This is a genomic window from Candidatus Flexifilum breve, assembly GCF_016713355.1.
This window is the reverse complement of record NZ_JADJPI010000037.1, coordinates 634,387-692,057: the sequence shown is the minus strand read 5'-3', so window position 1 is coordinate 692,057 and position 57,671 is coordinate 634,387. Positions and strand designations below refer to the sequence as shown.

42 protein-coding genes (2 of these 42 only partly in view) are annotated in these 57,671 nt (G+C 60.3%); 29 read left to right on the top strand and 13 right to left on the bottom strand.

Annotated features, from left to right (window positions below):
• The 8 genes from IPK17_RS34010 to IPK17_RS33975 form a co-directional block, all read right to left on the bottom strand.
• Positions 1-112, bottom strand: the beginning of a protein-coding gene (locus tag IPK17_RS34010) for a Gfo/Idh/MocA family protein (protein ID WP_343422167.1). The gene continues 929 nt to the left of window position 1, outside the view; only the first 112 of its 1,041 coding nucleotides appear in the window; the start codon lies at positions 110-112; its stop codon lies off the left edge, out of view.
• Positions 109-1,008 carry a glycoside hydrolase family 130 protein gene (locus IPK17_RS34005; protein WP_343422166.1) on the bottom strand — a complete coding sequence of 300 codons (900 nt, stop codon included), beginning with the start codon at positions 1,006-1,008 and terminating at the stop codon, positions 109-111. The genes IPK17_RS34010 and IPK17_RS34005 overlap by 4 nt, the downstream gene beginning before the upstream one ends.
• 8 nt (positions 1,009-1,016) lie before the next feature.
• On the bottom strand, positions 1,017-3,434 hold the full coding sequence (locus tag IPK17_RS34000) for a sugar-binding protein (RefSeq protein ID WP_343422165.1): 2,418 nt from the start codon (positions 3,432-3,434) through the stop codon (positions 1,017-1,019).
• A gap of 5 nt (positions 3,435-3,439) precedes the next feature.
• On the bottom strand, positions 3,440-4,348 hold the full coding sequence (locus tag IPK17_RS33995) for a carbohydrate ABC transporter permease (RefSeq protein ID WP_343422164.1): 909 nt from the start codon (positions 4,346-4,348) through the stop codon (positions 3,440-3,442).
• A gap of 3 nt (positions 4,349-4,351) precedes the next feature.
• Positions 4,352-5,470, bottom strand: coding sequence for a carbohydrate ABC transporter permease (locus IPK17_RS33990; protein ID WP_343422163.1), 1,119 nt, complete (start codon positions 5,468-5,470; stop codon positions 4,352-4,354).
• Positions 5,471-5,547: 77 nt separating this feature from the next.
• On the bottom strand, positions 5,548-6,123 hold the full coding sequence (locus IPK17_RS33985) for a type 2 periplasmic-binding domain-containing protein (protein ID WP_343422162.1): 576 nt from the start codon (positions 6,121-6,123) through the stop codon (positions 5,548-5,550).
• 13 nt (positions 6,124-6,136) lie between these two features.
• Positions 6,137-6,808 carry an ABC transporter substrate-binding protein gene (locus tag IPK17_RS33980; protein ID WP_343422161.1) on the bottom strand — a complete coding sequence of 224 codons (672 nt, stop codon included), beginning with the start codon at positions 6,806-6,808 and terminating at the stop codon, positions 6,137-6,139.
• Between the two features lie 71 nt (positions 6,809-6,879).
• Entirely contained in the window at positions 6,880-7,881 is a 1,002-nt protein-coding gene (locus tag IPK17_RS33975) for a LacI family DNA-binding transcriptional regulator (RefSeq protein ID WP_343422160.1), read from the bottom strand.
• A 113-nt stretch (positions 7,882-7,994) separates the two neighbouring features.
• On the opposite strand from IPK17_RS33975, the gene IPK17_RS33970 reads away from it, so the two are divergent.
• From IPK17_RS33970 to IPK17_RS33945, 6 genes are all read left to right on the top strand, one after another.
• The gene (locus IPK17_RS33970) at positions 7,995-9,908 is read left to right on the top strand and encodes a hypothetical protein (protein ID WP_343422159.1); all 1,914 of its coding nucleotides are present in this window, start codon (positions 7,995-7,997) and stop codon (positions 9,906-9,908) included.
• A complete protein-coding gene (locus IPK17_RS33965) occupies positions 9,908-10,966 on the top strand; it encodes a glycoside hydrolase family 130 protein (RefSeq protein ID WP_343422158.1) in 1,059 nt (352 codons plus the stop codon). The genes IPK17_RS33970 and IPK17_RS33965 overlap by 1 nt, the downstream gene beginning before the upstream one ends.
• Positions 10,967-11,065: 99 nt before the next feature.
• Positions 11,066-13,834: a UxaA family hydrolase gene (locus tag IPK17_RS33960; protein WP_343422157.1), complete on the top strand. Its 2,769-nt coding sequence runs from the start codon at positions 11,066-11,068 to the stop codon at positions 13,832-13,834.
• Between the two features lie 117 nt (positions 13,835-13,951).
• Positions 13,952-15,427: a PPC domain-containing protein gene (locus IPK17_RS33955; protein WP_343422156.1), complete on the top strand. Its 1,476-nt coding sequence runs from the start codon at positions 13,952-13,954 to the stop codon at positions 15,425-15,427.
• A gap of 25 nt (positions 15,428-15,452) precedes the next feature.
• Positions 15,453-17,558 carry a hypothetical protein gene (locus IPK17_RS33950; RefSeq protein WP_343422155.1) on the top strand — a complete coding sequence of 702 codons (2,106 nt, stop codon included), beginning with the start codon at positions 15,453-15,455 and terminating at the stop codon, positions 17,556-17,558.
• Positions 17,559-17,639: 81 nt separating this feature from the next.
• Positions 17,640-18,755 (top strand): trans-sulfuration enzyme family protein, encoded by a 1,116-nt coding sequence (locus tag IPK17_RS33945; RefSeq protein WP_343422154.1) that lies wholly within the window; start codon positions 17,640-17,642, stop codon positions 18,753-18,755.
• Positions 18,756-18,925: 170 nt separating this feature from the next.
• Here IPK17_RS33945 and IPK17_RS33940 read toward each other — a convergent pair whose 3' ends face one another.
• Genes IPK17_RS33940 through IPK17_RS33930 form a run of 3 tightly spaced genes read right to left on the bottom strand, consistent with a single transcriptional unit; the run spans position 18,926 to position 23,480 of the window.
• On the bottom strand, positions 18,926-21,238 hold the full coding sequence (locus IPK17_RS33940) for a beta-galactosidase (RefSeq protein ID WP_343422153.1): 2,313 nt from the start codon (positions 21,236-21,238) through the stop codon (positions 18,926-18,928).
• Positions 21,239-21,249: 11 nt separating this feature from the next.
• Entirely contained in the window at positions 21,250-22,479 is a 1,230-nt protein-coding gene (locus IPK17_RS33935) for a glucoamylase family protein (protein ID WP_343422152.1), read from the bottom strand.
• Positions 22,480-22,514: 35 nt separating this feature from the next.
• Positions 22,515-23,480: a LacI family DNA-binding transcriptional regulator gene (locus IPK17_RS33930; protein WP_343422151.1), complete on the bottom strand. Its 966-nt coding sequence runs from the start codon at positions 23,478-23,480 to the stop codon at positions 22,515-22,517.
• Positions 23,481-23,880: 400 nt separating this feature from the next.
• Between IPK17_RS33930 and IPK17_RS33925 the strand changes: the two genes are divergently transcribed.
• The 22 genes from IPK17_RS33925 to IPK17_RS33820 all read left to right on the top strand — a co-directional run bounded on the left by IPK17_RS33925 (position 23,881) and on the right by IPK17_RS33820 (position 55,782).
• Positions 23,881-26,259, top strand: a complete 2,379-nt coding sequence (locus IPK17_RS33925; protein WP_343422150.1) for a glycoside hydrolase family 94 protein — start codon at positions 23,881-23,883, stop codon at positions 26,257-26,259.
• A gap of 122 nt (positions 26,260-26,381) precedes the next feature.
• Positions 26,382-27,731 carry an ABC transporter substrate-binding protein gene (locus tag IPK17_RS33920; RefSeq protein ID WP_343422149.1) on the top strand — a complete coding sequence of 450 codons (1,350 nt, stop codon included), beginning with the start codon at positions 26,382-26,384 and terminating at the stop codon, positions 27,729-27,731.
• Positions 27,732-27,992: 261 nt separating this feature from the next.
• The gene (locus IPK17_RS33915; RefSeq protein ID WP_343422148.1) at positions 27,993-30,944 is read left to right on the top strand and encodes an extracellular solute-binding protein; all 2,952 of its coding nucleotides are present in this window, start codon (positions 27,993-27,995) and stop codon (positions 30,942-30,944) included.
• The gene (locus IPK17_RS33910; protein WP_343422147.1) at positions 30,934-31,902 is read left to right on the top strand and encodes a carbohydrate ABC transporter permease; all 969 of its coding nucleotides are present in this window, start codon (positions 30,934-30,936) and stop codon (positions 31,900-31,902) included. Before IPK17_RS33915 ends, IPK17_RS33910 begins: the two co-directional genes overlap by 11 nt.
• 14 nt (positions 31,903-31,916) lie before the next feature.
• Positions 31,917-32,825 (top strand): carbohydrate ABC transporter permease, encoded by a 909-nt coding sequence (locus IPK17_RS33905; protein ID WP_343422146.1) that lies wholly within the window; start codon positions 31,917-31,919, stop codon positions 32,823-32,825.
• A complete protein-coding gene (locus tag IPK17_RS33900; RefSeq protein ID WP_343422145.1) occupies positions 32,822-34,834 on the top strand; it encodes a YIP1 family protein in 2,013 nt (670 codons plus the stop codon). The genes IPK17_RS33905 and IPK17_RS33900 overlap by 4 nt, the downstream gene beginning before the upstream one ends.
• Positions 34,827-37,004, top strand: coding sequence for a DUF5696 domain-containing protein (locus IPK17_RS33895; protein ID WP_343422144.1), 2,178 nt, complete (start codon positions 34,827-34,829; stop codon positions 37,002-37,004). Before IPK17_RS33900 ends, IPK17_RS33895 begins: the two co-directional genes overlap by 8 nt.
• Positions 37,001-37,888 carry a carbohydrate ABC transporter permease gene (locus IPK17_RS33890; protein ID WP_343422143.1) on the top strand — a complete coding sequence of 296 codons (888 nt, stop codon included), beginning with the start codon at positions 37,001-37,003 and terminating at the stop codon, positions 37,886-37,888. Before IPK17_RS33895 ends, IPK17_RS33890 begins: the two co-directional genes overlap by 4 nt.
• Positions 37,885-38,829 (top strand): carbohydrate ABC transporter permease, encoded by a 945-nt coding sequence (locus IPK17_RS33885; RefSeq protein WP_343422142.1) that lies wholly within the window; start codon positions 37,885-37,887, stop codon positions 38,827-38,829. Before IPK17_RS33890 ends, IPK17_RS33885 begins: the two co-directional genes overlap by 4 nt.
• Positions 38,830-39,146: 317 nt before the next feature.
• On the top strand, positions 39,147-40,175 hold the full coding sequence (locus IPK17_RS33880) for a LacI family DNA-binding transcriptional regulator (protein WP_343422141.1): 1,029 nt from the start codon (positions 39,147-39,149) through the stop codon (positions 40,173-40,175).
• A 90-nt stretch (positions 40,176-40,265) separates the two neighbouring features.
• Entirely contained in the window at positions 40,266-41,543 is a 1,278-nt protein-coding gene (locus IPK17_RS33875; protein ID WP_343422140.1) for an ABC transporter substrate-binding protein, read from the top strand.
• A gap of 93 nt (positions 41,544-41,636) precedes the next feature.
• Positions 41,637-42,518, top strand: a complete 882-nt coding sequence (locus tag IPK17_RS33870; RefSeq protein ID WP_343422139.1) for a carbohydrate ABC transporter permease — start codon at positions 41,637-41,639, stop codon at positions 42,516-42,518.
• Positions 42,515-43,351, top strand: coding sequence for a carbohydrate ABC transporter permease (locus tag IPK17_RS33865; protein WP_343422138.1), 837 nt, complete (start codon positions 42,515-42,517; stop codon positions 43,349-43,351). The genes IPK17_RS33870 and IPK17_RS33865 overlap by 4 nt, the downstream gene beginning before the upstream one ends.
• 245 nt (positions 43,352-43,596) lie before the next feature.
• Entirely contained in the window at positions 43,597-44,637 is a 1,041-nt protein-coding gene (locus IPK17_RS33860) for a LacI family DNA-binding transcriptional regulator (RefSeq protein ID WP_343422137.1), read from the top strand.
• 100 nt (positions 44,638-44,737) lie between these two features.
• Complete coding sequence (locus IPK17_RS33855; protein ID WP_343422136.1) at positions 44,738-45,601, top strand: carbohydrate ABC transporter permease; 864 nt, start codon at positions 44,738-44,740, stop codon at positions 45,599-45,601.
• Positions 45,602-45,613: 12 nt separating this feature from the next.
• Positions 45,614-46,552: a carbohydrate ABC transporter permease gene (locus IPK17_RS33850; RefSeq protein WP_343422135.1), complete on the top strand. Its 939-nt coding sequence runs from the start codon at positions 45,614-45,616 to the stop codon at positions 46,550-46,552.
• 84 nt (positions 46,553-46,636) lie between these two features.
• Positions 46,637-47,956, top strand: a complete 1,320-nt coding sequence (locus tag IPK17_RS33845; protein ID WP_343422134.1) for an ABC transporter substrate-binding protein — start codon at positions 46,637-46,639, stop codon at positions 47,954-47,956.
• An 87-nt stretch (positions 47,957-48,043) separates the two neighbouring features.
• Positions 48,044-49,693, top strand: a complete 1,650-nt coding sequence (locus IPK17_RS33840; protein ID WP_343422133.1) for a CRTAC1 family protein — start codon at positions 48,044-48,046, stop codon at positions 49,691-49,693.
• Between the two features lie 658 nt (positions 49,694-50,351).
• Positions 50,352-50,687, top strand: coding sequence for a LysM peptidoglycan-binding domain-containing protein (locus IPK17_RS33835; protein ID WP_343422132.1), 336 nt, complete (start codon positions 50,352-50,354; stop codon positions 50,685-50,687).
• A complete protein-coding gene (locus IPK17_RS33830; RefSeq protein WP_343422131.1) occupies positions 50,662-52,839 on the top strand; it encodes a glycosyltransferase in 2,178 nt (725 codons plus the stop codon). Before IPK17_RS33835 ends, IPK17_RS33830 begins: the two co-directional genes overlap by 26 nt.
• 3 nt (positions 52,840-52,842) lie before the next feature.
• Complete coding sequence (locus IPK17_RS33825) at positions 52,843-54,423, top strand: glycosyltransferase family 39 protein (RefSeq protein WP_343422130.1); 1,581 nt, start codon at positions 52,843-52,845, stop codon at positions 54,421-54,423.
• A gap of 111 nt (positions 54,424-54,534) precedes the next feature.
• Complete coding sequence (locus IPK17_RS33820; RefSeq protein ID WP_343422129.1) at positions 54,535-55,782, top strand: glycoside hydrolase family 18 protein; 1,248 nt, start codon at positions 54,535-54,537, stop codon at positions 55,780-55,782.
• 32 nt (positions 55,783-55,814) lie between these two features.
• Here the strand turns inward: IPK17_RS33820 and IPK17_RS33815 are convergent, their stop codons facing one another.
• Positions 55,815-55,991 carry a hypothetical protein gene (locus tag IPK17_RS33815; protein WP_343422128.1) on the bottom strand — a complete coding sequence of 59 codons (177 nt, stop codon included), beginning with the start codon at positions 55,989-55,991 and terminating at the stop codon, positions 55,815-55,817.
• A 227-nt stretch (positions 55,992-56,218) separates the two neighbouring features.
• Between IPK17_RS33815 and IPK17_RS33810 the strand changes: the two genes are divergently transcribed.
• Positions 56,219-57,175: an aldo/keto reductase gene (locus IPK17_RS33810; protein WP_343422127.1), complete on the top strand. Its 957-nt coding sequence runs from the start codon at positions 56,219-56,221 to the stop codon at positions 57,173-57,175.
• On the opposite strand, the gene IPK17_RS33805 is transcribed toward IPK17_RS33810, so the two are convergent.
• Positions 57,172-57,671: the final stretch of a xylulokinase gene (locus IPK17_RS33805; protein WP_343422126.1), read on the bottom strand. Its footprint extends 979 nt past the window's final position; 500 of the gene's 1,479 nt are visible here — the last part of the coding sequence; its start codon lies beyond the right edge, outside the window; its stop codon occupies positions 57,172-57,174. The genes IPK17_RS33810 and IPK17_RS33805 overlap by 4 nt on opposite strands.

Here is a 57,671-nt window from a genome sequence, read left to right as displayed (position 1 = left end):
AATCGCAGACGGCGGCGACATACACTTCGGGCATGAGAGCGAAAGCGGCGAGGCAGAATTCGCCGTACGCGCCTGCGCCGACTAGGCCAACACCAACGGGTGGTGAGCTCATGCCCCGCCTCGCGCGAAGGCCTGCACATCCGCGAACGGCGCGGTCGCCAACCCCACCATGCGATCTGCCCCAGCATAATAGAAGCGCAGTTCAGCGCCGACGACGAGGTTCGTGCAGCTAAAGATCACATTCGGCACGTCGCCGCGAATTTCCCATGTTTCAGTCGGTTCGATGATGTGCGTGGTCGGGCGATGCAGCACCTTGGCCGGATCATGGAGATCGAGCAGCGCGACGCTCGAACGGTAGACGTGCGCCGCGCCGTAGCCATGATAGAACAGCAGCCACCCGTCCGCCGTCTTGATGGGCACGCCGTTCGCGCCGATGCTCTTGCTGTCCCAATCGTCAGGCGTTTCACCCACCGCGCGCGGCGACATGATCACCGTGTGATCCGTCCACGTGATCAGGTCATCACTGAAGGCCACCCAGATATGCGGACGACGGCGGTGCAAAATCGCGTAGCGCCCGCCGATCTTCTCCGGAAACAGCACATGATCCTTGTTTTCGGTCTTCTCCAGCGGGGCGACATCTTCCCAGGTGATCAAGTTGTCGGACACGGCGATCATCGGGTAATTGCCATTCTCGCCGTACGCCGTATAGCACATGTAGAAGCGACCGTCCAACGCTGTCACGCGCGGATCTTCCAGTCCGCGGTAGTCTTCGCGCCCGTTGTGCGGCGCGAACACCGGATTCTCCATCCGATTCCACACCAGCCCATCCGCGCTGACCGCATACCCGATGGACGAGATGAAGTCCACGCCCTGCGCGCGGTAGTGCATGTGGAACAACCCGTTATGCTGCAGCACGGAAGCGTTGAAAACGTTCAGCGACTCCCAGCGATGCAGGGGGTTCGGGTACAAAAGCGGGCTTTGCGGATGCCGCACAAGTTTAAGCTGCATGGTTTCTCCTAAGGGGTAGTGTCTTGTAAAGCCGAGGCGCCCGTGACTGTGTTGTAGGTCAGCGTGAGCTGCTGACCGTTCGGCAGCGCGTAGACGCGGCGACCGACGACGGGCTGCAAGTAGAAGGCGTCGATTTTGCTCACGCCGGGGTTGCTGCTGCCTTCGTCGCCCGCATACTCATAACGGATCGTATGGTCGCCCGCCTCAAGGCGCACGGGCTGCGGCGTGACCGCATCCAGCCAGAAGTAATCCGAGTCCGGCGACACCGACTGCTGCAGCGTGAACTCGTCCTGACGGTCAAGGCGCACATTGAGGGCAACATTCGCCGCGCCGCCCAGTGTTTCGTCCATACCGGGCGCGGTGAGCGTCAACTGCAAGAGATTTGCCGCCACATCCGGGTCACGTCCGGTCAAGTCCATGAACGAGTTACCACCGAGCCCGCGCCCGGCTTCAAAGCCGATGCGTGTCCCGGCCTGAGGATTGTCAATGTCGAGCGCCGCCCACGGGATCGCCGCTTCGTACGTGTAGCCTCCGCCATCGTCCGCAGCCTGCCAGACGAGCGTCGCACCGGGGGCAAACCGCGTCTGCTGCCAGTCCCACACCTGACCGCCCTGCGGCGTTTGTGCCAGGGTCAGCTTGGCGTCGAGCGCGCGCATGTCACCACTGGTGAAGTACAGCCAGAGCGTATCACCCTGCCACACGCCGCTGACGGTGAAGTCCTGCACATGTTCGGGATCGCGCACGTCGGCCAGCACATACAGATGCTCAGCGTCCCAGAGCAGGTGCACGACATGGCTGTCGACCTCCGCGCCTTGCCACAGACCGCCGCCGCGCAGCAACTGCCGCGCGGTATTCGCCTCCAACACGAGCGCGTTATCGCCCCAATCATCGCCGCTGCCATCAATCGTCGGCGGCGCGTCGGTGCGCGGAATCAGGAAGGCACTGCTGTTCGCGGCCTGCCGCACATGCGCAACATACAGGAGATAGTCATCCGCTTGATCCTCGTCCAATGTGAACGTCAAGCGCATCCGCTGACCTTCGCCCAGCCCAATATAGCGCCCACCGCTGATATAGCCTTCACCCGTCCACGTGCCGGAGTAATACACGGGCGTTCCGATCACGCGCTCGCCGTCTTCGGCTTGCAGGATGATGGGCAGGGTTTCATCCAGTGTGGTGGCATAGAGGAACGGTTGAGCCGCCTCCGACAGACGCGCCAGCGCGCTCATGCTCATCAAGCCTTCGATGGTCGACTCCGCGCCCGCATTCCGGTTGACGCGCCAGGCCACCGGGCCATTGATGCCATCGTAAGTGCGACCGCTGTCCGGGTAGTACATCTGTGTGTCGGCCATGTTGTTGCCGAAGTACCAGCTCCCCGCCAGCGCGGCCAACTGCGCGTACCGCTCATCATTCGTCGCACTGTAGGGCGCCGCGTAAGTCTGCACGAGCATGTTGGGGGCGTAGGCGAGCTGTTCCAGGCGATACGGCACGACACCGATATGCCGGAACGGTTCAAACGCAAGCTGGCGCAGCAGGAACGACTCCGCCGTTGCCGCCGCCGAGTCGATCCAGTCCTGACGCTCCAGCGCCATACCCGCCACGACCAGCGCGTGCGGCACATGCGCGCCCCAGTTGTGCCAGAAGCCCGGCGCATTGGCGTTGCTCGGATGCATGCCAAACGGGTATTCACTGTCCGTGCCCAAGCGGTACTCCGCGAGCGCATCGGCAACTTTCGTGATGGCATCGGCGCTGGCGTCGTTGGGACGAGCCGCGTAATAGGCGCTCATGCCGAGCAAGCCAATCGCGGCGATATCCGGTTCGCTGGCGGGAATCCACGCCGGGATCTCGAAGCCGTGCAGCGTCGTGTACTGCCCATAGTTGCTCAGCGACGCGGCAATCGCCGCCTCCGTGCGCTGATAGGCTGCCGCCAGTTCGTCCGCGTAGCCGGGATCAACCGTATCAAAGACGCGCACGCCTTCGCCAAGCGCCCACAGCGCGCGCATCGCCCACCAGCCGAGACTCTTGTAGCTCGTGCCGCCGCGCTCGTTGATCTCGCCTTCGCGGGTGAAGACGAAATTGTAGAACTCGCCATCGTCGGCCTGCATATACATGATGAAGTTGAGGCAGCGCCGCGCCCAATCCAGCAGATCGGCATTGCCGGTGCGCTCGTACTCCCACAGGTAAACGACCGCCGCGCGCGCCACATCATCCACGGCGCTGATGCCTTCGTCGGCATCGTCGACCCACTCGTAATCCGGGTATTCCGAATAGATATGGACAATCGCCATGTCACGCCCGTCAATCGTCACGGGTTCGGTGAGCTGCAGCAGATGATCGAGATTGACGAGATCGGCAGCTGACGGGTTGTCCTGTGCCGAAATCGAGCTGACCAGCACCAACAGTACCAGCCCAAGAAACAAACTGCGCATCCGCATCACCCTTTCACCCCACCGATGTTGATCCCCTCGATGAACTGCTTCTGGGCGACGAAATACAGCAGCAGAATCGGCGCGGCCATCATGGTGGCCATCGACATCATGAACTGCCACTGCGGGGCTTCCTTGCTCAGCGATTGGTCAAAGAAACGCATAGCCAACGCCAACGGGAACTTTTCTGGCGTGCTCAAATAGAGCAGCGGCCCTTGAAAGTTGTTCCAGTTGGCCTGAAAAGCGAGCACGCCAATTGCCAGCAGAATCGGCTTAACGAGCGGCAGCATGATATACACGAAGACTTGAATGACGTTCGCGCCATCCATGATGGCCGCTTCTTCAATTTCGCGCGGAATCGTCATGAAGAACTGCCGCATGAGGAAGACATACAGCGGCCCCCACGCGAACAGCGACGGCCACGTCAGCGGGTCATAGGTGTCGAGCAAGCCTAACTGCCGCCAGATCAGGAAACCGGGGACACGCGTCACAATGCCGGGGATCATGATCGTCGCCAGCATGACCGCGAACAAGGCGTCGCGCCCCCGCCAGCGGAAGCGCGAAAAACCGTAGGCGACGAGCGACGCGCTGGTGATTTCGCCGACCATCGCGAGCACGGTGATGAACAGCGTGTTCCCCATGATGCGCCAGAAGGTCATCTGCGGGTTGATCGAGAGCAATCGATTCCAGACTTCGAGATAGTTCCCCGGCACCGCCGGATTCGGGATGAAGTTCAGCCCGCGCACAAACAGTTGATCCTGCGTTTTCAGCGACGTCGACACCATCCACAGGAAAGGAATGAGGATGAACGCCACGCCCGCGATCAACAGCAGATACACCACCACCCGCCGCGGATCAAAACCACGCCGCGCAGGCGGATCAACGAGCAAGGGATCGCGCTGCATCACAACCGTCATGGCTTATGCTCCTTCTCTCGCACCTTGATAGAAGACCCAGGCCTGCGACGACCGGAAAACCAGCGCGGTGAGCGCGATGATCAGCATGAGCATGATCCAGGCCATTGCCGACGCCATGCCCATGTTGCGCAAATTGAACGCCTCTTGGTAGATCTGCCAGTTGAGGAACGTCCCCGCTTCAATAGGTGTGGGGATGAAGGCCGCGACTTCGAAGGCTTGCAGCGCACCAATCAGCGAGGTGACGAGGTTGTAGAACAGCGCCGGACTCAGCATCGGGATGGTCACGTTGCGGAACTTCGGCCAGTGGCCACCGCCGTCAATATCGACCGCTTCATACAGTTCTTTGGGAATGCCCTTCAACCCGGCCAGCAGAATGACCGAATTCGCGCCGAACACCCCCCACAAGCTGATGATGATGAACAGCACCGGCGACAGGCTGGGATTGGTTAGCCACTGTGGAGTCTCTAAGTTGAGCAGATTGAGAAACGGCGACAGCGCGGAATTCACCAGCCCGCTGGACGAGAACATCCAGCGCCAGAGCAGCGCCGTCGCGACGGCGGGCAGCACGGCGGGTAGGTAATACAGCACGCGCCAGATGCCCATCCCGCGCACATTCTGATTGAGCAGCAAAGCGACGGCGAGCGCGCCCGCCAACCCGAGCGGCACAGTCACGATGGCATAGACCACCGTCAGCCGCATCGACCGCCAGAAGCTTTCTTCGCGCGCGCCCAGCACAAAGCCGCCATCGGCAATCTGCACGCGGACGATCTCATCATAGCGTGGGGGTAACGCGCTGGAACTGCGCTGATCCGCCGATTCCAGCGGGGCAAACGCCAGATCGAACAGCTCCGCATAGTTCTCCGTACCCACCCACTCCGGCGGACGAAAGAGATTGTATTCGGTGAAACTGAGGTACAGCGACGCGCCAATCGTAAACACATTGAAGATCAGGAAACCGACCACCCACGGCATGACCAGCGTCCGCCCGGCGGCGGCTTCGGAACGCGCGCCGAGCCGCAGCTGCACCTGATAGACGATGAACATGGCTGCTGCCAACCCGCCGGCCACCAGCACATAACGGATCAGCGTGGGAATGTAAGTATTGAGCACGCTCAGATCCATCTTGGCATCTCCATAAATGAGTTCAAAAGAAGCTCCGCACCCGTGGCGTGGGCCACGAGTGCGGGCAAAAGTGAGAATTAGTTGCCGAGGGTTTCTTCAAGGTCGGGGCGGACTTCAGCGGCGAGTTCGGCGACGCTCAGATCCGTTTCACCGTTTTGCAGCGGCCCCCAGAATTCGCTCCAGAACAGCGAGTCAAATTCGGCGTAGTTGCCGAAGATCGGCAGAGCGCGCATGTCACCCGCAGCGGCCACAATCGCGGCGGCGTTCGGTTCCTTGCGCGGTTCGGAAGAGACGAGGTGTTCGACGGTCGCCTGCGAAATGCGCGGCGAGACGATCTTCCAGCCCTGAATGGCTTCCGTCAGCGCGACGAGCGCGGCGCAAGCCTGTTCGGGGTTCGCAGTATTGGCATTAATCACTGTGCTGGCGTTCCATGCAAACGTCGTGGTGCTGCCGGTTTCCGGGTTCGCCGGGACGTGAATAACGCCCACATCCAACCCATCCACGCGATCCAGGTCATCCGCCGCGCCGCCCATGAACATGGCGATCTTGCCGGCCTTGAACATTTCGCCGAAGCCCTGTTCGGCGATCACTTCATTGCTCGGCGACATTTCCGGGTTGTAGAGCGTGCTGAGCCAGAACTCAAAGCCGCGCACGAATTCCGGGCTGTCAATCGGAACGCTGGTGAAGTCGGACGGAAATCAGTTCGCCGCCCGCCTGCCATACGAAGATGAACGGCGGCGGCCACCCGTTGTTGGTGAAGCCCCACTGATCGACCGCGCCGTCACCGTCCGTGTCCTGCGTCAGCGCCATGGCAGTTTCGGTGAAGTCATCCCACGTCCAGCCATCTTCGGGGTACGCCACGCCCGCCGCATCGAACAGGCCGCGGTTGAAGTAGACGACCACCGGCTGCGCGATCCACGGCAAGCCGTAGGTCTGGCCTTCGAACTGATTCACGGCGAGGATTCCGGGGTAGTAGTCGCTCAGGTCGCCCGCCGTCTGGGGAGCAGCATTCGCGACGGCATCGCACTGGTCAATCGGCATGAACACGCCGTCCGAGGCCAGCGCCATGTGATTCTGATCCATCCAGTACAGGTCCGCGCCCGTGCCGCCTGCAATCTGCGTCTGCACCTGCGTGTAGTAGTCGCTGGGGATCGGCTCATGCACAATCTGGTAATCGGTCTGGCTGGCGTTGATCTCGTCGATCAAGCCCTGCAGTTCGGCGCTCTCATCGACGCCCGCCCAGGTCGAAATGCGAATGGTGACCGGATCTTGAGCGGCCACGCTGCTAATGGTCAGCATGAATGCAAGTAGGAGTACAACCAAGCTAAAGCGCTTCATCGGTTAGTCCTTTCGTGTAAATCTCAGACAATTTTTCTGAACATCGAAGGCCGCCGTGTATGCTATACTCTTCACCTCCTTGGTGCGGTGGAATTGCGCTCCACCATATGTACCGGGACAATGATTTCCGAAGCCAGCAGATCAGGGTCTTGAAGCAGCATCAGGACACGGTGCGCCGCTTCTTTGCCCATCTGCTGGCGAGGGATACGTAGGGTCGTGAGCGGAGGGTCATTGAGTTCCGCCCACGCGATGTCGTCAAAGCCGACGACGCTCAGATCATCCGGCACGCACAGACCACGCCGGTGCGCCTCACGAATTGCGCCAATCGCCATCGAGTCATTGACCGCGGCAATCGCTGTGATTTCGGGATGCGCCCCGCTCAAACGGCGGTAGGCTTCCCGTCCGCTCTCAATCGTCGTCTCGTTCATGTGGACGACTTCGACCTCCGACAGCGCCCGATGATAGCCCCACACGCGTCGCGCCGTGCTCGCCCACTCCGTCGGCCCCGCGATCACCCCGATCTTGGTATGGCCGAGGTTGAGCAGATGCTGCGCCGCCAGATACGCGCCTGTCTCGTCATCGCTGTTGACACAGTTGACAGGTGTAAAGTCCAGACGATTGTCCACCAGCACGAGCGGCAATTTCGTGTGCAGCATGGCGTTGATGAACCCCGCCGGAATATCGGGTCCGGCGAGGATCATCGCGTCGATGCGGCGTTCACGCACGAAGCGAAAATCGACCGGGTGCGCCAGAGTGTCGGGCGTGAGCGTCTCGAAAGCGACGTGATAGTCTGACCGCGCGATCACCTGCTGCACGCTGTGCAGAATCTCGGTGTAGAACGGGTCGGCAGCGGCGGGGAGTCCGGCTTTTTGCAGGAAGAAGAAGCCAATGTTGAACGTCTGCGAGGTCGCCAGACCGCGCGCCGTCAGCGTGGGCGTGTAGTGGAGTTCGCGCGCTTTGGCGAGGACACGCTCGCGCAGTTCGGCACTCACCCCCGGACGATCATTGAGGGCGCGTGACACGGATGCGCCGGAAACACCTAAGGCTTTCGCGATTTCATCGACGACTGACATCTGTAATGTCCACAAAAAGACTAGTTTACGTAATCGCTTGCGTTGTTCTTACGTTTTGACTATAGTAGAGTTCGTAGGGGTTGTCAAGAAGATCAGAAATGAGCCCTTCTCTTATGATACAAATTGCACAATTCTTTATTTCCAACGAGCAGTTAACGAGTGGTGCGCCCGCTCACGGGGAGGGTGACGGTTGGCACTGGGCGGTGCAGTTCACACCCGCGCACGGCGGCACATGGATCGACGCGACCCTCACGGCGTCCCGCGAGCTCACGCTCAATCCCGCGCAGATCGTGTGGCTGGGCGCGCTCGACAACCTGAATGATCGGCAAGCGCACACCTGGCGGCAAACGATTCTGCGCGCGCCGACGACCAACCAGGGGGGATTAGGCGGCAACGATCTCCCCGCTGGCTATCTTTACGACCACGCGACTCACACCGAAACCATCGTCTATTTCCCGCCGGACAGCCTGCAGTGGTCGCCGCACCGCTTCTATGAGCTGACCCTGCGCGAAGTGATCGAATATCGCCCGACGCCGCGTTATGGTCTCGGCCTGGTCCCCAACACTCCCAACCCCAACTTCACCTTCCCGCCGGGTAAGCATCATTTCCGCTTCTGGTACAAGCAGTCGCCGCTGGAGTCGACGCCGGATCCGTGGGTGGCGCAGCGCCGCCTGATCGATGCCGTCGCACCGCTGCTCGACCCGCAGCCCACGCTCATCCCCGACGCACCGACATGGGACGAGCTGGCACATAGCACGCTGAGCGACCTCCATAATGAAGCGTGCTGGATTGAAGCGAGTGGCAAGCAGGGACTCCGCGCCTATGTGAAAGGCAGTTCAGCCATTGGGCGTGACGAGCAAAAGGGCTTCGAACTGATGACACAGCTCGACGTGCTGCTGCCCCTGCTTCATTGGCGCGAACGGACCGGCGCGGCGGGCGCGGACAGCCTCATCGAGCGCTTGCTGGACGCGGTACGCGCCTACCAGATCATCGATCCGCATCACTACCTGCCGAATCACTACCCGTACCAGCCGACCGATACGTTCATGGATACGTGGTACTTTTATGAGAACGCGCTGGTCAAGCTGCCGTGGGTGGCGCATCTGACGGGCGACTCTGATCTCCGGCAGACCTTTCTCACAGCCCTGGATGGTGCGCGCGAATTCGGCGCAAAAACGCGGCATCTGCTGCCGCTGTTCGCGGATGCCAAGGGCTGGCAAGCGCGTGGGAGTCTGTTGAATGCGGGCGTGAGCGGGATGTTCGCGGCGGGCTGCTGGCTGGCCTACCAGATGACCGACAATGTCAACTATATGGTCGATGCCCGACAGGCGCTCACGACGATCATGCAGCTGCCGCCGCACCAGTTGACGCATGAGCCGCAGCAGTTGTCGTTCGCCGCCGCCGCGGCTGGGCCGTACGAGGGCTGGGAAGATCGCGTGGCCGATTTCGTCAACCTGGCGCTGCGTATGGGCTACTGGGGCAAAGATCCCACCGTTCCATTCTACGATCCGCGCGGTATGTTTCAGGCGTGCGCCTCACTCTGCTACCCGGCCTACAAAGAGAATGTCGAAACGATCTGGGCGTGGTCAGAACTGCTCAATCAGGATGACCTGCGTCCCAAACTGCCCGTCAGTTTGATGGCAGCGTTCGCCAATCTGCAGCGCTGCCATAACTACGCCTTCTTCGACCCGTTCCTGCCGGAGTCCATGCGGCGCGGTCCCTGCCCGTATATCCCCTATGAGGATTTGGCGACCGCGGAATTCACGCATACCGCCAAGCTCGGCAAGGAGCTGTACGGTGCGGGTGAAGTCTTTTGGAGCGCGCTCTTGTTCAGCCGCCCCGGCTTTCTGACCGATCTACCGCCGGATGTGCTCACATTCGCACTCGACGTCCCTTGTCTATCGCTCGAACGTGCGCCGCGCCGCTGGCTCGTCTACAATCCGCGCCCGACTGCCCTCGAAATCCGCAGTCAACAGGGCGATCTCTTGCTCGAACCGCATGCTTATCATATTGTAGGAGAGGACTGATGTTCACCCGTCATCCACTCAATCCGCTCATCACGCCCGCGCATCTGCGCCCTTCCCGACCCGATTACGAAGTTATCGGCGCTTTCAACGCCGGAGCAGCACTCGTGCACGGCGAGACGATCCTGCTTGTGCGCGTCGCCGAACGCCCCATCAAATCTGATCCGCGGTGGATCGTGTGCCCCTATCTCGATGCAAGCGGGGAAATCACACTTCTGCGCGTCCATCCCGATGATTCGGATTATGACACGCGCGATCCGCGCTTTGTGCGCCATTTGCCCAGTGGGAATGTATTTCTCACGAGCATGAGCCACATCCGCTGCGCGCGTAGCCGTGACGGCGTGCATTTCACGATCGGCGATCAACCGTTTTTGCAGGCGGAAACCCCCTATGAAGCGTTCGGCGTAGAGGACGCGCGCATCACGCCGCTCGGCGACGAGTACTACATCAACTACTCCGCGGTGAGCAGCCACGGGATCGCTACGGGTCTGGCGCTGACACGCGACTTCCAGACGGCGCGGCGGCACGGAATCATCTTCCCGCCATCGAATCGCGATGTCGCCATCTTCCCGCGTCAAGTCAACGGGCTGTATGCCTGCTATCACCGTCCCATGCCCGGCGATTTCGGCGCGTACAGCATCTGGTATGCGACCTCGCCCGATCTCGTGCGCTGGGGCGATCATCAGGTGGTGGTACAGGGAAGCCGAATGGGCTGGGATTCGGGTCGCGTCGGCGGCGGGGCACCGCCTGTATGGACGGAACACGGCTGGCTGTCGATCTATCATGCGGCAGATCGGACGCAGCGCTACTGCCTCGGTGCACTGCTGACCGCCCACGACGATCCCACGCGCGTCCTGGCGCGGAGTTCAACGCCGATCTTTGCGCCGGAGCTCCCCTACGAAACCGACGGTTTTTTTCCGAACGTCGTGTTTACGTGTGGCGCCACCGTCATCGGCGACACACTGCGGTTGTACTACGGCGCTTCAGATGAGACGATCGCGCTGGCGGAAGCCTCCCTGTCTGAGCTTCTGGAGACGCTGCGGCGCGAACCAGCGCCCTAAGGAATCGGTGTGACCTAGGGCGCGCAACATAACGTCGCGCAGTCGACCCATCTGCGGTTAAAATGGGAGGCAAACCTATCTCACGCCGGGAATAAACTCATGAGTGTCGATCTGGAAACGGTGAGCCGTCGCGCGGCTCCGCTGGATAATGTCGTGATCGCTACGCGGACGCTGCCCGCCGGACTCACCGTGCGCGCCGGAGCGCTGGAAATGACGCTGCCGCATACGGTACTCGAAGGGCATCGCTTTGCCACGCAGCCGCTCCAACCCGGCGACCTCTTGACCTCCTGGGGACAAGCCTTCGGCACCGTAATTCGCCCCATCGCGCCCGGCGCTGTGCTGTGCAACGAAAACGTGCTGCGCGAACTAGGGCGGCGCACCTTGGACTTTCCGCTGCCGCCGGAGCCGAATTTCAGTGATCAGATCGCGCCGTTCCGGCTGGATGAGAGCCAGTTTCGCCCCGCCCCCGCCCTGCCCCGCGCCGACCAGTGTCCGGCGTTTCAGGGCTATCGCCGGGCGGGAAACCGCGGTGTCGGCACACGCAACATGATCGTGCTGCTCGGCACATCAGCGCTGACGGGCGGCTTCGTCCGCGTGCTGGAAACGCACCTGAAGAATCTGGCCGCGCAGTATCCCAACATCGATGGCATCGTCGCGGTCGCGCACACCGAAGGCAGCACCGATGACTTCAATAATGGCGACCTGCTGCTGCGCACGCTGGCGGGGATGATCGTGCATCCGAACGTGGGCGCGGTCTTGGTCGTAGATCGCGGCACCGAGCGCGTGAATAACGCCGCGCTGCGTGAGTATCTGGAACGTGAACAATACCCCCTCAGCGATGTGCTGCACCAGTTCATGTCGCTGTCGCGGTCATTTGAGGCGGACATCCAGACGGCGGTCGAGGTGGTCAGAGGTTGGCTCACCACGGTGAGCGGGATGCAGCGGTCACAGGTACCCGTTTCCGAACTCAGGATTGGCTTGCAGTGCGGCGGATCGGATGCCTTCTCCGGAATCAGCGGGAATCCACTGGCGGCATGGGTCACCAAAGAGATCGTGCGCTATGGCGGCGCGGCCAATCTCGCCGAAACCGACGAGTTGATCGGCGCGGAAGCCTATCTCATCAGCCACATGCGCGATCTGGAAACGGCGCGCAAGTTCCTCCACTTTGCCGAACGTTTCCGCACGTGGATGGGCTGGCATGGTCAATCCGCTGACGGCAACCCCTCGGGCGGCAACATCTACCGCGGCCTCTACAACATCTATCTCAAGTCCTTGGGTGCGGCGGCGAAAATGCACCCGGATCTGCGCGTGGATGCGGTCATCGACTACGCCGAACGTATGCGCGACCCCGGTTTCTATTTCATGGACAGCCCGGGCAACGACCTCGAAAGCGTCGCCGGGCAGATCGGCGCGGGCTGCAACCTGATCTTCTTCGTCACGGGCAATGGTTCGATCACCAATTTCCCGTTTGTGCCGACCATCAAAATCGTCACGACGACCGAGCGTTACCAACTTCTCGCGAATGAGATGGATGTCAACGCCGGCGCGTACCTTGACGGCACGCCGCTGGAGGAAGTCGGCGCGGCGGCGCTGCAGCTCGCCATCGATGTGGCGTCCGGCCAGTTGAGCGCAGGCGAAAAAGCCGGACACACGCAGGTGCAGATCTGGCGGGACTGGCGGCGCACGGGACCAGCACCTAAACCAATCAGCCTCCCGACCGAGTACAGTGGTCAACCGCTGCCGATTCCCCCCAGCGCTGAGCTGCCCGCGCTGCGTCTTCCGGTCATCAGCATGCCCGTCGAGCAAGTCGGCTTGATCCTTCCGACCAGCCTGTGCTCCGGCCAGATCGCGCGGATGTGCGCGGAATGGCTGAACGAGCATGATGTGGGCCGCAGCATTGGCCTAACGCGCTTCGTCGCGCTGGCGCATACCGAAGGCTGCGGTTCAACTACCGAGGCGGAATTGGCGAATACCTTCCTCGGCTATCTCACGCATCCACTGGTCAAGCACGCGCTGCTGCTCGAACACGGCTGTGAGAAAACCCACAACGGTTACGTGCAGCAGTTGATGGCCAAGCGCGGGCTTGACCCGGCGCGCTTTGGCTGGGCGAGTGTGCCGTTGGATGGCGGCATTCAGAAGGTCATGGCGAAGATGATCGACTGGTTTAACCAGCCGCCAGCGCACGCCAATGCTCGTCCTCATCCAGCCGGAGTCATGCGCGTCGGTTGGATGAATCAACAGAGAGTGAGTGAAGAGCTCGCCGTCGAGTTGGCGGTGCTCACGCGCAGCATCACCGCCGCGGGTGGGCTGTTCGTCCTCCCGGCGAACGATCCTGTGGTGGGGCATCCCGCCTATCAGGAGGCGTTAGGCATCGAGCTGCACACGACCTTAGGCTATGCTCAGACGCCGCAGTCCCCCGGCCTGCACATCATGGACATGCCCACCCGCCAATGGGGGGAAATGCTCACGGGCCTTGGGGCGGCGGGCGTCGAAGTGATCGTCGGACACATCGTTGAGCAGCCGATGTTCGGGCATCCACTGATCCCTGTGCTGCAAATTACGACGGACGAAGCCACCTTCATCCGCTACGTGACCGAGCTCGACGCAGCTTATCGACCGGGCAAGCTTCTAGCCCAATCTCTGCTCGACGACTTGGGACGGACCCTCATAGGGCAGAAAAACTGCACTTCCAGCAGACGGGCAACACCGATTTCCAGATCGCGCGCGGGTTGCTCGGCGTGTCGGTATAAGCCGGAGATCAGTGCCGCTTGCAGTTTCATCGGATGGGCGGACGCCTCGCAGCGCGTCCGCCAATCCCTAAGTCGGCCTAGAGCCTGCCTCATCAATCCAAAATCGGGTGTAAAATAGAGTTAATCGTGAAGTTTCGCACAAGGCGTGTGATCCCATCGTCGCGTGCATCCTCCCACATCAGCGCCTCCCCGCGTGTAGCACCATCGGCGTTGCCCCAACTCCAAAGGAGAGGCTATGCAACCCGACAGACACCCGCACTTCTCGACATTCGCCGCGGTTCTGCTCCTCACGGTCCTGCTCCTCGGGCCCGCACCCAACGCGCAAGCGCAAATCGGCGGCGCAATCGGTTATGGCAGCAGTGTGCTCGGGAATATCACCGCCGCGGAACAGTCCACCACCTATAGCTTCAGCGGCAGTGTGAGCGATTTCGTCGACGTGACGATCCACAACTGGACGGGCACATTCGACCCGCTGCTCGAACTCGTCGCGCCAAACGGGCAAGCGCTCGCTACCAGCAGCGCCTATCCCTTTTCGGATGATCCACTCGCCGCGCAGATCACAATGTTTCTGCCGCAATCCGGCATCTACTCGCTCCACATCAGCGGCGCTCAGGGGACGACAGGCGAGTTCATCCTCCGGTTGCAGGGGCGAACCGCCGCAACGATGACGCCGCTCGTCTACGGTCAGCCCGTGGCGGTCAGCGTTCCGATCAACCCCACGCCGCAGTCCTACACCTTTACCGCCCAGACTTGCCCGACGGTGCTCACTATCGCCAATTTGAGCGCGGGTGAGCCGTTCACGTTTCCGTTTCACATCCGCGTCCGCGACGAGATCGGCACAGAGATTGCGCAGTTTGACGGCGGTGACGCGCTGGAAGATCGCCTCAAGGTAGCGGCCAACAGCGGTCGGTTCGAAGTGATCGTGACCTCAGCCGATCCGCTGGTGACGGGAACGGTGCAGCTGCTCGTGACCTGTGAAGATCAAGCGCCGGGTTGTCTGGCCGCGCTGTCAGGAAGTGGCTACGTCAGCCGCCCGTGTCCGCCCTGCCTGCAAATCGGTGCATGTGCCGATTTCGCGCTCACATTCACGCTGACCGAACACACCGCAGCGTTCTCGTGGCCGCCGCTCGCCGACGCCGATTGGTACATCTTCAGCATCGTCGACGCCTTCGGTGATCTGCTGCCGGATTCGGCGCTGCTGCTGGAGGGAACCACCAACCACGCCTATACCTTTGCCCCCGCAGACGTGGCCCGTGGTCCCTTTACCGCCTATGTGAGTGCGGGCGCGGAAGGTGGCGGCTCTGATCCCCTGTGCCTCGCGGCGGTTGTGGTCAGCTTTGGCGACCATCCCACTGCGGAATGTACAGGCATGGTCGTCGGCGTTGACCCGGTACCGGGCGCGCGTGTGGCCGTCGCCCATTGGGAGGCGGTCACGGGCGCGGCGGCGTATTTAATCCATGTCTACGCCTCTGCTGATGATGGCGGATTAATCGGTATTCGGGTGTTGACCGCTCCCGGTGACACAACCAGCTATCACCTCGCCGATGTGTTCCCGGCGGAATACGACCACTACCAGATCGAAGTTGCGGCGTATGCCGAGGCCACAGGCGGCGGCGCCTTTGGCGACATGCCGCAGGGCTATCTGTGCGCGGGCACTGCCGATCTCACCTTCACTCCACTCGGCCCGGTCGAGTGGGGTCCGGCGACCTAGCCTGAATCAGAGGAGGAAGTTCATCATGAAACAGACCCGCTGGTTCCCGCTGATCATCCTGCTCTGCCTGTTGAGCCTTGCGGACAGCAGCGTCCGCGCCCAGACGGGCGGTACGCTCGGTTATGGGGCGCGCGTTTACGGGATGATCACCGCGGACACGCCGACCGTAACCTACAGCCTTTCCGGTCAGCAGGGCGACTATGTCGTCATCACCGCTGAATCGTGGACAGGCACGCTCGACGTTCAACTGGATCTGATCGCACCGAATGGCGTCGTGCTCGCTCACAGCCAACAAAACCCGCTGACAGACGCACCGCTGGACGCCCAGAGCGCCGTGTTTCTGCCCGAAACCGGGGTTTATGTGCTCCGCCTCAGCGGTGAAAACAACACCGTCGGCGACTATCTGCTCGTGGTGTTGGGGCGCTCCCCGGTGCAGGCGACGCCGCTGCTGAGCGGACAGGCGCTTGACGTCACCCTCCCTCAAGCATCGTTACCCCTCTATTTCAGCTTTGAGTCCGACAACTGCCCGACGACCTTGATGGTCACCAACCTGAACGCCGAACCCACCGCAGCGCCTTTCATCGTCAAAGTGCGCGATCAACGCGGCCAAACGGTGATGCGGCTGCGGATCGGCGACCAGCTTGAAGATTGGGTCACGGTTGCGGCGGACAGTGGTCAGTACGAAGTCGAGGTGGCCACACTCGACCCCGTGGCCACCGGATCACTTCGACTGCTCGTAACTTGTGCGGGCGCTAATCCGAGCTGCGCAGCGGGAGACACCGCCGCCGATAGCGCCGTGTGCGCCCCGTGCCCCGCAGTCGAGCAGCTTGTCCCCGGCGACGAGTGCCCGGATCTACACCTCACCGCCCAACAAAGTCCGACAGCCGCGAATTGGGTGACGGTCGGCTGGGACGCCTTCGCTGGCGCTGATGGTTACGCGGTCTACGTTACCGGACTACCGGAAGGCGGCGGCGAAGTCTATTTGACGCACAGCGAGTGGATCGCCGGGAACCCGACGGAATTCTCGTGGGTACTGCCCGACATTGGTTACACCGGGTTCAATTTCACGCTGCAGGTGCTGGTCGACGGGATTGTCCTGTGTACGCAGTCCGTCCATGTTGACCTGACCATCGAGATGACCGGCTGTCCGGATCTCGGCTTGACCGCCGCCATGACCGATCCCGCGGTGCGTGCCTTGTCGGTCGGCTGGGACGCAGGGTTAGGCGCGGATCAATTCGCGCTCGATCTCTACTCGGTTGCGGGCGGGAGCGAATCCTACAGCGGCGGTCTCAGCTTGCCGGGCGACCGTACCAGCTATGCGTTTGACCATTTCCCGCCCACACTGGACGCGGTTCGCTTCGTCTTGTGGATGACGCGGGGCGACCTCCTGTGTTCCGATGAGCTGACGGTCACGTTCTCGCCCAACGGCGATCAACCCGGCGGCGCAGCGTGCGCCATCCGAGCGGACCGTGAGGGCGTGGCCGCGCGTGTCGGTCCCGGCACTGCGCGCAGCATTTTCACCTTCCTCAACCCCGGCATCGACTACACGGTGATCGGGCAGGCCGCCGATGAGGGCGGAAATCTCTGGTGGCAGGTCGACAAAACGCAGTTTGCCGGTCACGAAGCGGTGATCAGCCTGTGGGTCGCACAGGCGGAAGTCACCGCGCTCGGCGACTGTGCTGACATCCCGCAAGGCGAGATCCCGGACGTGATTCCGTTCCCTGACGACGAACGTGAACCGGGCGGCAGTTGGCTGCCCTGCGGCTCGTGTGACACCTGCGGGCATCCGGCGGCCGAGTGTGTCACTTCACCCGCTGGACTCTGCCTGTGGGATCCGGCGACCTGCGTTGGCGGCAGCGATCCTGGCGACGAGACCAGCGCCTGCTACACCGTGACCGTGACGATCGACATGGGCACATGCTTCGGCGGTGGATCAGCGCTGCTCGACACCGTGCCCAACTGTCAGGGGACGCAGTACCTCCCGGGCACGCTGCTGCAAGCCCACGCGGTCGCCGTTGATGCGAAGTGTACGGTGCAGTCTTGGACGGGGTGCGGGGTCTCTGGCTCCGGCAGCAGCATCTCGTTTGTGCCACCGGGAAGCTGCACACTGACCGCCCATATGGGTTATTGAGCTTAACGGGGCGGAGTGCGCTTGCACTTCCGCCCCAAACAGGTGAAACTCCACTGTCAAATCCACTGTGGAGATCAACCGATGAGACTCGAAACTCTGACTGTGCATACCGGGCGTCCGGTCGAACCTGGCACGGGCGCGGTGACACCTTCGATTACGCTGGCGACGACGTTTGAACGCGCGGCGGACGGCAGCTTCGCCCATGACGTGTACACGCGCCTCAGCAACCCGAATCGCACGGCGCTGGAAACCGCGCTCACCACGCTGGAAGGTGGCACAGCGGCCATCGCCTTCGCCTCCGGTCAAGCGGCGGCAGCGGCCATGCTGCACAGCCTGAGCACCGGCGATCATGTGCTGCTCTCCGACGACCTCTATCACGGCGTGCGCCATTACGTCAAAGAGGTGCTGGCGCGGTGGGGTTTGCAGTACGATTTCGTCGACATGCAGGATGTGGGCAACATCGCCCACGCATTGAAGCCAAATACGAAGCTGGTATGGCTGGAAACACCGTCGAACCCACGCCTGAAGATCGTCGATATTGCCGCTGCCGCCGACATCGCGCATCGCGTCGGTGCCTTGGTGCTAGTCGATAACACGTGGGCAACGCCCGTGTTTCAGCACCCGTTCCAGCTCGGCGCGGATGTGATCCTGCATTCGACAACTAAGTATCTCGGCGGTCACAGTGATGTACTCGGCGGCGCGCTAATTCTGCGCGAGGCCGGTGAACTGGAAGCGCGCATCCGCACGCTGCAGCAGCTCGGCGGCGGCGTCCCCTCGCCGTTTGACTGCTGGCTGATTCTGCGCAGCTTGCCCACTCTACCTCTGCGCGTGCGCGAACAAGCGCGCAGCGCCGAAAAGATCGCGTTTTACCTGAGCGAACATCCGCGCGTGGAAGTCGTGCATTATCCGGGCCTGCCGAGTCATCCCGGTCACGCCATGGCGCAAAAGCAAATGGCGTGTTTCGGTGGCATGCTGTCGTTTCAGATCCACGGTGGACAGGCGGAAGCCTTCGCCATGATCGCGCAGCTCAAGATTTTCACACGTGCGACCAGTTTGGGCGGTGTCGAGAGCTTGATCGAGCACCGCGCGTCGATTGAAGGCGCGGACAGCCCCACCCCGCCGAATCTACTGCGCGTCTCCATCGGTCTGGAGCATGTTGACGATCTGATCGACGATCTCGCGCAGGCCTTAGGTTAACCTGCTTTGTAGGGGAATAGATTCAATTTAGAATCGGCAGTTTGCCTAACCTCACCCCGTTTCGCTGCGCTCAACTGTCCCTCTCCGTGGGAAGAGGGACGGCTTGCGCAGCAAGCAGGGTGAGGTCGAGTATTCTCATTCGCTATGAAAGCCACTTATGCCTGTGCCGGTTACACTCGCACCAACTCGATCACGCCCCCCTGCCCGAGCAGCGTCACCCGCTGATCCTCGGTGATGAGCACAATCGCGGGATTAGTACACTCATACCCATTCAGGCTCACTTCGGCGCGGAACTCGGGCAGCGCGGTCTTGATGATCAGACGCTCCCCATCTTCGCTCACTTCGGTCACTTCGGACGTCAGGTAGTGGATCGTCACGCCCGGCTTGACTTCCCAGTCGAGCGGCAGAATCGCGCCGCGCCGCGCGGGGAGCGAAACCGCCTGCCCGCCGAGCAGCGGTTGTCGCGCCATCGTGACCGTGAGTTCGACCGGATCATCCTGATAGTTGTTGATATAGAGGAAGCTGCCGTTCGGCCCTTCGGACAAGCGCACGTCTGCCCAGTCGCTCAATTTGAACAGGGATGCACAGCCCACGCGAGTCGCCAGTTGATCGAACACGCGCAAGTCTTCAGGCGTGTTAGTCGCCAGTGCCGCGCCCAACACCCATACCTGCCCGGCACCGATCGTCTGCACAAAACCTGCCGTGCGTCCATCCGCGGTCGTGGCGAAGACGTCGGCGAAAGTGCCTGTGTAAATCTGGAGGAAAGAGACGGGCACATCCGCCTCATCGAAAATCTGAATGTTGACGGGCGTGAAGGGTGGATCGGTCTGCACGGACGTGACGCCGAGCGCGTCGCGCAGAATCGTGCAGGGTTCATGCGCGAACGTTTCGACCGGGAGGCGTCCGACAAGGATCAGCTTCCCGCCCTGCCGCGCATACTCAACCAGTTTCTGCTGCGCCGCCGCGTCACACTGCTGCTCGACCATCGCCCACAGCGTCGGGGTGCGCGCCGCGTCGAGCTCCGCCCGGGTCAGTTCGACCGCGTCGAACGGGCGGTGCGTGAGCGCCAGCCCACGCGCCAGAAAGTCGAACAGAATGACGTCACGCTGATGCGTCAGAATGTCCGTGGCGGCGCGGGTGCTTGGATTGTTCACTTCCGTCATGTAATCGTCAAGGCGGAAGCCGATGGTCGTAACCGTTTTGGGCTGCGCCCGCACAAGATCCGCACCATAGGCGGTCAATACGCGCGAAAGCTGTCCGTAGCGAGCGTAATGCCGCCGCAGCGTGCCATCTTTCCGCACGGGATGCCCCCAGTTATGCCGCTTCGTCGGGCTGAGCACCGGGTCATTTTCGCCGTCGAAGAACAGATAGTGATTGATGGCACGCATCCCGACCGAGATACACAGCCGGGTATGCAGGTCGTAGAGCGACAACTGCGCTCCGCCAAAATCCTGATTACCACCCGCTTGGAACTCAATCGAGAACAACGCCTGCTGCGGGTTGTGCAGCGCTTTGGTCATCTCATTGACCATGACGAGCTGATGAAAGTTGCCTTCGCCGATGAAGATCGGATACACATCGGTCGCGCTGACCATACCGTCGAGCGCCATCACGTCGATCAACTGCGAGATGCCGATGGGGAACGTTTTGCCGCCGTTGCCAAAGCCGTGAATGTTGACCACGGGCGGCACATCCATACCATACGCGCGCGCCCGTTCCCACAGCCAGACCATGTAGTCGCGCAGGTAGACGCGGTAGAAACGGCGGTAGTCTTCCATGACAGAGGCAGCGTGCGCGGCCTGCGGCTGTGTCATCTGCTCAAGGAGGAAGGCAGACAGATCAGCGGTTGGGTAACGCTCGGCTAGGTGATCGCCATAGGTGGTGCCCAGATAATCGGCAAACCGCGCCAGGGTATCCGGGTTGATGTCCACCAGATTGCGCACCCACTGGATCATGCCCATCTCGTTGTCCAGTTGGGTCATGATGATGTTGCCCCCGCGCGTGATCTGGCGCGGCGTCAGCACGGTGAATACCGACTGATACCAGTCGTCAACGCACTTGAGGAAATCCGCGTGCAGGTAGCTGACAATATTCTGCGGTTTGCCATCCTGCCCGATATAGGCGACCTGCGGGTACTGACTGAACACCCACGGCGGCACGCCTTCGTTGATCGTCTCCGCCATGATGTAGGGGCCGGGACGCGCAATGATATAGAAGCCCATCTCCGTCGCCAGATCGAGAAACCCGGCCAGATTGCGCAAGGGGTGCGTATGCCCATCGACATCCGACATGTTGGGCTGCGGCTGATGCCAGAGCCACGGGATATACGCCGCGACCGTGTTGAAGCCCGCCCGGCGCAGTAGGTCGAGACGCTGCTCCCACTGGTCTACCGGGTTCCGGAAATAGTGAAACTCGCCCGCTTGAATCAGCGCGGGTTGGCCGTTCAGCCAGTACTGCCCGTCTTTGACTTCGAAGGTCTTCATGGGTGTTTCCCTTACTGCCGCTTGTAAAAGCCAAGAATCTTGAGCGCGTTTTGCAGGTATGGGCTTTCGGTGTACGTCCGCCAGATCAGCCCGCTCAGGTAATTTTCGACCATGAGCATGGAGCAGCCTTTGTCGATCCCGTAGAGCGCGCTGCTGTACCACGGCGGATCGACGGCGAGGTTGTACGAGTCGTAAAAGCCATACGGCCCCCATGTCTGCGGATGTTCGCGGTAGAGATAGTCGATCATCGCCAGCGCGAGATCGGGCACGAACGGCAGCGACGAGATCGCGCCATAAATCGACACCGTGCCGTTCGGCTTGGGCGTGTCCAGTGCGGGCGGCGCGCCGGAGACATCGTAGCCCCACGGGCTGTCACCCGCGCTGATGCCCCAACTGTTCTCGTGATAGGTCTTGAATTCGGCGGCGTGTTCAAGGCAGAACGCGCGATCCGCGAGCGTCGCCAAGCGCGTGTTGTTGAACCAGTCGATGCCGTCAGGATCGAGATAACGAGCGGTATCGAGCCACGCCTCGCTGAACTGATAGGCGAACAAATTGCCACCGGGGTTAATGATGACGTCCTGCCCCTCGAATTTGCCGGTGTCGCGCCGGAAGCCATGATACAGCCGCCGCGCCAAGTCGGGATCGATGTGTCCCGCCGCCTGCAAATACATCATCTTTTGTTCAGCGGCCATATCCCATTGAGCGATGAACCCGGGATCGCCATGCACGTAGTCGCCGCCGCGATCCGGGTTGTAAGCCATGCGGAACAGCGTCACGCCGTCACGCTCAAACACGAGGAAGTTCCAATCGACGCGCTCCAGAAGCGCCTGCGCCAATTCCTGAATTTCGGCATCCTGAAAGTACGCCGCCGCCGTAATCACCCCATTGAGGCACAACGCCGTGTCAATCGTAGAGTATTCGCATTTACCCCAGCGCGCCGCGTCTGTCATGTTGAGGAAGTGCGCGAAGAAGCCGCGATGGTGCGGCACATGGTGCAGCAGTGTGCGCAGCGTCCCCCGCGTGATGTCGAGCGCTTGCTGGCGGGGGATAAAACCGCGTTCGGCGGCAATCACCCACCCGGACAGCGTGAACCCGGTCGCGGCAATCGACGCGATGCGCAGATCTTTGGTCGCATCAACCGTCAGCCCGTACCCACGGCTGGTCGCGTCGAGGTTGCTGTACTGCAAAAAGAAATCTACCGAGCCTTGCAGTTCGCGCAGAAGCAGGGCTTGTGCATCCATAGATTAGTTTCTCCACATGAAATCCGCGCCTCAGCTTACAACGTTGACGATTGGCGCGCCAGAAAGCGCGTCGGAATCGGATGCGGTTGGAAGGGCGTATCGTTTTCCAGAAAGTCGATGAGCTGCCGGACAGCGGTCGCGCCCCACTCAAAGCGCGACGCGCCAATCGTCGACAGGGATGGCTGCATATACCGGGCGAGCGGGATATCGTCAAAACCGACCACGGCGATATCGGCGGGCGCGCTCAGATCATGTTCGCGCATGGCGCGCAAAAAGCCGAACGCCATCTGGTCGTTCGCGCAGAACACCGCTTGCGGCAGCTCGCGCGTTTGCATGATCGCCTGGGCAGCCTCGTAGCCGGAAATCTCGGTGAAATTCCCCTGATATACGGGCACATCTAAATTGTGCTGCGCGGCTTCGTCCAAAAATGTCTCCATGCGTTCGGCATTGTCGAACGAATCGAGCGCGCCGGCGACGAACGCCAGTTTGCGCATGCCCTGACAGTACAAATGCGCAAACGCTTCGCGCACCCCCTGCGGATTGTCGAGCAGCAGCGGCAGGATGAACTCGTTTTGCAGCAGGCGATCCAGCACCACGATGGGGAAGCGCCGCGACGCCAGCTTGAGGATCGACTCGGTCGGGATTTTGCGATCAAACACAATGGCGCCATCGACCTGACGGTGCAGGAGCATGCGGCGGGTCGAGCGGCTTTCCGGGCACACGAGCAGCTCATAATCGGTATCGAGGATGACGCTGTGAATGCCTTCGAGGATGTCTTCGTAAAATGAGCCGCTGAAGCGGGCGATGAACACACCAATGGTGTGGGTTTTGCGCTGCTTGAGGTTGCGCGCGAACGCGTTCGGGTGGTAATTGAGCTCTTCGGCGGCGGCGAGCACGCGCTTACGGGTCGCATCGCCGATGGTCCCCGTTTCATTCAGCGCATACGACGCCGTGGTCACGCTGACTCCGGCGCGTTTGGCCACGTCGCGAATTGTCGTCATCGTGGACGACCTCCGGATAGCAGCCCGTGTGTGGTGATTGTCGACATGCGGCGAGTCCTCATCCTCGTAAACTTTCCCCGATCTACGCAGGACGAGCAGCCCATGTTCATTTCGACTGCGGCGGGCTGGGGCGGCGATTTCCGCCGCAGCCCAAGACGTCCTCGTTGTCTGTGAGCGTTCACGGGTGAATTTCGAAGTTTGAGGCGGCGGGCTAGGATCAAGGCATTCTGAAAAAGTATCTTGGTAAGCCACCCAATTTTGGAAATACACCCCTACGAATTTGTTGACAGCTAAAAATAAGTATGGTAAATTGCCAGTAAAGTGAAACGTTTCACTTCGCTGATTGATAGCTTAACGCAAAGTCAGCGAATTGTAAAGTTACCAATTTCAGCGAACTAAAATGAATCGAAAATTCGAAAATCAGTACGGATACTTTACAGAAGACGGTCGGGAATACGTCGTCAAGACGCCGTTCACGCCGCGCCCATGGGGCAACATCATCAGCAATGGTGATTACAGCCTGATGATCTCGCAGACGGGTTCGGGGTATAGTTGGCGGGGCAACGCCGGCCAGAACCGCATCACCCGCTCGTTCCAGGATCTCGTCAAAGACAACTGGGGCAAGTACTTCTATATCCGCGACCTCCAGCGCAATACTTACTGGTCGGCGGCCTTCAAACCGGTCATGCATCCCTATCAGCAGTATCAGGTGGTGCACGGCATCGGCTACACGCGCATCATGCAGCAGGTCGAAGACATCGCCAGCACGCTCACGATCTTCGTCGCGCCCGATGCACCGCTCGAAGTCATTCAACTCACCCTGACGAACAACAGCTCTGAAACGCGCGAACTCGATGTCACCTCGTACGCGGAGTGGCTGCTCGGTTTCTCTCCAGACGAACACCGCGAATTCCACAAGCTGTTCATTGACACCTCGTGTGCCGGACAAGCGGTCTTCGCGACCAAATGTCTGTGGGGCTTCCCCGACGACAAAGGCCGCTGGAACAACGTCGATTGGCCGTATACGGCGTTCATGGCGGTGAGCGAGCCGCTCAAGTCGTTTGACTGCGACAAAGAGTCGTTCATCGGGATGTACAACAATGATGATCGTCCGCGCGCTATGACCGAGCCGACGCTGGCCGGCCGTACCGGGCGCTTCACCGATGCCATCGCCGCGCTGCAAGTCGCGGTGACGCTGCCGCCGGGTGCATCGAAGACCATCGTGTTTACACTCGGTGCGGCGGAAAACGGCACCGAAGACGCCCACGAGTTGATCGCGCGTTACACCTCGATCACCGGGGCGGAGCAGGCATTCGCCGCGCTGCAGCCGTTCTGGGCGCGCTTCCTCGACCGCGAACAGGTCGAAACGCCGGATGATGCGTTCAACTTCATGACCAACGTGTGGGCGAAGTATCAGGCGATCTCCGGGCGGCTGTGGGGCAAATCGGCCTTCTATCAGGTGTCCGCCGGGTGGGGCTTCCGCGACCAACTACAAGACAGTCAAGTCTATCTCGTCGGCGACCCCGACTTTGCGCGCAAGCAGCTTTTGCTGCACGCGGCGAACCAGTTCATCGAAGGCGACGTGCTGCACTGGTGGTTCACCATCCGCGGCGGTGGCCCCCGAACCAACTGTTCGGACGATCTGCTGTGGCTGCCCTTCATCCTGCACTCATACCTGCAAGAAACCGTCGACTACGACATCCTCGACGAGCAGATTCCCTACCTCAACGGCCCGGCGGAAGCGCTGTATGAGCACTGCAAGCGGGCAATTGAGCGTTCGTTCTCACGTTTCTCGCCACGCGGCGTGCCGCTCATGGGCGATCACGACTGGAACGACGGACTAAGCGCGGTCGGGACGCTGCTCAAGGGTGAGAGCTTCTGGGTCGCGGAGTTCCTGCACATGGTGCTCGGCGGCTTCATTCCGCTGGCCCAGCGCCGCGGCGACGACCGCTTTGCCGACCGCTGCGCGCTGGTGCGCGACAGCCTGAAAGTCGCGCTCAATCAGCATGGGTGGGACGGCCAATGGTATCTGATGGCGACCACCGACGATGGTCTGCTGCTCGGTTCGCAGACGAACGACGAAGGCAAAATCTTCCTCATGCCCAACATCTGGGCGGTGATGAGCGGCACTGCCGACGGTAAGCGCGCCGAAACAGCGCTGGCCTCGGTCACACAGTACCTGCTCAAAGATTATGGCACGCTGCTCAATTACCCGGCATTCACCCGTCCCCGCCCCGACATCGGCTACGTGACGCGCTACGCGCCCGGTCTGCGCGAAAATGGTGGCGTGTATACCCACGCGGCGACCTGGTCAGTGTGGGCGTATGCCCGCGCGGGTCAACCGGAACTGGCGTATGAGGCGTATCGCCGCATTTGCCCGCCGAATCGCAGCGCTGATATCGACACCTACAAGGCTGAACCGTACGTCACCCCCGGCAACATCGACGGCCCGCTCTCGGAATACTACGGGCGCGGCGGGTGGACGTGGTACACGGGGTCGGCCCAGTGGCTGCATCGCGTAGCCACCCATTGGATTCTTGGAATTCGCCCGCAGGAAGATGGCTTGCTCGTCGAGCCGTCCATTCCGGCGCACTGGCCCGGCTTCAAGATCACGCGCACCTTCCGGGGTGCGGTGTACGCGATTGAAGTCGAAAATCCCCAGCGCGTTCACGGCGGAATTCGCTTGGTGACGGTTGACGGACAACCGCATTCGAGCCATATTCTCCCTGTGTTTGGAGATGGGAAAACCCACCCGGTGAAGATCGTTTTGGGGACGTAACCCCGGAAAGGACAGTGCCAGCGCCGCACGACACGTTCGTTTTTCGACACAGGGTGTGTGCTGCCGACCGCACCACGCCCACCGTTTCAGCATCGATAATTAGATCACAAAGAGATGAAGAGATGAAATCCTTAACCAAAGTACTCGCCCTCGCCCTGCTTCTCGGTCTGCTCATCAGCCTGACGATTGCTCCGGTCAGCGCCCAATCGGTCACCATCCGCTACGCTAACTGGAACCTCGGCACGGAAGAAGAGAACAACGTCCAGCGCCAGCTCGTCGCCGCGTATGTGGCCGCGCACCCGGAAGTCACGATCGAATTCGTCGATATGTCCGGTGATGGCCGCTGGGACGAAAAACTGACCAACTTCGCCGCGCGCGGTGAGCTGCCCGATGTGTGGATGGCCGACAACACCCCCTACTACATCCAGAACGGCTGGACGGCTGACCTGACCGCAATGGTCGCGGATGATGCCGACTGGGCGAATGTTCCGTCCGTCCTGCAGAACGCCGTGACCCACGGTGGCAAGGTGCTCGGTCTGCCGGTGGCGCAGTTCGTCATGGGCTATTTCGTCAATCAGGATCTGTACGAAGCCGCTAACCTCGACGCTCCGGCCTACGGCGTGTCGGTGGAAGACTTCGCCGCTGCCGTGACCGACCTGACTGACGTCGAACAGGGCGTCCTCGGCACGAACGACATTGAACCGTTCATGGGCTGGTACCCGAGCACGCAGGACAGCAGCCTCGGTTGGTTCAGCTTCGACGGCACGCACATGAATTACAACTCCGAAGCCTTCAAGTCAGCGGTGCAGATGGCGATCGACATGGTCCCGAACGCGTGGCAGGGTCTGTCGGATGAACAGAAGGCCAATTTCACGGCCGTCGGCCCGTGGGAACTCTTCCTGAATCAGGAAGCTGGTCTGGTGTGGGACGGCGGTTGGGCAGTCCCGGCGTACACGCAGAACGCCACCTTCAATTGGGACTTCGTCGGCGTTCCGGGCGGCAATCAGGCGCTCGTGGCGGACATCATCGTCGTATCGGCGACCAGCGCCAACCCCGAAGCTGCGTATGACTTCGCCAAGTGGATGAGCTTCTCCGCGGCGGGCTACACGGCCGAAGCGGAAATCGCGCAGGCGGCAGGCACCGTCCCGACCCGTATGCCGGTGACCGTCTCCCCGGAAACGATTGACCTGTACATGTCGTTCGTGGGCGACAAGCCCGGTCTGCGCGCGGCGCTCGAAAACCTCGATGGTTCGCTCGTCGAATCGCTGACCAAGATCGTCCCCGGCTACATCAATGCGCGTTGGGAAGGCAAGCCCGGCATTGACATTGGTGAAAACCTCGACGTGAACCTCGGTTTCGTCTTCGGCAACGTGGCCTCCGGCCAGTTCCAGTATGCTGACCTCGCCCCGCAGCTCGAAGAGTTCGCCAATGGCATTCTCGACGAAGCCGCCGCCGCGATGACCGGCAGCTAAGTAATCACCAACTTGTCGGGAGCGCTGGTTCACTGGCGTTCCCGACGAGCAGCAAGCGTAAATGAGGGGTGCGGTTAACTGTGCCCCTCGTCAAACTAGTCACGACTGTGCCAATCTGTTCTTACTGACCCTGACTATAAAATCCGGCGATCAGACCAGCCCACCTCGTTCACCCCCTGAGCGCCCTTTTTTGCTACCCAACACAGCACGTCGTGCTTTCGCCCGCAAGAGTGGTCTCACACGACGACCGGAGATTTGGCGATGCGCTCGAAACCCAACCGCTTTTACCGGCTAATCGGGCCGATCCTGACAGTGATCAGCCTGCTGGCGGCGTGTGAGCCCGTGTCCAACGCGCAGGCCGCCGCCGTCGTGACCTGCGCGACTCCGGCAACGGCGGTCAGCGCCGCCAACGTAGCGCTGGTGGCGGACGTTCCCCGTCTGTACAGCGGTCTTAGCCACCCGCTTGCCATCGAAATTCCCGCGGAGACCTTTGATTTGCCGCTGGCTGCGGACGAGATCGCGCAGTTGTACGCCAAACCGAGCGCGCTCGTAACCGAAGGCGCAGTGGTGACGTTCAGCACGACCGTCCCCGCCGAGGGTGACTACACTATCGCCTTCGACATGGCTGCGACCGCCGAGTCGCGTCGTCCTGAAGGCGAACTGCGCGTCGATGGCACGTTCCCGATCAGCGATCTGGAACGCGTTTCCTTCCCGATCTACTACCGCAGCGACGGCAGCGTCTTCCCTAAAGATCGCTACGGCAACGATGCGCTCATCGAACAAATCCGGCAGGCGCGCTGGTCGACCGCCGACGTGCGCGATGTCGAGTTCAGCGAACCCTACCCGCTGCAAATCCGGTTGAGCGCGGGCGAGCATCGCTTCGAACTGACGCTGACCGAGGGCATCGCCTATTTCGGCAGTGTCTACCTCGTGCCCTTTACGCCCTACCCCGACTACGCGCAGTATCTCGCGGCGCAGTCCGCCGCGGACAGCAGCGGCATCCAGATCGCGCTCGAAGCCGAACTGCCGAGCTACAAAAATGACACCTCCGTACGCCCCGCGACGGATCGCAGTCTCACGGTCACGCCCTATGACACCTACTGCCAGTTGATGAACACGATGGGCGGCGAAAGCTGGGATCAGAGCGGCAGCGCGGTCTACTATGAATTCAACGTGCCGGAAGCCGGTTACTACAGCCTCACCTTCCGCGCCATGCAGAACACGCGCAGCAATTTCACGGTGTTCCGCCGCATCACGGTCAACGGCGCGGTGCCCTTTGCCGAATTGAACGCGGTCGCCTTCCCGTCCAGCGCTGACTGGATGGATGTGCACCTCGGCGGGGACACGCCCTACAAGCTTTACCTCAACGCGGGCGTGAATGTACTGAGTGTGGAGGCGACCAACGCGCCCTACCTGCGCGCCATCAATACCATCCAGCAAGCCCTGCTCGACATCAATGACCTCGCGCTGGAAATTCGCCATCTGACGGGCAATCAGCGCGACCCGTTCAAGGAATGGGCGATCACGCAGTACATCCCGGATGTCGAAGAACGCCTGAATGCCATCGCGCAGAATCTGATCGACGACAAGCAGACGCTGCTAACCATCGACCCGAGCGGCGCATCGCCGGAAGTGCTCACCTACCAGGTGGCGATTGACAACATCCTGTTCCTGACGGGCGACCCCGACAAAATCCCGATCTACATGAGCCGCTTCTCGGAAGGTTCCGGTTCAGCGGCGCAGCAGCTCGGTTCGCTGCTGCCCCTGCTGCAAAATCAGCCGCTGGCGCTGGACCGCATCTATGTGCATTCGCCGGATGTCCTTCCACAGACGCCCGCCGTGCCCATCACGACGGCCATCGGCGAAGAGATCAAGCGTTTCATCTACTCGTTCCAGCCCGACCCGTACCAGTCGCTCGGCGCGAGTGCTGACGAACTGGAAGTATGGGTCAACCGTCCGCGCCAGTACGTGAATCTCCTGCAAATCATGGCGGATTCGACCTTCACGCCAGAGACGGGCATTCGCGTGCGCTTCTCGATCATGCCCGACGAGTCGAAGCTGATCCTCGCGAATGCGGCGGACATTCAGCCGGATGTCGCGCTCGGCGTGAGCACAGATCGCCCCTACGAACTCGCCATCCGCAACGCGCTCTATGACCTGCGCTCGTTCCCGGATTTCGACTCGTTCATTGATGTGTTCGCGCCCGGTTCACTGCTCGGCTACATCATCAACGACTCGGTATACGCGCTGCCGGAAACGCAAGACGCGTGGGTGACCTTCTACCGCCGGGACATCCTCAACGAGCTGGGCATCCCCGTGCCGGAAACGTGGACGGAAGTCCTCGAAATCCTGCCCGAACTCCAGCGCTACGGCATGAACTTCAACACGCCGCTGTCGAGCGGCGCGGGTCAGCGCAATTACATCTTCACCGCGCCCTATCTGTTCAACTTTGGCGCGCCGCTCTACGGTGACGGCGGCTTCTCGACGGGTATCCAGAGCGACGAGGCGGTCGCGGGCATCCGCTTCATGGCCGACAGCTTCACGATCTACGGCATGCCGCTCACCACCGCCAGCTTCTATCAGGATTTCCGCTATGGCACGCTGCCCATCGGCGTGGCGAACATCATCGAAATGTACGTCAAGCTGCTGACCGCCGCGCCGGAGATTGGCGGCCAATGGGACATCAGCCTATATCCCGGCACCGTGCTGCCCGATGGCACGGTCAACCACTACGCGACCGGGTCGGCGCAAACCAGCCTCATGTTCCGCGATACCGATCACGCCGAAGAAGGCTGGGAATTCCTCAAATGGTGGCTATCCACCGAAACGCAGAGCGAATTCGGCGAGCAGTTGGTGCTCAACTATGGGCGCGAATACATGTGGTTCTCCGCCAATCTTGAAGCGCTCGATGCGATGGACATCCCCGACGAACACCGGGACGTGATCGCAGCACAGTGGGAGTGGCTGCAGGAACCCGTCCGCCTGCCGGGGAGCTACATGCAGGAACGCGAAATCAGCAATATTTGGAATCGCATCGTCTTTGACGGCGTCAACCCGCGCGTGGCCATTGATCGCTCCGTCATCATCATCAACCGGGAAATCACCCGCAAGATGGAAGAGTTCGGCTACCTGAGCGAAGATGGCGAACGCCTGCGGGAGTTCACTGTCCCGACGATTGAGACTGTGCAGGGGTGGATAGACAATGCAAATTAGGCAAACGTATCCAACGCAAGACGGGCTGGCGGGCGCGTACACCGAGCCCCGCCGGGGTATCGTCGGCGCAATCCGCAACTGGCTGAACAAAGAAGGCAGTGCCTACGCCTTCCTGTCGATCTACGCGCTGCTGTTCATCATCTTCATCGTCATCCCTGTGCTGGCGGCGATTGGGCTGTCGTTCACCTTCTTCGACGCCATTCAGCCGCCGCGCTTCATCGGCCTGACCAATTACATAGCCCTGATCACGCAGGACGACACGTTCATGAAGTATGTGCTGGCGAACACCATTCAGTTCGCGGTGATCGTCGGGCCGGGCGGCTACGCGCTCGCCTTCCTGCTGGCGTGGATGCTGGCACAGCTCCCCCGCCTGCCACGGACCATCTTTGCGCTCATCCTGTACTCGCCATCGATGACGGCGGGCGTCGCGATGACGGTGGTGTGGAAAGCGCTGTTCAGCGGTGACCAGACCGGGTACCTGAACAGCTTCCTGATGGGCCTTGGCACGATCCGCGAGCCGATTCAGTGGCTGCAGTCACCACAGTACCTCATGCCGATCATGATCATCGTGACGCTGTGGAGCAGTATGGGCATCGGCTTTCTGGCCATGCTGGCCGGCATCCTCGAAATCAGCCCGGAACTCTATGAAGCAGCCGCCATGGACGGCATGAGCAGCCGCTGGCAGGAAATCTTCTACATCACCATCCCGTCGATGAAACCGCAAATGCTCTTCGGGGCGGTGATGGCGCTGGTCGGTACCTTCCAGGCCGGTGCAATTGGGGTGACGCTCTCCGGCAGCAACCCAACACCGCAGTACGCTGGACAGTTGATCGTCAACCACATCGAAGACTATGGCTTTTTGCGCTATGAGATGGGCTACGCCGCCGCGGTGTCGGTGGTGCTGCTGTTGATGGTGTTGTTCTTCTCACGCGTCGCGACCCGCCTGTTCGGGAATTAATGATGAGCATCCGTATGAACATGAACTGGTATCAGCGTTACACTGGGGTGCGTAATCGGGGCATCAACCCGCAGGGCTTCCACGTCAGCCAGATCAAGTTTTACATCTTGCTGGTGCCGCTGGCCGCCGTGATGCTGCTCCCGATCATCTTCATCTTTTCCAGCGCCTTCAAACCGCCGGACGAACTGTTCGCCTACCCGCCGCGCTTTCTCGTCGTCAACCCGACCTTCAAAAATTTCACCGACTTGTTTTCAAAACTGTCGACTTCGGGCATTCCGGTCAGCCGTTACCTGTTCAACAGCATCCTCATCACGCTGGTGACGGTGGGCGCGTCGATCATCGTGTCCAGCGCGGCAGCTTATTCACTGTCGAAAAAACGTTTTAAGCTCAAACAGGCTTTGTTTGCGATCAACAACGTGGCGCTGATGTTCGTGCCCGTCGCCGTGACGATCCCGCGCTTTCTGGTGATCGAACGCCTCAACCTGCTCGATTCGTTCTGGGTGCACATTCTCCCGGTGCTGGCCATGCCGGTGGGGCTGTTCCTGCTCAAGCAGTTCATTGACGGCGTGCCCGATGAAGTGTTGGAAGCGGCGCAGATCGACGGCGCGACCGACCTCGAAATCTACTGGCGCATCGTACTGCCGATGATCCGTCCCGCGCTGGCGACCATCGCCATCCTCACCTTTCAGGCCGCGTGGAACAACGCCGACATTTCGACGCTCTACATCAACACCGAGAGTCTGCGCACGCTGGCGTTCTACCTGAGCACGCTGACCAAGACGACTGCGACCGGGGCGACCGCGGTCGCCGGGCAAGGTATCGCCGCCGCCGCCGCGCTGATCATGTTCCTGCCCAATCTGATCATTTTCATCTTCCTGCAAGGCCAGGTGATGAGCACCATGTCACATTCGGGGCTGAAATGAAAAAGCTGCTGACGCTGCTCCTCCTCTTGATCGTGCTGGCAGGTACGACCCTGCCCGCACAGGCGGTGTCGCCGTACACCACGTGGACGCTCGGCCCGGGTAGTTCGCTGTGGCCGACGCAAGACGCCTATACCCCGCTCGATCAGATCGACCTGCCCGTCGACGCGCCGGAAGACATGTTCTACGCCGCGGATGGGTCGCTCTATATCGCAGATACGGGCAACAGCCGCATCATCAAACTCGACGCGGCCTTTCAGGTGGTCGCCGAGTATGGCGTGGATATTCTCGACGCGCCGACTGGCCTGTACGTCGACGAAGAGGGCACGCTCTACATCGCCGACGCGGGCAAGAACACGGTCATCATCCTCGATGCTGATGGCAATCTCGTCAACGAGTTTGGCCGCCCCAGTGAACCGCTGTTCGGCGCGAATCGCGAATTCCTGCCGCGCAAAATCTCGGTCGACACGCGCAGAAACCTGTACATCGTGAGCGAAAGTTCGGTCGATGGGCTGGTCATGATGAACACGAGCGGCAACTTCATCGGCTACTTCGGCGCGAATTCTGCCGAAATGTCGCTGAAGATGATTTTGCAGCGCATGTTCCTGACCGAAGACCAGCTTGATCAGTTCATTCGCAACGAAGCAGCCTCTCCTTCCAACCTTGACATTGACAATCAATCGCTGGTTTACACCATCACCGCCGGGGCGGATCGCGACAAGGCAATTCGCAAGTTCACGGTCTCCGGGCGCAACCTGTTCGACCGCTGGATGTTCGGGTCGCGCACCTTCCGTGATATCACCGTGAGCGATGACGGGCTCATGGTCACGGTGGATCAAGAGGGTACGATCTTCGAATATGACCAGAACGGCGCTCTGCTGTTCGGTTTTGGCGGGCTGGATCGCGGTGATCAACGCCTCGGTCTGCTGAGTAATCCGACGGCGATTGAGCGCGTTGGCGAAAACCTGTACGTGCTGGACAAAGAGAAGAACGCCGTCGTCACGTATCAGGTCACCGCCTTTGCGCGCCAACTGCACAACGGCGTGCGACTATATATGGAAGGCTTCTATACCGAAGCCCGCCCCTTCTTCAACGATGTACTCAACTTCAATGGGCTGGTCATCCTGTCCTATGAAGCGCTGGCGAGCGCGGCCTACAAGGATTCTGATTACGCCAACGCCCTTCAGTTTTATCGACTGGCGGAAAACCGGGCGGGGTATTCAGAAACGTTCTGGGAGCTGCGCAACGCCGTGCTGCAGCGCCATCTCGGTAACGCCATCGGCGTCATGTTCTTCGGGTGGATCGCTTTCAGCGTGTTCGGACGGTTGGAACGCCGCTACCGCTGGCTCGACCCGCTCCGCGCGTTGGGTGAACGCGCGCAAAGAATTCACCTGATCGACGACTTCGTGTTCATGTTCCGCTTCATCAAGCAGCCCATGGACAGCTTCTATTACATCAAAAAGAATCTGCGCGGGAGTCTGCTGTTTGCGGGACTGATCTACCTGTGGATTGTGATCATCCGCGTCCTCGCGCTCTATCTGACGGGCTTCGTCTTCAGTCCCTACGCAACGTGGTGGCAGATCGACGTCGAAATGGAGATCGTGTTCACGGTGGTGCCGCTCGCGCTCTGGAATATCGCCAACTACCTGATCGCGACCATCAGCGATGGTGAAGGCAGCCTGCGCCATGTGATCATCGGCAGCGCCTACAGCCTGTTCCCCTACGTGCTGCTCGGCCTGCCCATCACGCTCATCTCTAACGTGCTCACGCTCAACGAGGAGTTCATCTACAGCTTCTCGATGCAGTTGGTGTGGTTGTGGTCCGGCATCATGATCGTCATCATGGTCAAAGAGGTGCACAACTTCTCCTTTGGGGAAACCGTGCGCAACATTCTGGCGACGCTGTTCACGATGGCGATGTTCCTGCTCACGACCTACATCCTGTACGTGCTGTTCACACAGTTGTACGAATTTGTCGCGGCAGTTATCCGGGAGGTCGGTCTGCGTGGCTAACCTGAACCGCCTGTACCCCCATCTGACCAAACTCGCCCTCGGCACAGTGCTCTGGCTGCTGGGCGTACTGCTGGCCGTCGGCCCGGCGCACGCGCAGACTCCGCCGCAGGATATACCCGCAAGCTACGCGCTGGTCGCCGACAACGAGACGTTTGAAATGTACCTCGATTCGGCAACGCTGGCCTTCAAACTGCGCGATAAGCGCAGCGGCTACCTGTGGCATTCCGGCGTCGACGAAAAGCTGGAAGAAGATCGCCTCAACCGTTCATGGTTGGCGTTCGCGCAGAGCGGCATCAGCATCGAATATCTGGATAACCGCGCGATCAACGAGCGCACATCAATCGCCAACGCCGAGCACACGCTCGACATCACGGCCATCGATCAGGGCGTATCGGCACAGGTGACGTTCACCGAATTCGGCATCAGCTTCACGGTGATCCTTCAGCTCGAAACCGAGGGTGTGCGCGTGGAAATTCCCGCCGCCTCGATCAGCGAGACCAGCCCCAACTATCGTCTTGGGCAAATCTATGTGTATCCCTTCCTGGGCGCAGCGCGCGGCAGCAGCATCGACGGGTATATGCTCGTCCCCGATGGCACCGGCAGCCTCATCCACTTTGCCGACACCACCCGGGCGCAGAACATGTTCTACGGGCGCTACTACGGTGAAGATCTCGGCATGACCGCCGTGATGCCCTACGATCCACTGGTGACGAACCCAGCGCCGATTGGCTACCCGGTCTTCGGCATAGTGCACGGTGCAGGCGAGAACGCCTTCATTTCAATTGTGGATCAAGGCGCGGCCTACGGAGAACTGCAAGTGCATCCGGCGGGCATCATCACCAATTTCAACTTCCTGTACACGTCGTTCATCTACGCTGAACCCTACTTCCAAGCGACGAATCGTTCGGGCGCCGGGGTGACCATCGTGCAGCGCAATCGCAACAACTTCGACGCCGTCGTGCATTTCCGCTTCCTGACCGGGACGGATGCCGATTACGTGGGCATGGCGCACAGCTACCAACAGTATCTGGTCGATAATGGACGTTTGCATCCGTTCAGCGAGAGCAACCCGAATATTGGCCTGCGGCTGGAAGTCCTCGGCGGCGACAAAGAGCAGGTGCTCTTCTGGAATCGCTTCGTCCCGATGACGACTATCAGCCAGATCGGTGACATCCTCAACGGGCTGCAACTCCCAAATCCGGAAGTGATTTATTACGGCTGGCAGCCTTACGGCGCCGCCACGATGCCACCAACCACCCTCACGCTGGAAGGCAGCCTCGGCAGCGTCGGCGACTTGGCCAACCTCACTGATCAGATCGCGGCGAATGGCGGTCATCTGTCGCTGTATCTCGACCCACAGATGGCCTATTTCCGGGAAAGCGGCTACACCGCGCGCACCGACCTCGCGATGGCAATCACGAATATCGATACAGAAGGCTTCAATCGCACCTACGGCTCGTATTTCACACTCGATGTGCTGAGTCAGCGCTTGAACAGCCTCTCCAGCGATATGGCGGCGCGCGTTAACAGCGGCCTAGCAATTGATGGCATGAGTTGGATGCTCTACGGCGATTTCCGCAGCAGCGCCCCGCTCAACCGGGAACAGGCGATCGACGCCTACCAGAGTCTGCTGAGCGAGACGCCGCAGCGGCTCGGGATGTACCGCCCGAACGACTATTTCTTCGGGCTGGCACAGGCCTACTATGACATGCCGATTGGTGACAACGGTTATATCTACACCTCGGAATCGGTGCCCTTCCTGCCGATTGTGCTGGCGGGCTACATGCCGTATTACGGGGCTGCCCTGAACTTCTCCTCCGACCAACAGGGTGACCTGCTGCGCCACGTCGAATTCGGCATCTATCCGTCGTATTTCATCACCCATGAGCCGACGGCCAACATCCTCAACACGCGCTCAAACTGGATCTATACGTCGTCGTACGAGCAGTGGGGTGACGAAATTCGCACGACCTACCAGTGGCTGAATGCGCTGCTCGCCCCGGTGCGCGGTCAGGCGATCAGCGCGCATACCCAGCTTGCCGACGGGGTGTTCGCAACCACCTACGCCAATGGTCAGCAGATCATCGTCAACTACACGGATCAGTTGTATGTGAACGGCGCGACCGTCGTCCCGGCGCAAGACGCCCTACTTGTGGAGAGCAGCCTATGACCAGTCGCACTCCGGTTCGCCGCGAAGTCAGTCTCCGCACCCGCGAGGCTCTGCACGGCTACGGTTTCGTCCTCATCTGGGTGATCGGTTTTCTGCTGTTCACGCTGCTGCCGCTCGCCGAAACGCTGCGCTACAGCTTCAATCAGGTCACAGTGGCGGCCACCAGCATCGACCTGCGCTTTGTCGACTGGGCGAACTATACGCGCGGACTGTTCACTGACCCGAACTTCGTCGAACTGCTGATCGCCTACACCGTCGAAACGCTCGTGTCGATCCCCATCGTGCTGATCTTCGCCATGATCATCGCGATGTTCCTGAACCTCAAGTTCCGGCTCAAAGGGCTGTTCCGCGTCATCTTCTTCCTGCCCATCGTCATCACCAGCGGCCCCGTGATCCGCGAACTAACAGCGCAAGGCGCGGCCACCGCACCGGGGATCGCCAACCTGCCTGCCGTGCAGACGTTCCTCGAAGACCTGCCGCGCGCGCTGCGGACCCCAGTCGAATACCTGCTGACCTCGTTCGTGCTCATTCTGTGGTTCTCCGGCGTGCAGATTCTGATCTACCTGTCGAGCCTGCAAAAAGTCGACCGCAGCATTTATGAGGCCGCGTCGATTGACGGCGCATCGGGCTGGGAAATGTTCTGGAAGATCACGCTGCCCTCACTGTCGACGGCGACGCTGGTCAATGCCATCTATACCATCGTCACGCTCTCGCACTTCTCCGAAAACAAGGTCATCCGCTACATCTATGACCAGATGTACGACGTGCAGGGCGGCATCGGCTACGCCAGCGCGATGGCTTTCATCTATTTCGTCGTCATGGTCATCCTGCTCGTGATTATGTATCTCGTCTTGGGTCAATGGGCGCGCCGGGGGTCCCGATGATGCAGCAAGTCCTCCACCACCCCGCCGTCGAACGCGCGCGGGGCATCCTGTTCGGCGGTCGCGATCATCGCGGCATCACCATGAGTATGGCGCTGTACGCCGTGCTCATCGCTATCGGCTTCGTGTATTTACAGCCACTGCTGTTCATGTTCATCACCAGCATCAAAAACCCGAGCGACCTGCTCAACCCGATGGTGCAGTGGGTGCCGACGGAGTTGTTCCTCGGCAACTATGACAAAGGGCTGCGCGTGTTGTCGTATCCGGACACACTGCTCACCTCCACGCTCATCAGCGTGATTCCCTCGGCGCTGCAGACGGTCGTCGCGTCGATTGTGGGCTATGGTCTGGCGCGGTATCGCTTCTGGGGCAAGCCGATTGTGTTCCTGCTGCTGCTGGCGACGTTCATCATCCCGCCGCAGAACACCGTCATCCCACAAATGCTGACGTACCGCAATCTCGGACTGCTCGGCAATCCGCTCGCGCTGATTCTGCCCGCGATCCTCGGTCAGGGCTTCCGCAGTCCGATCTTCATCCTCATCTTCTACCAGAGCTTCCTCTCGCTGCCCAAGGTGCTGGAAGAATCCGCGCGACTGGACGGGGCGACCGATTTCTACATCTTCCGGAAAATCGCCGTGCCGACCGCGCTTCCGGCGTACATCGTCTCGTTCATCTTCTCGATTGTGTGGTACTGGAACGAGACGTTCCTCACCGGCATTTTCCTCGAAGGCGGCGTGACGACCCTGCCCATGCAGTTGTCGCGCTTCGTGCAGGCTTACGAAAACCTGTATCCACCGGGGACGGTCAACATCTTTGATCGCTTGAACGAAGCGGTCAAAATGAGTGGTACATTCCTCAACATTCTCCCGCTCCTCGTGATGTATTTTATATTGCAGCGCTGGTTCGTGGAGTCGGTTGAGATGACCGGCGTTACCGGCGAATAAACGCTCTCCCGTAAACCCCTTTTTGAACAAAACCGCCCGGTCGAACGTTGACCGGGCGGTTTTGTTTCCAGGTAGGACCCGTGGGAATCTTCTCGACAGCAGCGTTTTGTCCACGCCGTGTGAGCAAAAACTTGACAACTTCTCCGCCTCTGCATAAGATTACACGTGTCAGGTGATTCGTGCAATTAAACTATTTTCTGGTCATTAGTGGTTATTCCGATGATCTTTATTGGATGGTCTGCGGCTTTGAGTACATCGTCGGCGCCCGTCGTCGTGTATGATTCTGTCGGGTATTACGTCCCGAAGGAGTAAGCACGATGAAACGCCCGACGCAACATGACGTCGCTCGCATGGCTGGGGTCTCCCGCGCGACCGTGTCCTACGTTTTGAACGATCAGGACGGCGGACGCATTCCTATCTCAGCGGAAACCCGGCAGCGCGTCCTCGATGCCATCGCCGATCTCGGCTATGAGGTCGATGCCCGCGCTCAGGCGCTGCGCAGCGGCGAGACCAAAACCATCGGCGTGCTGCTGCCGCTGTACGAGAATCCGTTTTTCTGGCAGATGCTCGTCGGCATTTCCGCCGAGGCCGAAGCGCATGGTTACAGCCTGCTGCTGGCGCACAACCCCCTGACACCGGAACAGGAAAACCAGAGTATTCGCGAACTCGCCGAACAACGGGTTGATGGACTCATCATGTTGATCGGCTTTAAGCAGTTGTCCGAACAGGTCACCGCGCAGCTCAAACGTTCCGCGCGCCCGATTGTCGAAATCTCAGGGAGTCTTTCGGAGTTCGACTATGTGCATCAGGGTTATGGAGCGGGCACGCTGGCGCTGATGGCGCATCTGCTCGAACTTGGGCACCAGCGCATCGGCTTCGTCTACGGCGTGGACGTGCCCGAACAAGGCTATGACCGTCTGGAAGCCTATCGCCAGTCCTTAGCCAACGCCGGGCTCCCGTACGACGACTCGCTGGTGATCTGCTGCGGCCAGCGTCTGGAAGATGGTTACCGCGCCGCCCTGGAACTGCTCAAACGCGCGGATCGCCCGACCGCCCTGCTCACCATCAACGACCTGCAGGGGATCGCCGCGCTGCGGGCCGCCGCCGATCTCGGCCTGCGCGTGCCGGATGATGTCTCCATCGCCAGTTTTGACAACATCCCGTTTGCTTCATACTCGGTCCCCCGGTTGACTACGGTCACGGGCAGCCCGGAGCAAAACGGTCGCGATGCCGTGCGCCTGTTGCTCCGGCGTCTTGCCGAACCGAATTGGGCACCGGAAGTGATCGAGAGCGGTTGGCAGTTGATCGTGCGGGAGTCAACCGGGCCTGCGCCGATCAGCCGGTGACCGCAGAGAGCGCACTACTTAACTTTTGTGAACAGACGCGCCTCCGGACGCGTTTGGGAAAAACTTACATCGTTCTAGGGAGTATTTCGCATGAAAACGAAAGTGCTTTTTCTTCTTCTCGTATTGGTGCTGAGCATTTCAGCAGTTTCCGCACAGGATGCTGTCAACCTGACGTATTTGGTCGACGACAGCCAGAACAGTCAGGACATGGCCAAGGCGCTCACCGACGCTTACACCGCGCTGAACCCGAACGTCACGTTCACGATTGAAAGCCGTCCCGGCGGCACCGAAGGCGATAACATCGTCAAGACCCGCCTCGCCACCAGCGACATGACCGACATCTTCTTCTACAACTCCGGTTCGCTGCTGCAGGCGCTCAACCCGACGCAGACGCTGGTCGATCTGTCGGATCAGGCGTTCATCGCCAACATTCAGGAGTCGTTCCTGCCGACCGTGTCGCAGGGCGATGGCATCTACGGCGTGCCCACGGGCACGGCGATGGGCGGCGGCATCCTCTACAACAAGGCCGTCTACGAAGAACTTGGCCTGAGCGTCCCGACCACGTGGGAAGAGTTCGCGGCGAACAACGCGGCGCTCCTCGAAGCGGGTATTCCGCCGGTCCTCGCGACTTTCGGCGATACGTGGACGTCGCAGTTGTTCGTCCTCGCCGACTACTACAATGTCGAACAGCAGGCTCCGGGCTTCGCCGATGCTTACACCGCCAATGAAGCGAAGTACGCGACCACCCCGGCGGCGCTCGCGGGCTTCCAGTACCTGCAGCAGGGTTACGAACAGGGTTGGTGGCAGCAGGATTACGCGACCACGCGTTTCGAACAGGGTCTGTCGCTGCTGGCCAATGGCGAAGTCGCGCACTTCCCCATGCTGACCTTCGCGCTCTCCACCATCGCCACCAACTTCCCGGATCAGGCGAACGACATCGGCTTCTTCGCGCAGCCCGGCCCCAGTGCGGATGCGAACGGCGCGACGATCTGGATGCCTGCGGGCACGTACATCCCCGTGACCACCACGGGCGCGAAGCTCGAAGCCGCCCTCGGCTTCCTCGGCTTCATCGCTTCGGTGGAAGGTGTGGATGCCATCACCGCCATGGTGCCGCCGAACGGCCCTTACCTCATTAAAGATTCGACGCTGCCCGACACGGTGCTGCCCGCCGTGCAGGATCTCGCAGCCTACATCGACTCGGGCAACTCCTACCCGGCACTGGAGTTCCTCTCGCCGATCAAGGGGCCGAACCTCGAACAACTGTGCGTGGCCGTCGGCACGGGTCAGATGAGCGCGGAAGAAGCCGCCGCCAACTATGACCTCGACGTCGAGCGTCAGGCGCAGCAGCTCGGCCTGCCCGGCTGGTAAACGGCAGTCCGTAAGGAAATCAACTTGTGTGAGGGACTGGCCGCTGCGGCGGTCAGTCCCTCTGCGCTATGCACCCGCTGACTGAGAGGTCGTATGCAAATCGAGACTCGTCCCAAGACCGTTCTGCGGACGTATCCGCGCTGGTTCTACCTGCCTGCCGCCATCGTGTTCGGGATCTTCTTCGTCATCCCGACGCTGCTGGCCTTTTATTTCAGCCTCACCCGCTGGACACTGTTCGATGCCACATTCATCGGCTTGGATAATTACGAACGTTTCTTTAACGACCCGCAGCTGACCGCCGGGCTGCGCAATACGATTATTTATGCCATCATGACCAGCGGTCTCAAAGTGCTTATCTCCCTGCCCCTCGCCATGCTGCTCACCTCGCGGCTCAAGCTGAAGGGTCTGCTGCGCAGCATCATCTTCTTCCCGGTGCTCGTCAGCACGATTGCGGTGGGCATCACCTTCGGCGCGTTGATGCAGCCCTCCATCGGCCTCATCAATACGGTGATCGGCGCAATCGGTCTGGCTAAGCCGGACTGGCTCGGCAATCCGGGGCTCGCGCTGTTCTCGGTCGCGCTGGTCGACGTGTGGAAGGGTCTCGGCATCGCCACGGTGATCTTCATCGCGGGCATCCTCTCGATTCCCAATGACTACTTCGAAGCGGCGCGTTTGGAGGGCGGTTTCTGGGTTAAGTTCCGCTATGTGATTCTGCCGCTCTCGCGCAATGCCGCTTTCACCGTGATTCTGCTGTCGTTCATCGGCGGGCTGCGCTCGTTTGACTTAATCTGGACGATGACCAAAGGCGGCCCCGGTTTCGCCTCCGATGTGCTCACCTCCGTGATCTACAAGCAGTATCAGGCGGGCTTTTACGGGCTTTCGACCGCGGGCAATGTCGTGCTGTTCGTCCTCGTGACCGTGATCGTCTACCCGTTGATGCGCTTCTTCAATCGCCGCGAGCTGGAGGAACTATGAAGCTGCGAAATTTCATTGGCTCGGTATGGCTGGATGCGATTGCCCTGCTCGTCATCGGCGTCATCTTCATTGTACCGTTCATCTTCATTCTTCTGACCGCGGCGAAAACCGGGCCGGATGCGGCGATGTTCCGCTTCACGCTGCCGGAAAACTTCCAACTGTTCGAAAACATCCGCGAAGTGCTGGAATTCGGCGATGGGCGCATGTTCCTCGCCATGCGCAACAGTTTGATCATCACCGTCGTGTCTATCACGCTGATCGTGCTGTTCTCGGCGCTGGTCGCCTTTGTGATGCAGCGGCGGCGTGACCGGGTAGCCGCGCTCGCCAGTTCGATCATCCTCGCCGGGTTGATCATCCCCCCGGCGGTTGTCCCGACGATCTTCCTGCTGCAAAGCATCGGCCTGTACCGCACCCTGTTCGGGCTGATCTTCGTGCAGGTCGCCTTCACCATGCCGTTCGCCATCATCACGCTGCGCGCATTCATGGCGACGATTCCGCGCGAACTGGACGAGGCCGCCATCATCGACGGCGCGTCGCCCATGCAGGTGTTTTTGCGCGTGATTCTGCCGCTGCTGCGCCCCGCGATCATCACAGTGGTCGTCGTATCGTCGGTCGGCATCTACAACGACTTCACCTCGCCGCTGTACTTCCTGCCCGGCGCGCAAAACGTCACCGTACAGCTCACCATGTACAGCTATATCAGCCAGTTCAACTCGGAATGGCATCTATTGTTCGCCAACGTGCTGGTGATCACTGTGCCGCCGCTGCTCATGTTCATGTTCTTCCAACGGCAGATTGTCTCCGGCATGACCTCCGGCGCGATTAAGGGGTAATGCAACCCGTTTTCGCTGACTGTTTCAGGCGGAGTTGGGTAACGGTTGGAGCAGATCACGTGATCTGCTCCAGTGTGCTTACAAGCACATACACGCCCGAGCGGTTACAAAATTGGACTGATTGATCCCGTGAATTAGGCACTTCCAACGAATTGCTTGACAGGTGATCTAAAATGGGCTATTTTACTAATGCGCGTTAGTAATGCCCTTTAGTAAACATTTTACGATTGTTTCTGAGCTGATTTATGAAGTCGCGTCGAATTACGAGCAAACAAGTCGCTGAACTTGCGGGCGTCTCCCAGACGACCGTGTCGTTCGTGCTGAACAATGTCGTCGACGCCAATATCAGTGATGAAACTAAAGAGCGCGTGCTGAACGCGGTGCGTGAATTAAACTATACGCCGCATGCGGGCGCGCGCACCTTGGCGCGTGGTCGCAGCGACACGATCGCCCTGGTCTTGCAGCAACCGCACCGTCAGGTTTTCATTGATGAATATCTGCCCCGTGTGCTCACCGGCATCACCGAAGTGACGCAGCGCGCGGGTTTTCGCATCCTCGTCGAGCAGGCGGCGACTGACAATGCGTCAAACGTGTTTCGTCGTTTATTGCAAAGCCGCGAAGCCGCGGGCGCGATCATCAACTTTGGCAGCCCACCCCGTCAAGACATCGACTATATCATCGACTGTACCGAAAATGGTATGCCGGTCGTCGCGCTCGATCACATCGATCCTGCGGTGTACTCGGTCACGGTCGATAAGGTGAACGGCGTTCACATCATTGTCCAGCACTTAATCGATCTGGGCTACCGGCGCATCGCCTGCATCACGTACGACGATCAACAGACCCATGTCCACTTTCGGCTCGACCAGTTCCGCGCCACCATGGCGCAGAACGGCCTCGCCGTCGATCCGAACCTCATCCGCTGGGGGAAATTTGACCCGGAAACGGGCTACGCGGCGATGCAATCGATCCTCGACAGCGGATCACCGCCGGATGCGGTCTACGCGATGAATGACGTGATGGCCTTCGGCGCCATCCGCGCCATCCGCGAGCGTGGGCTGCGCGTCCCGGAAGATATTGCGATTGTGGGGTTTGATAATGTGCGTTTGGCCGGTTTCTGCCATCCACCGCTGACGACGATGAACGAACCGGATGAAGAGCATGGGCGCAAAGCAGCCGAAATGCTGATCGCGCTGCTCAACGGCGAACCAGTTGAAAATCGGCACGTCACGCTGCACACTCAGTTGGTCGTGCGCGAATCCTGTGGAGCGCCGCGCAAGAAATAGTTTATTTTTCGGAGGATTGTTCGTGGCTGCAATAAGAGTTGCTTCTTCTGCGTCACCCCCCAAACCGAGCTTTATGTCGCGGCTTGGGAACAATCAGGCTTTGCTCGGATATCTCTTCATCCTGCCCAGCCTGATCGGGTTCATCGCGTTCTTCGCCGTTCCCGCGGTTCGCAGCGTGTTCATCAGCTTTCAGGAATGGAACCTGCTGACCGATGCGAAATACGTCGGCTTGGAAAACTACCAAGAGCTGTTTGCGGATGACCGCTTCTGGCGGTCGCTGCAAATCACCGTAACCTATGTGCTGTGGAATATTCCGCTGCAAACGGTGCTGGCGCTCGGCATTGCCCTCTTGATGGAACGCATCTCCAACTCGCCGCTGCTGCGCGGCATTTTGATCCTCCCGTGGCTGATGCCCAACGTCATCGTCGCCATGCTCTTCGTGTGGCTGCTCGACCCCACGCTCGGCCTCATCAACATCTTCCTGCAAAACATCGGGATCGGTCAGCAGGGTTTCTTCGGCAGCCCGGATCAAGCCATTGCGTCCGTCGCCGGGGTCAACATCTGGCGGCATATGGGCTACACAGCCATCCTGATCTACGCCGGGTTGAAGACCATTCCCAAATCGCTCTATGAAGCGGCGCGCGTCGACGGTGCGAACGGGCTGGTGCAGTTCCTGCGCATCACCCTGCCGCTGCTGCGTCCCGTGCTGGTGTTCGTGCTGGTGACCTCGGTGATCGGCTCCTTCCAGATTTTCGATACCATCGCCGTGGCGACAGAAGGTGGTCCGGCAGGCGCGACACGCACCATCATCGTGTACATCTACGAGCAGGTCTTTGAACGACGCATCAACATGGGTATGGCGACCGCCGCCTCCGTGGTGTTGTTCCTCATCCTCGTGACGGTGACCATCGTGCAAATTCGCTCCTTCCGTGGCAACCAGTCCGATCTTGCGGATTACAGCTAAAGGGAGCGGATCATGAGCGCAATTTCTCAAACCAGCGTCAAAACGACCAACTCCGCCGTTGAGCCCAAGCGTCTCAACTGGAACAACCTCATCATCTGGGTTTTGCTCGGCCTTCTGATTTTCGTCACCGTCTTCCCGTTCTACTGGGTTCTGCGCACGGCGCTCAACGACCCAACGGCGATCTTCGGACACGCCAGCGAGCTGCTGCCCTACAACCCGACGCTGTTCAATTTCCAGCGCGTGCTCGGCATGATCGACCCGTCAACCATCGTGGGCGAAGGGGCCAGCAATATTTCCGCGGGTTCGATCAATTTCTGGGTCTTCCTGCGCAACTCGTTTGCGTACGCCACCGTCGTGATGATCGGGCAGTCACTGTTCAGCGCGATGGCCGCCTACGCCTTCGCACGCTTCAAGTTCCCATTCCGCGACCAGATCTTCTTCGTTTACCTGACCGGCCTGATGATCCCGGGGATCGTGCTGTTCATCCCGAACTACGTACTCATCCGCCAGTTGGGCTGGATCGGGACGTTTCAGGGGATGGTTGCGCCCTCGCTGCTGATGACGCCATTCGCGGTGTTCTTTATGCGTCAGTTCTTCATCAGCCTCAACCGAGACCTGGAAGAAGCGGCGCTCCTCGACGGCGCGACCTACTTCGGCGTGTTCTGGCGCATCTCACTGCCGCTGATGCGCGGCCCGCTGCTCACGCTGGCACTGCTCACCTTCATCGGCACGTGGAACGAATATCTGTGGCCGTTCCTCGTCGCTCGTGACGAGAACCTGCGCGTGCTGACGGTGGCGCTCAACATCTTCAAGTCGCAGACGCCGCAAGGCGCGCCCGACTGGACGGGTCTGATGGCCGGGACGGTCGTCAGCATCGTGCCGACCATTCTGCTGTTCATCTTCTTCGGTCGCCGGGTCGTCGATTCTATCCAGTTCTCCGGCTTCAAATGATCGTGGTGTTCCGCAGGCGGTGACGTTGGTTGCCGCCTGTTTACACAGGGTAAGTCAGTTTCTATATATTTGGGAGTTTACATAATGAAGCACCGTTCTTCCCTGTTCGTCCTTCTCGTCGTCGCCCTGCTGCTGAGCGTCTCCGCCGTGAGCGCGCAGGACGGGGTCTCGATCCGCTACGTCCTGTGGGACACGAACCAGCTTCCGGCGTACCAACAGTGCGCGGATGCCTTCATGGCCGCCAACCCGGGCATCACTGTGAACGTTGAACAGCTCGGCTGGGATGACTACTGGACGGCCATCACCACCGGTTTCATCAGCGGTGACGCGCCCGACGTGTTCACTGACCACCTCGCCAAGTATCCGGAATTCGTCGCGCTGGAACAGCTCGTCGACCTGCAGCCGCTGGTCGAACGTGACGGCGTCGCGACCGACATCTACTACCCCGGTCTCGCCGAACTGTGGGCGAAGGATGGCGCGCGCTATGGTCTGCCCAAGGACTGGGACACCATCGCCGTCGTCTACAACCAGAGCCTGTTTGAAGCGGCGGGCGTCGACCCGGCGATCATGGACGAGTGGACGTGGAACCTTGACGATGGTGGCACGTTCCTGCAGACCATCGCCGCGCTGACCCTCGATGCCAATGGCAACAATGGCCTCAGCCCCGACTTCGACAAGACCAACGTCGTGCAGTACGGCTTCGTGCCGGATGGCATGGGCGGCGCGTACGGCCAGACCCAGTGGAGCGCTCTCGCCGTCAGCACCGGCTGGCAGTTCAACAACGGCCCGTGGGGCGACGAATACTACTACGATGACGAACGCTTCATCAACACCGTCCAGTGGTGGGCCGACCTCGCCGTCGAACACGGCTTTGCGCCTTCGTTTGAAGAAGTCAGCTCGCTCGGTTCGGCGACCCTGTTCCAGGCTGGCAACATCGCCATGACCATGAACGGTTCGTGGATGATCGGCACGTTCCTCGCCAGCGAATTCCCGGTCGGCTTCGGTCGTCTGCCGATTGGCCCGGAAGGCCGTAAGAGCATGTTCAACGGTCTCGCGGACTCGATCTGGGTTGGCACGCCGCACCTCGAAGAATCGTGGTCGTGGGTCAAGTTCCTGGCGTCGGCTGACTGCCAGAACATCATCGGCGCGTCGGGCGTCGTCTTCCCGGCGATCCCGGATGCTGCCGCGGCTTCGCAGCAGATGCGTGCGGATGCGGGCGTGGACGTGAGCGCGTTCGTCGAACAGGCGAATGAAGAAGGCGGCACGTTCCTGTTCCCGATCGCCGACTATGCGGGCGAAATCAGCACGATTATGAACGAAGCGATGGACGCGATTGGTCTGGGCACGGCGCAGGCTGCCGATGTTCTGCCCGGCGCGAATGCGGAAATCAACGACCTGTTCTAAGGTTCGTCTGATTACGTGTAATTGCTAGACTGCCGCCGCCTCCGTTATCAGCGAGGCGGCGGTTTTAGTTCCCGAGGATGACTGACCATGCTGTTCACTTATGTTCACCTGCCCGCCACTTCCCGACGGATCGCGGTGTTTCTGGTCATCTTCGGCCTGCTCGCGCTCCTCCCAGTGATGCCAATCTCCGCGCAGACGTGCAGCGGCGCATTCATCGAACATCTCCTGCCCCACACGACGCAGTCGCGTGGCAGCACTGTCCGCTTCTACGAGAGCAACGGTTCCGGGCTGGCGATCAACGACCTGAACGGCGACGGTTTGCTTGACCTCGTACTGGGCAATCTCGACGGGTCGAACCGCATTCTCTGGAATGAAGGCGATCTCACCTTTCGCGCGCAGGAATTTCCCCGACCGACCGGGCGCACGCGCGCCGTACAAACCATCGACGTGGACGCCGATGGCTGGCTCGACATCATCTTCACCAGTCAGGTAGGCGCGCCGCAGTGGTGGCGCAGCAACGGCGACGAGACCTTCACGCTGACGCCGCTCGGCAACGTGCTGCGTCCCGCCTATACGGTCGCGTGGGTCGATGCGGATCGGGACGGCGATCTTGATCTCGTCACAGCCTCGTATGACGCCGAACTGCTCCAATTGCTGCGCGACAGCTTCCTCAATAGCGGCGGCGCGGGCGTGATCTACTACGAAAACACCGGTGACGGCTACGAATCCACCCGACTGGCAGAACAGGCGCAGGCACTCGCGCTGGCGGTCAGCGATGTGAACGGCGACGGATTGCTCGATCTGGTCGTCGGCAATGACTTCAGTCTGCCGGATCAAAGCTGGTCGTTCGTCGATGGCGCCTGGCGGCCCGCTGAACTGTTCGCCACCACCACTTTCAGCACCATGAGCTTTGACCTTGGCGACATCAACAATGACGGCGTGTTTGAATTTTTTGCCGCGGATATGCATCCTGTCGACGAGACCCCCGACTCTGAGGCGGCATGGCGCTACGTCACGTCCGACCTCAACGCGCGGCAGGTGCTGCCCGGCGACACGCAGGCCAGCCGCAACATGTTCTACGGACCAGAACAAACCGCCGACCAAGGGCTGATCGATCAAGCCGCCGACTATGGCATCGCCGCGACAGGCTGGACATGGTCGAGCAAATTCGGCGACCTCGATCAGGATGGTTACCTTGACCTCTATCTTGTCAACGGCATGGCCTCGGTCGAATTGTTCGGGCATCTGCCCGACGACGAGCTGATCGAACCGAATTACGCCTTTCGCAATGATGCGGGCGCGCGCTTCGTCCCCGCACCGGAATGGGGACTCGGCAGCCTAAGCGGTGGACGCGGTATGAGCATGGGCGACCTCGACAACGACGGTGACCTCGATATCGTCGTCAACAACCTCAACGCGCCCGCGCAAGTCTTCGAGAATCAACTGTGCAGCGGCGCGAGCCTCCAAGTAGAACTGCGTGCACCCGGCACACCGAATCTGTTTGGCCTCGGCGCGCGCCTCGTGCTGAATACCTCGTCCGGCACCTACACCCGCGAACTGCAAGCCGTCAGCGGTTATCTCTCCGGCGACCCCGTGCGCGCCCATTTTGGCTTCCCAATCGGCACGCAGCTTGAGCAGTTGAACATCATGTGGTCAGATGGCGTGGTTACTATCGTGACCGACTTCGGCAGCGATCCTTTCCTGATCATCAGCCGCAAGGCCGCAAAACCTGCTTAGCTGCCCCGGACTAGGCCAAATGTCCTATCAGGCCATGGAATGCGCCGGACGGCATTTGTTAGGAGAGTTTAACGGCCACCAAGCATTGTGCTGATGATTAATAGTAAACGCTTATCGCGCCGCAAATCAGCCTTTTGAATCCCGTTGAGCGAAGCGGCCGCGTCCGAACCAATTAAGTCATGGTGACACATATGTTGGCGCCTTAATTATTCGCATCGCATTATAGCAACCAATGTTGCTTCCGGCATGGAATTGTCTACGTTTGTAAAGATGTATGCACGCAAATTTCACAGAAAATATGCAGAATTCACGAAACATTTTCGATACAATAGCAAAGTGTCTTCAATTAATCACTTAACTTGAACACAACGCATTCTTAGCGAGCGCAGGTGAAAGCACCAGAGCCCATCCGGCGCTCAGAGGTCATCCGATCGGTGGTTGGCCACACTCCTGGCAGACAGTGCTCAACTTTCCGGAGAAGAGCCAGCATCACACTCAACATCGCCGCGTTGCCAATTTCTAAATAATTGCACGCTTAATCCATCTGAATGTGGTAGTTGAGGTCAACCGTTCGCTTGACGTAGGTACGTCATTGCTAGGCACCGGATTATAGGTCATGGCTGGTGGCTGGCAGATTCAGTCAGAGGAGTAGTGAGAGATGACGAAGTTTCGAGTAGGTCTTCTCGTAGTAGTGCTCATATTTATGTCGAGCGCCGTCGCCATCGCCGCGCAAACCGCCGTCAGAGACGGTGTGCCCTATACCATCCAAGCGGAAGATACGCTCTGGGATATCTCTCGGGCGCATGGGCTGACGCTGGACGACCTGCTGGACGCGAACCCCGGGCTGGATCCTTACGCACTGCCGATTGGCGAAGTGATCATCATTCCGTCGCTGCGCAACCTGTCCGGCGTCACCGCGCTCAAGCCGGCCACGCCCGAACCGACGCCGGAACCTTCGACCGGGACGATTGAGTACGCCCCTGCAAGAAGGTGAAACGCTGTGGGGGCTGACGTACCGCTTCAATGTGTCGTTCGAGGAACTCCTAGCCGCCAATCCGAATGTCGATGTCTACGCTATGCAAATCGGGGCGATTGTGCGCATTCCGGGGCAACCGCTGGCCGCTGAGCCTGCTGCCGAAGTCGACGCGGCTGAACTGCCCGAAACGCTGCAAATGCTGGACATCCCCAGCCTGCGTGACGGCCTGAACGCGCTCGACATTCCCGTGATTGACGAAGGGCTCGACCCGACGCCCGCGCCGTTCATCGAGCCGCGCATCAACGAATTCGCCGGCATCGGCGCCCCGGAACCTGACAACCTGCCCGAAGACAGCCTGCTGGCTGAAGGCAGTCTGCTCGGCGGCGACGAACCCGTCGTCGTCGAAGAAGTCGTACCGGCGGCGATCAACGGTTTCATCTTCCCCATCACCATCACCGCTGATGATGCCGAGACTATCGCCTTCGCGCAGCTCTCGATCAACGACACGACGGTCGCCACCTATGACGAACCGCCCTTCACCTATGAGATCGACGTGACGCAGCTTGGCATTGGCCTATACACGTTGACGTTTGTCACCGAAAACGCGGGCGGCGTGCTGAGCTCATCCAGCTTCGACTTTGAAGTCGCGCCCTTACCCCTGCCCGTCGACGCGAAACCGAGCGCCAATGATGCGGATACGCGCTTGGGCATCTTCGTGAATGGCGTGCAGCAGGATCTCAACCTGAGCTACAGTGTGGCGAACGGCCTGCACGTCGTCGAACCGGTGCTCGAAGTAGTGCGCGAAGAGACGCTCAGCGACATTCTGGCGCGTCCTGCCAATCTGATCCCGGCGGATGTGCGTGCGGCGATCACCATGCCGCGTCCGGAACTGTTCAGCCTCGTCATCCTCGTCATGACGCTCACGCTGCTGCCGCAGGGTCTGTTCACGCTGTTCTACATGATGTACACGTGGAACAATCCGGAAATCGCTGAACAGTATCGCTCGCCGAAGGAATACTTCACGCCGCAGTTCTCGTTCACGGCCATTCTGCCTGCCCGCCGCGAAGAGAACGTGATCTATGACACCATTCGCGCGGTCGACGCCATCGATTACCCGGATCACCTCAAAGAAATCCTGATCATGATTCGCGATGACGACGACGATGACACCATCGCCGCTGCCCACCGCGCCGCCCGTGACATCGGCAAAGATCACATCCACGTCATCACCTTCACCGATGGTCCGAAGAACAAGCCGAACGGTCTGAATCGCGGTCTGCGCGCCTCGACCAAAGATGTGGTGTGCGTGTTCGACGCCGAAGATCAGCCGCATCCGGAAATCTACAACGTGATCAACACGGTTATGCTGCGCGACCAGGCCGATGTGGTGCAGTCCGGCGTGCAGTTGATGAACTTCAAGTCGACATGGTTCTCGGCGCTCAACTGCCTCGAATACTTCTTCTGGTTCAAGAGCGGTCTGCACGCTTTCACACGCATGTTCGGCGTGACGCCGCTCGGCGGCAACACCGTCTTCTTCAAGCGCCAGTGGCTGGAAAAGGTGCGCGGTTGGGATGAAGCATGCCTCACCGAAGACGCTGACATCGGTCTGCGGTTGACCCAGGCGGGCGCGAAGATCCAGATCGTGTACGATGAAACGCACGCCACGCAGGAAGAAACGCCGGACTCGGTCGACCAGTTCATCAAGCAGCGTACGCGCTGGAATCAAGGCTTCTATCAGGTCTTCTTCAAGGGTGACTGGGCGCGCATGCCCAGCATGAAGCAGAAGATCACGGCGCTCTACATTCTGCTCAATTCGCTGTTCCAGGCGCTCATCGTGCTGTATCTGCCGCTCGGCCTGTACATCATGCTGACGCAGTCGCTGCCCGTGCCCATCGCGCTGATCTCGTGGATCCCGATTTTCATGCTGATCACCCAGTTGATCGTCAACCTGATTGGTCTCGGCGAATTCACCCGGGCTTACGGCGAACGCATGCCCTTCCTGTTCCGCTTCAAGACGGCGCTGGTCTACTATCCGTACCAACTGCTGCTGTCGCTGTCCGCCGCGCGCGCCATCTGGCGTCTGGTGACCAATCGTTCGTCGTGGGAGAAAACTGCCCACTCCAACCTGCATCGTCAGTCGAGTGCGCCCGTCGCGCAGGGAACGGTGTAACTCATGGAAACCAGAGCGATTATTGACCGCAAGAGCATCTTTCTCGTCATCATTCTGGTCGTGCTGGCCGTCGCGGCCAATGTCCAGACCCTGTTCCAGTTCCCCTTCATTCAAGACGTGGAGGGGACAAATCTCTCGAATGCGTGGGCGGTGAGCACCACCGGTGAACTCTCACCCTATACCTACACCTACGAAGAACCGCCGGCCGGCTCGTTCCTGCTGGCGGCGTGGGCGCGGCTCACGGGCGGCTTCGACGCCTTCGGCTTCAGCACACACAGCGGACGCGCCTTGATGCTCATCTGCCATGCCGTGTCGCTGGCCTTTGTGTATGGCATCACGCGCAAGCTGACCAAGAGCGACACCGCGGCCATCGTCGCCGCGCTGATCTTCATGTTCTCGCCGCTCACCATTGGCTACCAGCGCCGCGTGCTGCTCGAAAACCTGATGCTGCCGTCGCTGCTCGGTGCGATCTATCTGCTGGTCGGCGACCGCCGTACGCTTACGCATTACCTCCTGAGCGCCATCCTGTTCGGCTTAGCCGTGCTGACCAAGTTCGCGGTGCTCGGTTTCCTGCCCGCGCTGCTGCTCTTCATCCGCATGCGCTCGGATCGCTATCACCGTGGCTTTGCCGTCAACCTGTGGTTCGCGCTGGCTGCCTTCCTCATCCTGCTCTTCCCGCTCTACGCCAACATGAAGCAGGAACTCTTCCCCGAAGGCTGGCTGTTCGGTGGCAACTTCCCGCATGTGAGCCTGCTCGAAAGCCTCGCGGATCGCGGCCCGTCGAATGGCGCGTTCCTCAACTTCGGCGCAGGCTGGAACACCAGTTTCCAGCAGTGGACGGACATCACCAACATCACCGCCGACCCGATTCTGCTCTACGGCGGCCTGCTCGCCAGCGTGTTCGTGCTCGTGATGGCATGGGACAAGCGCAACCGTGATCTGCGCGCGACGACCTACATGCTGTTCGGCTATCTGCTGTATGTCGTCGTCGCCGGAACGGTCTTCACCGTCGACGTGATTCCGCTGCTGCCTATCCTCGCAATCAACGTCGGCATTGTGGCGGGCGCGGTCTCCAAGCTGATCAACGGCCATTCCGAAAACATCCTGCGCTATGGCGTCGCGGTCGCGGTGACCGGTCTGCTGCTCTACCCCTTCATCACGTTCTACAGCAACCGCGCGCAGATTTACAACACCAATCAGGTGAGCGATCAGGAACAGGCCGTGCAGTGGCTGCTGAACAACACGCCGGAAGACGCGGTGATCGCAACGGATAACTATGCTTTTGTCGACCTGCGCGCTGGCCGTCCGAACACGGAACACTTCTTCCGCGTTGACACCGACCCGGAAATTCGCTACAACCTGCTCAACGACAATCTGTGCAACATCGATTATGTGCTCTCCACCCCACAGGTGTACTCGGATATTCAGACGTACGGTCTGGAACTGATGCAGCGCACCTACGACAATTCTGAGGTGCTCATCACCTACACGAATAACGGGTGGCCGATTGAGATTCGGCAGGTGCAGAAGACCAACTGCACGCCCGAAGAAGTCGTGCTGAATACCGCGGCAGATACGCCTTAATCGACCTGCGCTGCCACACGCCAAAGGGGTGTGAAGAGCACCCCTTTTGTATTGGAATACCGCCCGCCTGGATTCCGGCGGTGGACTGAACGACACTGTGAAGGAGTCGATATGAAACGACGTTTACTGGTGCTGACCGTCGCCCTGCTCTGCCTGAGCGTTCACCACATTTTCGCGCAGGATGAGACCCCGGCACAGTTGATCAACACGCGACTGCTCGCCTACTACAGCTACTACAACATCTACCCGGATCAAGGCGAATTTCTGGTCACGGACATCCCGGTCGAACTGCTGACACACCTGCACTACGCGGACATCGGCATCTCTGAGACGGGTCAGTGCGCCTCGGTCGACGCCTACGCGGACACGCAGTACCTGTACCCCGGCGACCGTTTCTCCGAACGGCTGCGCGGCAATTTCAAGCAGCTCCCGATCCTGCGGCTGCGCAACCCAAACCTGCAAATCGTCATGACCGTCGGCGGTTGGGATAACTCGGCGCGCTTTTCAGATGTGGCGCTCACGGAAGAGGCGCGCGCCCGCTTCATTCGTTCGTGCGTCACGTTCATGCAGCAGTACGACTTTGACGGCATCGAGATCGATTGGCGCTTCCCGGTCGAAGGCGGCAAGGACGGCAACGTCACCCGCCCCGAAGACACGGCCAACCTCAATCTACTGATCGAAGAGCTGCGCGCCGCGCTCGACGAGGCGAGCCTCACCGATGAGCGCACCCGCCCTTATCTGCTGTCCATGACCATGCCTGCGCTCGAACCGCAGATCAGCCTCTATGATGTCGCCAGCCTGCACCCGCTGCTCGACTATATCAACCTGATGACGTTCGCCTATGAAGGCGCGTGGAGCGAGATCGCCGCGCATATCGCGCCGCTCTACGGCAGCGAACGCGACCCGCGCGAAGCCAACCGCAGCACGCACAACGTCGACGGGACGGTGCGCGCGTATCTGGATCGCGGTGTACCCGCCGACAAGCTCGTGATCGGCGTGCCGTTCTCCGGGCAGGCGTGGCAAAACGTGCGCGCGGGCGATCTCTTCGGGCTGTATCAGGATGCAGACGGCGTGCCGCTCGGCACGCGGGACGGTGGAGCGCTGTTTTACCGCGATCTTGGCCCGTTCCTGAGCAGTTCGGACTATATCCGCTACTTCGATGATTTGTCGTTGGTCTCGTGGATGTACAACCCGGCGCGGCATATCGCGATCAGCTATGAAAGCGCAGAATCGGCGCGCCGGAAGGCAGCGTACGTGCAGGGATTGGGTTTGGGTGGTTTGACAGCGTGGGAGGTCAGCCTCGACTCCGAGGACTTCACGCTGATGAACGCGCTGTATCTGGGCTTAACGCAGCCGTAAGCCCAAGCGCAGCAGCGTCTCTAGAAACAGCTTTAGACTTCGACGGTGTGGTAAGCAGGCTTCGCCGCCGGGTGTAAAGCTGTTTTTATTTGCTTCGCCACGGCGAGTCCGATATAGCCCAGCAGCAGCATCGACGGCAGCGCGGCCACAATGGCGATCAGCAAGAACGCGGGTATCAGGCCGACAATGAACGCGGAAAGAAACTCCATGATGAGCTGCCCCTTATAGTACTCAAGTCATATCAAACTGTGGTTATAGTCTTACTATAGCACTAAAACGAAGAAAAAGAATTAATTCTTCGGAATTGAACAACTGTTTCGCAAGCTAATGACATCTGTAATGATTTCTGAACTTCGTAAACCGCTCCCAGTTGACGAAACTCACACTGCGTGGACAATTCGCGCAGGCTTGACCACACAAAAAGAGACCCGAACTCATGAGAAGAATTGCCTTTCCCAACACGGATTTGCAGGTTGCCCCTATCGTCATGGGCTCGACTGATGCCGGGACGACTCTCCCGGAAGCCGAAGTCTTCGCCCTGTTTGACGCTTATTTCGACGCCGGTGGCAACTTCCTGGACACCGCGCATGTGTACGCCGTGTGGCGACCGCACGGCGCGGGCGCCAGCGAACGCACCGTCGGCCAGTGGATCAAGACGCGGGGCGTGCGCGATCAGGTCACGATTGCAACCAAAGGCGCGCACCCCTTCCTCGACTCAATGCACGTGCCGCGCATGAGCCAAGCAGAGATCGAGTCCGATCTCGATGAGAGTCTGGAACGCCTGGGCGTTGACGTGATCGACCTGTACTGGCTGCACCGTGACGCGGTCAATGTTCCCGTCGAAGACATTGTTGGCACTATGGATGAGTTGGTGCGCGCGGGGAAAATCCGCTACTGGGGCGGCTCCAACTGGACGCCAGAACGCATCAGCGCGGCGAACCTGTTCGCGCGCTCCTACGGGTTGGCGGGGCTGGTTGCCAGTCAGCCGCTCGGCAGTCTCGCTCGAGCGAACATGGCGGCGATCCCGGATCAGACACTCGTCGATTTGAACGCCGCCGCGCTGGACTTTCATCGCGAGACCGGGCTGCCAGTCGTACCGTACACCTCGCAGGCCAAAGGCTACTTCACCAAACGCGCGGAGAACCGCCTCAAGCCGGATGATCGCCTGTGGTTCGACAACCCGACCAACGACCGCCGCTTTGAGCGTGTGCAGGAACTGGCGCGGCGCTACGGCACGACCATTACCGCGGTGGCGCTGGCATACCTCACGTCGCAGTCATTCCCATGTACGCCGATCATTGGGCCGCGGAATGTGGCGCAGTTCCGCGAAAGCCTCGCCGCGCTCGATCTCACCCTCACGCCCGAGGACATCGCCTATCTGGAGGTCGATTAGCGTCCCATCTGCGCGAACAGGTCTTTCATGGCCGGGTAGGCGGCGCGGTAGACCGCGTATTTGGCACTGTACTGCGCGTGCCGCTCAGCATCCGGCGTGAGCGTCAGTTCGATAGGCGGGAAATTCGGCGGTGTGTAGCCCGGTAGTTCGCCCCGCGCCACCTGCGCCGCGATCAACGCGCCGCGCACGCCAACGTGTTCCGCCTCCGCGCCGATCAGAATGTCGACCCCGAGCACATCGGCGAATAGCTGACACCACCCCACCGAGCGTGTGCCGCCACCCGTCAGAATCAAGCGTTCCGGCGGCTGTGGCATCAGCGCGTCCAGCGCATGGCGGTAGCCGAAGGCGACGCCTTCCAACACCGCCCGCCCCAGATCGGCGCGTTCGGTCGCGCCGCCCATGCCGATGAACGCCGCGCGTGCCAGCGGATCGCGAAATGGGGTGCGTTCGCCGTTGAGATAAGGCAGATAGATCACGTTCGTGATGGGTCGTGCTA

What these genes read in the sequence shown, in the direction of transcription:
- IPK17_RS34005 (WP_343422166.1), bottom strand. Translation starts at nt 1,008, where the DNA reads ATGCAGCTTAAACTTGTGCGGCATCCGCAAAGCCCGCTTTTGTACCCG.
- IPK17_RS34000 (WP_343422165.1), bottom strand. Translation starts at nt 3,434, where the DNA reads ATGCGCAGTTTGTTTCTTGGGCTGGTACTGTTGGTGCTGGTCAGCTCG.
- IPK17_RS33995 (WP_343422164.1), bottom strand. Translation starts at nt 4,348, where the DNA reads ATGACGGTTGTGATGCAGCGCGATCCCTTGCTCGTTGATCCGCCTGCG.
- IPK17_RS33990 (WP_343422163.1), bottom strand. Translation starts at nt 5,470, where the DNA reads ATGGATCTGAGCGTGCTCAATACTTACATTCCCACGCTGATCCGTTAT.
- IPK17_RS33980 (WP_343422161.1), bottom strand. Translation starts at nt 6,808, where the DNA reads ATGAAGCGCTTTAGCTTGGTTGTACTCCTACTTGCATTCATGCTGACC.
- IPK17_RS33975 (WP_343422160.1), bottom strand. Translation starts at nt 7,881, where the DNA reads ATGTCAGTCGTCGATGAAATCGCGAAAGCCTTAGGTGTTTCCGGCGCA.
- IPK17_RS33970 (WP_343422159.1), top strand. Translation starts at nt 7,995, where the DNA reads ATGATACAAATTGCACAATTCTTTATTTCCAACGAGCAGTTAACGAGT.
- IPK17_RS33965 (WP_343422158.1), top strand. Translation starts at nt 9,908, where the DNA reads ATGTTCACCCGTCATCCACTCAATCCGCTCATCACGCCCGCGCATCTG.
- IPK17_RS33960 (WP_343422157.1), top strand. Translation starts at nt 11,066, where the DNA reads ATGAGTGTCGATCTGGAAACGGTGAGCCGTCGCGCGGCTCCGCTGGAT.
- IPK17_RS33955 (WP_343422156.1), top strand. Translation starts at nt 13,952, where the DNA reads ATGCAACCCGACAGACACCCGCACTTCTCGACATTCGCCGCGGTTCTG.
- IPK17_RS33950 (WP_343422155.1), top strand. Translation starts at nt 15,453, where the DNA reads ATGAAACAGACCCGCTGGTTCCCGCTGATCATCCTGCTCTGCCTGTTG.
- IPK17_RS33945 (WP_343422154.1), top strand. Translation starts at nt 17,640, where the DNA reads ATGAGACTCGAAACTCTGACTGTGCATACCGGGCGTCCGGTCGAACCT.
- IPK17_RS33940 (WP_343422153.1), bottom strand. Translation starts at nt 21,238, where the DNA reads ATGAAGACCTTCGAAGTCAAAGACGGGCAGTACTGGCTGAACGGCCAA.
- IPK17_RS33935 (WP_343422152.1), bottom strand. Translation starts at nt 22,479, where the DNA reads ATGGATGCACAAGCCCTGCTTCTGCGCGAACTGCAAGGCTCGGTAGAT.
- IPK17_RS33930 (WP_343422151.1), bottom strand. Translation starts at nt 23,480, where the DNA reads ATGACGACAATTCGCGACGTGGCCAAACGCGCCGGAGTCAGCGTGACC.
- IPK17_RS33925 (WP_343422150.1), top strand. Translation starts at nt 23,881, where the DNA reads ATGAATCGAAAATTCGAAAATCAGTACGGATACTTTACAGAAGACGGT.
- IPK17_RS33920 (WP_343422149.1), top strand. Translation starts at nt 26,382, where the DNA reads ATGAAATCCTTAACCAAAGTACTCGCCCTCGCCCTGCTTCTCGGTCTG.
- IPK17_RS33915 (WP_343422148.1), top strand. Translation starts at nt 27,993, where the DNA reads ATGCGCTCGAAACCCAACCGCTTTTACCGGCTAATCGGGCCGATCCTG.
- IPK17_RS33910 (WP_343422147.1), top strand. Translation starts at nt 30,934, where the DNA reads ATGCAAATTAGGCAAACGTATCCAACGCAAGACGGGCTGGCGGGCGCG.
- IPK17_RS33905 (WP_343422146.1), top strand. Translation starts at nt 31,917, where the DNA reads ATGAACATGAACTGGTATCAGCGTTACACTGGGGTGCGTAATCGGGGC.
- IPK17_RS33900 (WP_343422145.1), top strand. Translation starts at nt 32,822, where the DNA reads ATGAAAAAGCTGCTGACGCTGCTCCTCCTCTTGATCGTGCTGGCAGGT.
- IPK17_RS33890 (WP_343422143.1), top strand. Translation starts at nt 37,001, where the DNA reads ATGACCAGTCGCACTCCGGTTCGCCGCGAAGTCAGTCTCCGCACCCGC.
- IPK17_RS33885 (WP_343422142.1), top strand. Translation starts at nt 37,885, where the DNA reads ATGATGCAGCAAGTCCTCCACCACCCCGCCGTCGAACGCGCGCGGGGC.
- IPK17_RS33880 (WP_343422141.1), top strand. Translation starts at nt 39,147, where the DNA reads ATGAAACGCCCGACGCAACATGACGTCGCTCGCATGGCTGGGGTCTCC.
- IPK17_RS33875 (WP_343422140.1), top strand. Translation starts at nt 40,266, where the DNA reads ATGAAAACGAAAGTGCTTTTTCTTCTTCTCGTATTGGTGCTGAGCATT.
- IPK17_RS33870 (WP_343422139.1), top strand. Translation starts at nt 41,637, where the DNA reads ATGCAAATCGAGACTCGTCCCAAGACCGTTCTGCGGACGTATCCGCGC.
- IPK17_RS33865 (WP_343422138.1), top strand. Translation starts at nt 42,515, where the DNA reads ATGAAGCTGCGAAATTTCATTGGCTCGGTATGGCTGGATGCGATTGCC.
- IPK17_RS33860 (WP_343422137.1), top strand. Translation starts at nt 43,597, where the DNA reads ATGAAGTCGCGTCGAATTACGAGCAAACAAGTCGCTGAACTTGCGGGC.
- IPK17_RS33850 (WP_343422135.1), top strand. Translation starts at nt 45,614, where the DNA reads ATGAGCGCAATTTCTCAAACCAGCGTCAAAACGACCAACTCCGCCGTT.
- IPK17_RS33845 (WP_343422134.1), top strand. Translation starts at nt 46,637, where the DNA reads ATGAAGCACCGTTCTTCCCTGTTCGTCCTTCTCGTCGTCGCCCTGCTG.
- IPK17_RS33840 (WP_343422133.1), top strand. Translation starts at nt 48,044, where the DNA reads ATGCTGTTCACTTATGTTCACCTGCCCGCCACTTCCCGACGGATCGCG.
- IPK17_RS33835 (WP_343422132.1), top strand. Translation starts at nt 50,352, where the DNA reads ATGACGAAGTTTCGAGTAGGTCTTCTCGTAGTAGTGCTCATATTTATG.
- IPK17_RS33825 (WP_343422130.1), top strand. Translation starts at nt 52,843, where the DNA reads ATGGAAACCAGAGCGATTATTGACCGCAAGAGCATCTTTCTCGTCATC.
- IPK17_RS33820 (WP_343422129.1), top strand. Translation starts at nt 54,535, where the DNA reads ATGAAACGACGTTTACTGGTGCTGACCGTCGCCCTGCTCTGCCTGAGC.
- IPK17_RS33815 (WP_343422128.1), bottom strand. Translation starts at nt 55,991, where the DNA reads ATGGAGTTTCTTTCCGCGTTCATTGTCGGCCTGATACCCGCGTTCTTG.
- IPK17_RS33810 (WP_343422127.1), top strand. Translation starts at nt 56,219, where the DNA reads ATGAGAAGAATTGCCTTTCCCAACACGGATTTGCAGGTTGCCCCTATC.